The sequence below is a fragment of the Parerythrobacter lacustris genome (genome assembly GCF_024626475.1).
GTDB lineage: Bacteria > Pseudomonadota > Alphaproteobacteria > Sphingomonadales > Sphingomonadaceae > Parerythrobacter_A > Parerythrobacter_A lacustris.
Window position 1 is genome coordinate 451314 of sequence record NZ_JANKHH010000004.1, and the last position, 55130, is coordinate 506443.

Below are 55130 nucleotides of genomic sequence, written 5' to 3' on the forward strand. Positions count from 1 at the left end.
GACCGCCATCGCCACGCCCTGCCCCAATGGGCCGGTGGTGCATTCCACACCGTCGAGCAGGAAGTTCTCCGGATGCCCGGCGCAGGGGCTGCCGAGCTGGCGGAAATTGCGGATATCGTCGATTGTCGGCGCGGCATAACCGCTGAGGTGCAGCAACGAATAGATCAGCATCGAACCGTGGCCCGCGCTGAGCACGAAGCGGTCGCGGTCATGCCATTTGGGGGCAGCGGGATCGAACTTGAGATAGTGCGACCACAGCACCGTCGCCACATCGGCCATGCCCATCGGCATGCCCGGATGCCCCGAATTCGCCGCCTGCACCGCGTCCATGGACAAGGCCCGGATGGCATTCGCCATAGGTACCATGCGCTTGGGGTCGATCGTCATTCGGGAAGGCTCCTTGGGTGGCATCCGCCGGGCACGTGCGACGGACATGATTCGGGCGCGCGAACCCCTTTGCGGACGGGCGGTGCGAGGTCAAGGAGCGCTCCTCTGCCGATCCACTGCTCGACAGGCTCGAGCGGGGTGACGCAACTTATCAACAGGCTGCTGCAAGCCTTTGCCCGCGTTCGCGATTGCGATAAGAAAGCGCCATGAGTGGGGACCGGATCGAACAGGCCGTTCAGCGGATCGAGATCGCGCTGGCGCGGATCGCCGAGGTGGCGGACCGCGATCCCCGGAGCCATGCGACAGCTTCTGCCCTCGTGGTAAAGCACGAAGCCTTGCGCGAAACTGTCGCGACCCAGCTTGGCGAACTTGAGCAACTGATCCGGGAACTCGAGGAATGAGCGAGGTCACCGTCACCATCGCCGGTCGCAACTACACCGTGGCCTGCGCCGATGGAGAAGAGAGCCACGTTGCCGGCCTCGGCATGGTACTCGACGAAAAGCTCCAGCAACTGGGTGGATCGCTGTCGACCCTCGAGTCGCAGAACCTGCTGTTTGCGGGCCTTTTCGTTGCCGATGATCTGCACGAAGCGAAGAAGCAGGTCACTGCCGCAGAGGAAGCGACGCGTGCCGCTGAAGGGGCGGTCGCCACGCATCAACGCGAAGCGAACCTTGCGCTCGGTATGCGCGACCAGCTCAACGGGCGCATCCGCGATCTCGAGACCGAGCTCGACGGAATGCAGTCCGCCCAGCAATTGCACAGTGCCGAGGTCGACGACCTTCGCCGCGAGGTCCGGGAACGGCGGCAGGAAGCATCGGACGCGGCAGCCGAGAGAGATGCCTTGGCGGCGCAGGCAGCGCAGGCGCGGGAAGAGGCAATTGCGATCGAGGCGCAGCTGCACCAACTTTCGGCAGAGCGCGACAGCCTCGCCGCAAAGGTGGAACGGCTCGGTTCGATGGCCGCCGTGGTTGCCGCAAGCGGAGGCCAGTCTGCGCCCGACGATCTTGCGCCTGCGCTCGAGCGATTTGCCGAATTGCTCGAAGAATGCGCCGAAAAGCTTGAGAGCCGGGCTGCCACTGCCTAGATAGGGGTTGGCGGGACTGCCCGGCACGAGCCGATCGAATATCCCTGAGGCTATAAGCAATCCATGGGAGCTGTCCCTGCTCTGGAACACGGGTTCGTCCCGGGGACCGGGGCATACGGCGCCCACCTGACGTTGAGGCGTCAGAGGATTTCACTGGCAAACGACCCATGGTGGTTCCGCCACTTCGCAATGGAGCGATGGATGCAGGACAAGATGACGCTGCGACGCGAAATGCGGGCCAGGCGTCGTGACTTCGTGGCGTCACTGCCGGAACAGGTACGTGGCCTGATCCTCAGCCGCCCGCCACAGGCTGTGGTCGACCGGTTGGCGGGTTGCCGGACAATCGGTTTTTATCATCCGGTCGGGGACGAGGCCCCTGCGGTTGGCTGGGCGCGCTGGTTCGCCGAACAGGGCCACCGGATCGCCCTTCCCCGCTTCGACGATGCTCATGCGCCGATGGAGTTCGCACTGTGGACCCAGCCGTGGGACGACAGCGAGATTGAACCCGGCCCCTTCCGCGCCATGCAGCCTAGAGCCGATACTGAGGTCGTTCAACCCGATGCGGTCATCGTCCCGCTGCTCGCCTTCACCGAGTCCGGGCATCGGCTCGGCCAGGGCGGCGGACATTACGATCGGTGGCTGGAAGCCCATGGCCCGGTCACCGCGATTGGCCTCGCATGGGATGTGCAAGTGGTCGACAGCATTCCGCTCGAAACGCACGATATGCGGCTCGACGGCGTTGTCACCCCGACACGAATCTACTGGAGCGAGTGATGAAGCGCAGCGAACCCACCTGGCGCATCCCGGTCGGCATCCTGCTGCTGATCGTCGGTCTGATCGCCTACGGGCTGGTGGTGGCGCGATATGTCCCCGAATTGGTCGGTACATGGCCCGTACTGGTGCAGACGCTGATCTATCTCGTGCTGGGTCTGATCTGGCTGCTGCCGCTCAAGCGCTTCCTGATCTGGATGGAAACGGGGCGGTGGAGCGCCGCGCGCCCACCGGAATAGCCTGCAGCTCGAAGAAAAGTCCCAAGTGGCGCGAGTGACGGGACTTGAACCCGCGACCCTCGGCGTGACAGGCCGATACTCTAACCAACTGAGCTACACCCGCGCATTTAAGCGGCCAGCGCCTCTTGGGAGCCGCGCCACTAAGCGGTTGCGGGATTCGTGTCAACGCCCAAACGCGGCAAAAAAGCGGTCCGCCGGAGCGGCCTCGCCAAATCGTTTTCCTACACGCTGATGCGCCGCTATCCTGACTGGCGCTCTTGTCCATCGTCTGCCACCCCGCGCCGCATTGACGCGTTGCCCGGTCCAGGTTTCGCGCCCGAACTGTCGCCCTGTGAAATTCGTAAAATCGCTTTCTTTCAATGTGATATGAAATCCAACAGGGCGACACCTGTCGCCTTTGTTCTACTCGCCGGAGCGTCGCGCGCACCAAGAGGCATGTCCTACTTGCCGCCGAATTAACCATATCTTCGCCCCTTACTGCGATACCGGCCCCGGTTCGATCGCCGCAACAAAGGGGGCATGGCGATGCGTTTTCGGGTTGGTTTCGCCTGTGCTCTTGCGCTGGCCGGCACGGTTGCTTCGGCGCAAGAACGGCTCGCCCTGTCGCGCGCGGTCTATGTCGAGAACTTCGGTAGCGGGGGGTCCATGCGCACGGTGGAGGCGGCGAGCCGGCTCAAACGCGGCGACCGGGTGATCCTGATGATCGAGTGGACGGGTGCCGAAGCACGCAAGGGCACTGTGGTGCGCAGCGCCATTCCGCGCGCGCTTGCCTTCCAGCGCGGCAGTTCGGATGCGCTCGAGGTTTCGGTCGACGGCGGGCGCAAGTGGGGCCGGATCGGCGACCTGCGGATCGGCGATCGGCTCGCGTCCCCCGAAGAGGTCACCCATGTGCGGCTGCGCGTGCACGGCAAGACCGCCGGCCGGATGACCTATAGCGCCATCGTGCGCTGACAGCCCCTCAGCAATTTTCGTACTTCCAGTTCCGCTTCTTGCCTTCGGCCAGCCACTCGATCGCAGTGGCCATCCGCTTTTCGCGCGTTGCGGCGCGCTTGGCCCCGGTAATCCATTCGAGATATTCGCGCCGGTGCGAGGGAGCCATGCCGTCGAACGCGGCTTTCGCCTGCGGATTGTCGGCCAGCACCGCCGCAAAATCATCGGGCATCGGGATTTCCGGCTTGGGAGCGGGCTTGTCACGTCCCGTCGTAGCGCTGCCGTGGGTTTCGACCCGCTCGACCGCGTTCTTGATGGCCGCGACCAGTTCGCTCTCCGGCGGCATATCGTCGATCGAGGCGATGCGCCCGTAACCGCCCAGCGCGTCGCCCTGCTGCCCTTCCCCATGGATCACCAGCGCGCAATGCGCCTTGAAGGCGGCGATCCCCGCGACGTTTTTCCCGCGAACCATGAAATGCGGCATGCCCCATTTGATGCCTTCCTCGGCATCGGGCAGCGCGCGGTGGATGCGGGCGCGCAGTTCGATCAGGATCGGCCGGGCGAAGGCGCCCGCTTTCGCGATGTAATCGTCGACCCTCTTGTCCTTGCCCATGCCGCACCCTCCCGATGCGGCGGTGCCTATCACATTAGTTCGACAGGAGCAGCACCGGCGTTTCGATCATTCGCTTGAGCGCCTGGATGAAACTCGCGGCATCCCAGCCGTCGACCACGCGGTGGTCGCAGCTGATCGAGATGTTCATCAGCTTCCGCTTCTCGATCCGCTCGCCGCCCATCCCGTCGGGTACGAACATCGGGCGTTCAATGATCCGGTTGGGACCGATGATCGCGACTTCGGGGCGGTTGATCACCGGGGTCGTCGCCACGCCGCCTAACGGGCCGAGCGAGGTAACGGTGAGCGTTCCGCCCGACATCTCCTCACTCTTCGCCCTGCCGGTCCGCGCCGCCTCGGCCAGCCGCGAAATCTCGTTCGCCAGCTGCCACAGGTTCTTCGCCCGGGCATCGCGGATGACGGGGACCATCAACCCGGCATCGGTCTGCGCCGCCATTCCGAGATGCACCGCACCGTAACGGGTGACGACACCGGCTTCGTCGTCATAGCGTGCGTTGATCATCGGGAAATCGGGCAGCGTCTTGCAGATCGCGGTGATCAGCAGCGGCAGGATGGTGAGCTTCGGCTTATCCCCCCGGCTGCTGTTGAGTTGGGCGCGCATTTCTTCCAGCGCCGTCACATCGCATTCCTCGACGTAGGAAAAGTGCGGGATGTTGCGCTTCGAGGCAGCCATGTTCTCGGCGATGCGGCGGCGCATGCCGATGACCTTGACCTCTTCGTCGCCGCGCGGCTTCGCTGACGCGCCATAGCCGCCGGTGTAGGAAAGGAAGGCATCGAGGTCGCTGTGGCGGATGCGGCCATCTTCGGCGGGCTTCACTTGCGCGAGATCGATCCCAAGGTCCTTCGCGCGCTGGCGCACGGCGGGCGTGGCGAGGACTTTGGCCTGCGTTGAAGGGGCGGGTGCCGGGGTCGGCTCGGGCAGCGGCTCTGGCGCAGGGTCCGCCGCCAAGGCATCGTCCGCATCCGAGGCATCCGGGTTTTCGACTTCGATCCGCTCCTCGACCACCTCGGCCTTTGGCGTGGGCGCTTCTGCGGCGGGCGCTTCCCCGGAATCCTCGCCCTCGCCCTCGACCGCGATCACCACCAGCATCGATCCGATAGCGACCATGTCGCCCTCGGCACCGGCCATTTCCAGGATCTTGCCGGTGACCGGACTTTCCAGCGGGACGGTCGCCTTGTCGGTCATCATGTCGACGAATTCCTCGTCTTCATGGATCACGTCGCCAACGCTCTTGTGCCATTTGACGATTTCCGCCTCGGCAATCCCCTCGCCGATGTCGGGCATGTTGAATGTGAAGGTGCTCATGGCGTCAGTCCTTGAGGATCTTGTCGATGGCCTCGCCGATGCGGACGGGACCGGGGAAATAGGCCCACTCGAGGCTGTGAGGATAGGGCGTGTCGAAACCGGTGACGCGCTCGACCGGCGCTTCGAGATGGTAGAAGCAGCGCTCGGTCACCAGCGCAGAGAGTTCCGCCCCGAAGCCCGAGGTGCGGGTCGCCTCGTGCACGATCAGGCAGCGCCCGGTTTTCTCGACCGATGCCTCGATCGCCTCGATATCGAGCGGCATAAGCGTGCGCAGGTCGAGGATATGCGCCTCGACCCCCTTCGCCTTGCACACCGCCTCGGTGACATGGACCATGGTGCCATAGGCGAGGATGGTCAGCTGCTCGCCTTCGGTCACGGTGCGCGCCTTGCCGAGCGGGATTTTATAATGCCCTTCGGGCACCACGCTCGCATCGAACCGCTTCCATGGCTCGGCGGGCTTGTCGTAGAAGCCGCTGAACGGCCCGTTGTAGATCCGCTTGGGTTCGAAGAAGATCACCGGGTCGTTGTCTTCGATGCAGCTGATCAGCAGACCCTTGGCGTCGTAGGGGGTAGAGGGAATCACCGTTTTGAGCCCGGCGACGTGGGTGAAGATCGCCTCGGGCGACTGGCTGTGGGTTTGGCCGCCGAAAATCCCGCCGCCGAAGGGCGAGCGCACGGTCATCGGCGCGATATATTCGCAGGCCGAGCGATAGCGCAGCCGCGCCGCCTCCGAGATCAGCTGGTCAAGACCGGGGTAAATATAATCGGCGAACTGGATTTCCGGCACCGGCCTGAGGCCATAGGCCCCCATCCCCACCGCAACGCCGATGATGCCGCATTCGGAGATCGGCGTATCGAACACGCGGGTCTTGCCGTGCTTTTCCTGCAGGCCGGCGGTGCAGCGGAACACCCCGCCGAAATAGCCGACATCCTCGCCCATCACGATCACGTCGGGATCGCGTTCGAGCATAACGTCGAGCGCCTCGTTGATCGCCTCGATCATGTTGAGCCGGCGTTCGGTCCCGACAACCGCATCGGACGCTTCACTCACTTGCGTGCTCATGTCCACGGCTCCACTCCGGGCCATTTGATCTCGCGTTCGCGCCGCGCCTGTGCCGCCTGCTCCTCGAGATGCCAGGGCAGTTCTTCATAGACGTCCTGGAACATGGTGCGGAACGGATGGTGCATCCCGTGCCCGAGGATGCCGTTCTTCTCGGCTTCCTTGGTCGCCGCTTTGACCAGTTCGGCGCATTCAACGTCCATCGCCGACTGGCGGTCCTCGTCCCACTCACCGAGCGCGATAAGGTGCTTCTTCAAGCGATTGATCGGATCGCCCAGTGGCCATTCCTCGCGCTCCTGCGCCGAGCGGTAGCCGGAGGGATCGTCCGAGGTGGAATGTCCTTCGGCGCGGTAGGTGAAATACTCGATCAGCGTCGGTCCGGCATTGGCGCGGGCGCGGTTGGCGGCCCAGCGCTGCGAGGCATAGACCGCCAGCGCATCGTTGCCGTCGACCCGCAGGCCGGCAAGGCCATAGCCCAGGGCACGCGCCGCGAAGGTGGTGCGTTCGGACCCGGCGAAACCCGAGAAGCTCGAGATCGCCCACTGGTTGTTGATCACGTTGAGGATCACCGGCGCGTTGTAGACGGTGGCGAACAGGCATGCCGAATGGAAGTCGCCTTCCGCCGTGCTGCCTTCGCCAACCCAGGTCGCGGCGATCCGGCTGTCGCCCTTGATCGCGCTCGCCATCGCCCAGCCGACCGCCTGCGGGTTCTGCGTCGCAAGGTTGCCGGAGATCGAGAAGAAGCTGTGCTCGCGGCTCGAATACATGATCGGCAGCTGGCGGCCCTTCAGCTTGTCGCCCTTGTTCGAGTAGATCTGGTTGATCATCTCGATCAGCGGATAGCCGCGGGTGATCAGCACCCCCTGCTGGCGGTAGCTCGGGAACACCATGTCGTCGCTGGCCAGCGCCATCGCGGCGGCCACGCTGGTCGCCTCTTCGCCGGTGCACTTCATGTAGAAGCTGGTCTTGCCCTGCCGCTGGCCGCGAAACATCCGCTCGTCGAACGCGCGAACCAGTGCCATGTTGCGCAGCATGGTGCGCAGCGTATCGGCATCGAGCTTGGGATCCCACGGTCCGTGCGCCCGGTCGTCCTCGCCCAATACCCGGATGAGGTCATAAGCGAGCGCCGAGATCTCCTTAGGCTCGACCGCTTCGTCGGGCTTTGGTTGAGCGCCTGCAGGCGGGATGGCGATATGCGAGAAATCGGCGGTATCGCCGGGCCGGTACTTGGGTTCGGGGACATGGAGCGCGAGCGCCGGCTTGTTGCTGCCCCCTGCTCCTCCGGGCCTGTCGGCCATAATCGATCTCCCTGACGAAATCTTTCGCGAATGCGTTATATTATTTCACGGCTGGAAAACGGTCAAGGCAGCCATGGCTCAAACCGCGACTGGTGCCTTGATGGCGCCGAGCGGGGTATAGTTTTGAACTGCGAAATCCTCAATTCGATAGTCGAAGATCGAATCCGGCTTGCGCAGGATTTCGAGCCGCGGGCGGCCTTGTGGCTCGCGCTGGAGCTGCTCGGACACGAGGTGTTCGTGGTTGAGGTAGAGGTGCGTATCGCCTCCCATCCATACGAACTCTCCCGGTTCCAGATTCACCTGCTGTGCGATCATCCGTTGGAGCAAAGCCCCGCTCCACAGGTTGAACGGGAGGCCCAGCGCGACATCGCAGCTTCGCTGGTAGAGCGCGCAGTTGAGTCTCCCGTCGCCAACGTGGAACTGGTAGGTCTTGTGGCATGGAGGCAAGGCCATCCGGTCGAGCTCGGCGACGTTCCAGCCCTCGATGATATGGCGGCGACTGCCCGGATTGCTGCGCAGGCTTTCGACCACCTCGGCCACCTGGTTTATCCCCGGTCCGCGCTCGAAGAGCCCGTCCTTGCGATAGCGCCAGGTCGGCCAGTCGACCCACTGCTTGCCATAGACCGGGCCGAGGTCGCCCCACCGCGCTGCAAAAGCCTCGTCATCGGCGATGCGCTGGACGAAATCCTCCAGCGCGATTTCGTCTCCGGTCTCACGCACATAGTTCGCATGCGGCCACTCGTTCCAGATCTTGACCCCTTGCAGCACCAGCGGACGGATGTTGGTATCCCCGGTCAGGAACCACAGCATTTCGCGCGTCGCGGTCTTCCAGAACACCCGCTTGGTGGTGATCAGCGGCATCGCCCCAGCGGCAAGGTCGAAGCGGAGCGTGGCACCGAACACCGAGCGCGTGCCGATTCCAGTCCGGTCGATCCGCTCGCTACCATGTTCCCAGATGCGGCGCATCAGCTCGAGATATTGCCACTCCTGATGCGGGCGGTCGGAAGAATCGGTGGGAATCGCGGCAGTGGCCATGCAAAGTCCCTAGCCCCGCATTTGCCCGCTTGCCACCCCGCGCATCCACACCTATAGGGCGCGCCTTGCCTCGACCCGCGGGGCCTTATCGCCGCGCGGGACCGACACGGTCGGGGAGTAGCTCAGCCTGGTAGAGCACTGTCTTCGGGAGGCAGGGGCCGGAGGTTCGAATCCTCTCTCCCCGACCAGTTTCGGCCAGAGAAAATCGTCCGGGGGACGATTTTCCGCCGAAACTCCCGAGCGACAGCGAAGGGCTGCCCAATGACGAAGCCTTCAGTCCTGTTCGTCTGCCTCGGCAATATCTGCCGTTCGCCGCTGGCCGAAGCCGCGCTGCGCAAAGCCGCAGCGGATGCGGGACTGGTCATCGATATCGATAGCGCGGGCACCGCCGACTACCATGTCGGCAAGGCCCCCGATCCCCGCAGCGTGGCTGAAGCCGCCGCGTTCGGTGTCGATATTTCGCACCTTCGCGCACGGCAGGTGACGGCAAACGATTTCCGCCGCTTCGATTTTATCTACGCGCTGGATCACAGCAATCTACGCGATTTGCAGCGCATCGCGCCGGCCGATGCAACCGCAACCCTCGCGCTCGTGCTCGATGCCGTGCCCGGCCGCGAAGGCGCACCGGTGGCCGACCCATATTACGGCGGCGAGGAAGATTTCCGCGCCACCCGGGAAGATGTCTACGCGGCTGCGCGGGCGATCGTCACCGCGCTTTCCGCCTAGCCGCCGCGCAGCATCTGCACGCCCCAGTCGCGTTCGAACAGATACAGCAGAATCCGCGCCGCCTCGCCGCGCGGGCCGGTCAATCCGCCATCCCGCTCGACCAACAATCGCGCATCGTCATGCGCCAGAGGTAGCAATCTGCCGATCTGCTCGAGGCTCGCCACGCGAAATGGCGTATCGCCCGACTGCCTTGTGCCGAGCAGTTCGCCGCCGCCGCGCAGGCGAAGGTCCTCTTCGGCGAGGCGAAACCCGTCCTGCGTCTCGCGCATCAGTGCCAGCCGCTCGCGCCCGGTTTCGGACAGGGCCTCTCCGCGAAGCAGCAGGCAGGTCGATTTTTCACTCCCGCGCCCGACCCGCCCGCGGAGCTGGTGGAGCTGGGCAAGGCCGAAGCGCTCAGCCTGTTCGATCACCATCAGCGTCGCAGCGGGTACGTCGACCCCGACCTCGATCACCGTGGTCGCAACCAGCAGCTTCGCCGCGCCGCTGGCAAAGCGTTCCATCGCGGCGTCCTTCAGCTCGGGCCGCAACTGGCCGTGGACCAGGACAACTTCGTCTTCGAACCGCTCCTTCAGCGAGGCATAGCGTGCTTCGGCAGCGGCGATGTCCTCGGTTTCGAGTTCGCGCACCATCGGGCAGACCCAATAGGCCTGCTGGCCGCCCGCGATATGCCGCCCCACCCCGTCGACCACTTCGGCCAGCCGATCCTGCGACACCACCCGTGTGTCGATCGGCTGGCGGCCCGGCGGCATCTCGTCGAGGCGGCTGACGTCCATCTCGCCATATTGCGCCAGTGTGAGCGTACGCGGGATCGGGGTGGCGGTCATCGCCAGCGTATGCGGTGTCCGCCTGCCCTTGGCCGCGAGTTGCAGCCGCTGCGCCACGCCGAAGCGGTGCTGCTCGTCGATCACCACCAGCGCCAGGTCGCGGTAGGTGACGCTGTCCTGAAAGATCGCATGGGTCCCCACCAGAATGTCAATCGACCCGTCGAGCAGTCCCATCAGTATGCTCTCGCGCACCCTGCCCTTGTCACGGCCGGTCAGGATGGCGACCTCGACCCCGGACGGACGCGCCATCGAGCGGAGCGTCTCGAAATGCTGCCGCGCGAGGATTTCGGTCGGTGCCAGCAGCGCAGCCTGCTTGCCTGCCTCGCAGGCGATCAGCATCGCCTCGAGCGCGACAACCGTCTTCCCCGCGCCGACATCGCCCTGCAGCAGGCGGAGCATCGGTGCCTCCTGCGCCAGATCGCCCTCGATCTCGCGCACAGAGCGTTCCTGTGCGCCCGTCAGGTGGTAGGGTAGCTCCAGCTTCGCCCGCAGCGATCCATCGCCCTGCAAGGGCTGGCCCTTCCGGCGGCGATTGTCGGCCCGCACCAGCATCAACGCAAGGCTATTGGCGAGCAACTCGTCATAGGCCAGCCGGTCGCGCGCGGCAGGATGCTCGCCCTTGTGCGCCAGCTTGAGTGCATCGGACCAGTCGGGCCATTTTTCCCGCGCGAACTGGCCCGGCTCGATCCATTCGGGGAGCACCGGAAGGCGGGAGAGCGATTGCTCAACCAGCCCGGCCACCCTTGGCTGGGTCAATCCTTCGGACAGCGCATAAACCGGCTCGCACAGCCGTGCGAGCGTATCGCCGCTCTCCTCGACGACATGGTCCGGGTGGACGATCTGCAGCATGTCGCCGTACCGGTCGAGGCGGCCTGCCACCCAGCGCTTCTCACCGACAGGCAGCTGCTTCTTCGCGGTGTAGGACGCGCGGCCGAAATAGGTCAGCGCGCAGACATTGCCGATATTGTCCTGGGCCAGCACCCGATAGGGGCCGCGTCCGGAGCGCGGCGCGCGATGCTCGGTCGGGGTCAGCGCAACGACGATCTGCTCGCCCTCCCCCGCTTCGTCCAGATTGCCGACCGGGCGGCGCGAAACGAAGCGTTCGGGCAAGTGATAGGCGACATCCCTCACCCGTCGCAGACCCAGCTTGTCGAGCGGTTTGCGCAGCTTCGGCCCGACACCCTCGAGCGTCTCGGTCTCGGCAAACAGGGGGTTGAGGATATCGGGGCGCATAGGTTAGGCAGTTTAAGCACCATCGTCATCCCGGCGAAAGGCGGGATCGGTTTCGAAGTCACCGCGCGTGTGGATAGCGATGCCAGCTTGCGCTGGAATGACGGGAGGGTTAGGCGCGCCGCATGCCCGAAGCACTCACCCTCGAAGGCCGCATGGCCCGTGCAAAGTTCCGCTCGTGGCACCGCGGCACGCGCGAGGCGGATTATATGATCGGCGGGTTCTACGATCGCTATGGTGACAGCTGGACGGAGATCGAATTGCTTTGGTTCGAGGCCCTGCTCGACGAAGACGATGTCGACGTCATGGCATGGGCGCTCGGAACCCAGCCGGTGCCGGATCGCTTTGCGGGCGAGCAGATGGATTTGATGAAGAAGCTCGACTACGTGGACATTCCTCGCTGACGAGGCGGCCGAGCAACGCACAATGCCCGATCTGAACCGCATCCTCTCGGCCAAGCAGCCGCTGACCCTGTCTTCCGTCGCGCGCGGCGCGCAGCCGCTGATCATGGCCGATCTGGCGCGAGCTTCGAAGGGGCGCGCAGTATTCATTGCGGCGGACGAGGCGGCGATGCGCGCAGTGACCGATGCCGCTCAGTTCTTCGCGCCCGAGCTGGAGGTGCTGGAGTTCCCGGCCTGGGACTGCCTGCCCTACGATCGCGCCAGCCCGGCTTTGTCGGTCAGCGCACGGCGGCTGTCGGCGCTCTATCGTCTGCAGGCGGGCAAGACCGGCTCGCAACTACTGGTGACAACCGTCAACGCGGTGCTCCAGCGCGTGCTGACCCCGTTTCGCATCCGCGAGAGCGTGCGCGAGTTCAAGCCGGGGGTCGAAATCGGGCGCGAGAGCCTGTCGGCACTGCTCCAGCGGCAGGGCTACAGCCGGACCGACACGGTGATCGACAAGGGCGAATACGCGGTGCGCGGTTCGATCGTCGACATCTTCCCTTCGGGAATGGAGGAAGGGCTGCGGCTCGACTTCTTCGGCGACGAGCTGGAAAGCCTGCGCAGCTTCGACCCTTCGACACAGATGAGCACCGGGGTGCTGAAATCGCACCTGCTCCTGCCCGCGAGCGAAGCCCTGCTCGACGAGGAGAGCATCAAGCGGTTCCGCAGCCGCTACCGCGAGTTGTTCGGCGCCACCGCAACGCAGGACCCGCTTTACGAAGCGGTGAGCGACGGGCGGCGGCTGGCCGGGATGGAACACTGGCTCCCGTTGTTCGAGGAGCGCATGGTCACGCTGTTCGATCATCTGGGCAACGAAGACCTGCTGGTGATCGACAGCGCAGCGCTGCAGGCGGGCGATGAACGGCTGAAGGACATCGCCGATTATGCCGAGCAGCGCACCAGCGCGACCGGGCAGGCAAAGGGCAGTTACCGCCCGCTGCCGCAGGATTCGCTCTATCTTTCGGCGGACGAATTCACGTCTTCGCTCGAAACGGTGCCTGCCCATCGGGCGTCGATCTTCGCCGCTCCCGAAAACGGCAAGAGCGTGGACTTCGGCTTCACTTCCGCACGCGATTTCGCTCCCGAGCGCGCGCGGGGGGACAATGTCTACGAGGCGGTAGCGGCGCATCTCGCCGCAGTTTCCAAGGCCGGGCGGAAGCCGATCTTCGCCGCCTATTCCACCGGCAGCCGGTCTCGCATCGCCTCGATCCTGTCCGAAGCCGGCGCGCGGACGGCGCTCGCCGAAAGCTGGCAGGAAGCGCTCGGCCTCGCCGCAAAGGGCTCGGCGGTCGCGCTGGTTCTGCCGGTCGAGACCGGCTTCGCCAACACCGAACTCGAATTGCTGAGCGAGCAGGACGTGCTGGGCGACCGGCTCGTCCGCCGCCGCAAGCGCAGGAAGGATTCGGACGCCTTCCTGGCAGAGCTTCAGGCGCTGGGTCGCGGCGATCTCGTGGTCCATGTCGAACACGGGATCGGCAAGTACCTCGGGCTCGAACCGGTCCCGGTCGGGCAGTCGAAGCACGATTGCGTGATGCTCGAATACCGCGGCGGCGATAAGCTCTATATCCCGGTCGAGAACATCGACGTGCTCAGCCGCTACGGCTCGTCCGAAGAAGCGGTCATGCTCGACCGGCTCGGCGGCGAGGCCTGGCAGAAGCGCCGTGCCCGGCTGAAAGAGCGCATCCGCGAAATCGCCGGCGAATTGCTCAAGGTCGCCGCCGAACGCGCGCTGCGCAAGGCCCCGGTGCTTCCCGCAGAAGACGGACCCTACAACCAGTTCGTCGAGAAATTCCCGTGGGAGGAAACCGACGACCAGGATCGCGCCATCGCCGACGTTCTGGCCGATCTCGAAGGCGGGAAGCCGATGGACCGGCTGGTGTGCGGCGATGTCGGTTTCGGCAAGACCGAGGTCGCTCTGCGCGCCGCTTTCGTCGCGGCGATGAACGGCAAGCAGGTCGCTGTGGTCGCCCCCACGACGCTGCTGGCGCGCCAACACTACACCAATTTCGTCGAGCGGTTCGCCGGCTTCCCGCTCAAGATCGGCCGCCTGAGCCGGCTCGTTCCGGCGAAGGAAATTACCGAGACCCGCGAGGGGCTGGAGAGCGGAGATATCGACATCGTCGTCGGCACCCACGCGATCCTTTCGAAGCAGACGAAGTTTCGCGACCTCGGCCTGGTGATCGTCGACGAGGAGCAGCGCTTCGGGGTCAACCACAAGGAAAAGCTCAAGCAACTGCGAGCCGATGTGCATATGCTGACGCTCACCGCCACCCCGATCCCGCGCACGCTGCAGATGGCGATGTCGGGCCTGCGCGAACTCTCGACCATCCAGACCCCGCCGGTCGACCGCCTCGCGGTGCGGACCTATGTGATGGAATGGGACGACATGGTGATGCGCGAGGCGCTGCTGCGCGAGCATCATCGCGGCGGGCAGAGCTTCATCGTCGTCCCGCGTATCTCGGACATGGAGGGCATCTCGGACTGGTTGCACCAGCATGTGCCCGAGGTGAAGTTCGTCGCAGCGCACGGCCAGATGGGCGCAGGCGAGATCGAGGAGCGGATGAGCGCCTTCTACGAGGGCAAGTACGATGTGCTGCTCTCGACCACGATCGTGGAGAGCGGGCTCGACCTGCCGAGCGCGAACACGATCATCATCCACCGCGCGGATATCTTCGGGCTCGCCCAGCTCTACCAGCTGCGCGGGCGCGTCGGGCGCGCGAAGCTGCGCGCCTATGCCTATCTGACCTATGGGGCGGATACCCAGCTGTCGGAAGTTGCCGAGAAGCGGCTCAAGGTGCTGGGCGATCTCGACAGCCTCGGTGCGGGCTTTCAGCTGGCGAGCCACGATCTCGACATCCGCGGGGCGGGCAATTTGCTCGGCGACGAGCAGTCGGGGCATATCCGCGAGGTCGGCTTCGAACTCTACCAGTCGATGCTGGAAGACGCGATCCTCGCCGCCAAGGCCGGTGCGGCGGGGCTGTCGGCCAAGCCCGATACCGTCAGCCCGCAAATCACCGTCGATGCCCCGATCATGATCCCCGAGGAGTATGTGCCCGATCTCGCGGTGCGCATGGCGCTGTATCGCCGCCTCAACGATGCGGGCGACAAGGCCGAGATCGAAGCCCTGGCGGCGGAGATGATCGACCGCTTCGGCCCGTTACCCGATGCGACAGCCAATCTCGTCAAGCTGATCGAGATCAAGCATCAGGCGATCACCGCCAACATCGCCAAGATCGATGTCGGCGCGCGCGGCACGCTGGTGAGCTTCCACAAGGATGACTTCCCCGACCCGGCAGGCCTGCTCGCCTATGTCGACCGATTGCAGGGCACCGCCAAGCTGCGGCCCGACATGAAGCTGGTGATCAATCGCGCATGGGGCGATCCGAAGTCGCGGCTCAACGGGCTGTTCCAGCTGACCAAGGGCCTGAGCGCGATTGCACGCAAGGCAAAAGCCTAGTTCTTCCCCGGCAAAAAGAAGGACTGAAGCGCCGCGAATTCGCTCGCACTGAGCGGCTTTGCGCCAAGGAAGCCTTGCCAGCGGTCGCAACCCTCGCGGCATACTGCCTTGCGCTGGGCTTCGGTCTCGACCCCCTCTGCGATGACCCGCAGATCGAGCGCATGGGCCATCGCCATGATTGCGCGGAACACTGCGAGGTCCTGCCGATCGGTCGCAATGCCTTCGACCATCGAGCGATCGAGCTTCAGCGCGGCGAGCGGCAGCACCTTGAGATAGCGGAAATTGCAGAACCCGGCGCCGAAATCGTCAAGCGCAATGGAAATGCCGTCGTTGACCATCTGCCGCAATACGGTCGCGGTCACATCGAGCCGGTCGACCAGCGCCTGTTCGGTGATTTCCAGTGTCAGGCGCGAGGCGGGGAAACCCGAGCGCGAGAGACTTTCCCGGATAACGCCGGGATAGGATTCATCCGCGAGGTCGTCCGGTGTTGCATTCAACGACAGTCGAACGGCTTCGGGGAATTTCGTCGCCGCAGACATGGCCGCCTGGCACAGGTACCGCGTAAGCGGCCCCGCCAGCCCGGCCTCCTTTGCCAGCTCGAACACGCGGTCCCCTGACAGCTCGCCCGCGTCCGGATGGTACCAGCGCAGCAGCGCCTCGGCTCCTGCAAGGCTGCCATCGGCACACAGGAACTGCGGCTGGAACAGGACCTCGACAGTGCCCAGTTCGATTGCCTGCTCGAGTTCGGTCGCAAAGCGCGGTACCGGCTTCTGGCGGCGATCAATACGGCCACGGCGGTCGATCATCGGATGGTCAATCTCGGCAACATAGTTCATGCAGTGTCGCCTAGTCGCACCCGGCACGCAATGGTGCTGCGATTTCAAGCGCGTTGCCAAATGGCACAGCCGACCATAGGGTCCGCCCGCGCCCCGATCACGGGGACCCGAGGGGACGATGGGCAGCAATCACGGCTTCCGCAAACTGGCGCTGGAGATATCCGACACCGCCAAGGCGATCGAGACCGCGCGCGAGCTGCAAGGCGAGCACGACTGGGTGCCGATCGCAGAGGCCGACGCGGTTGTCGCGCTCGGCGGCGACGGATTCATGCTGTCTGTGCTCCACGCCATGCTCGACCGGGGGCAGATCCTGCCCTGTTACGGGGTCAATCGCGGCACCGTGGGTTTCCTGATGAACAAGTACCGGCACGGGGCGAGGATCCTCGACAAGGTCAACCGCTCGCGTTCGATCGGCATATCGCCCCTGCGGATGGAAGCGGTGACGCAGGACGGCCAGCGGCACGTCGAATGCGCGATCAACGAAGTCTCGCTGCTGCGCGAGAAGCGCCAGACGGCAAAGCTGGAAGTGTCGGTCGACGACAAGGTCCGGATCAAGGAACTGGTGGCCGATGGTGTACTGGTAGCGACCCCCGCCGGATCGACCGCCTACAATCTGTCCGCCAATGGCCCGATCCTGCCGCTCGATTCGCAGCTGCTCGCGCTGACCCCGATCAGCGCCTTCCGCCCTCGCCGCTGGAGCGGAGCGATCCTGCCCGACCGCGCCAGCATCAGGATCACTGTAAACGAGCCCGACAAACGCCCGGTTGCGGCCGTCGCCGACCAGAAGGAAGTGCGCGACATTGCTGAAGTCAGCATCGAGATCGCACGCGATTCCGAACTGACGCTGCTGTTCGATCCGGGCCATTCGCTCGATGAGCGCATCGTCGCCGAACAATTCGCCACCTGACCCCGGCGGCGCAACGCAAAACGGGGTTGCAAAGCCGAATTGCCGCCCATATAGGCGCGCTCTCGCCTTCCTCCATACCGCTTGGAAGGCTGCTCCCCGATAGCTCAGCGGTAGAGTAGGTGACTGTTAATCACTTGGTCGTTGGTTCGAATCCAACTCGGGGAGCCATTTTCTTCTTGCTCTGAAATCGGCACATGATCGTCTCGATGCAGCGCGTTTTGTCGCGCAGGTGTTGACACGGGAGCCCGCTTTTGCGCACCTCGCCGTACGATCTGTTTCTAAGCGCTTTCATATGTTTACATGGTGTTTCGAAGAGCCTCGCTGTCACACCGCCGAGTTGGTCGAAGCTGACGCTAGTGCATCTTCCGCGCCTGGGGACCAGCACGCGAAAGTTGGCAAGGTCGACGCCCCTCCCGCCCCGAACGCGAATACGCGCGTGGCCAACGGAAATTTCCGAGCGTGTGCTTTCGCAGATCGACGAAGAGAAAGAACGGCACCAGCCTATCCCACCGCTCGCGTGTAGGAAAATGCTTTGCGCCGCGACTGACAGCAAAAAAGTGCGTTGCGAAATTCAGCGAACTTCCACGAACCGCTCGCCCGAATTCAATGCCGACTCGATCCGTTCCCACCGTGGCATGAGCCATGCAACAAGCGCCGCATTGGTCGCATTGCCACATCGGAGCCATAGGAAGGCGAACCGGTCGGGCAGCCGCAGAGTCACGAAATCCTCATCTTTGCTGACGAGCACCGACCCGGTCTCACCGGCCCGAGATGCGATGTCTTCGTCGCTCGCGGCGATCAGCCCGCATTCAAAAACGTGAATTGCATCATGACCCCGCTCGCGCAGCCAACTGCACAAGGCGGGAGGCAATTGTGCATCCACCAGGAATTTCATCAGGCGGCGAGCACGACCATATGATCGGCCTGAGCCGCAGCGTAGGCCAGCACCGCGCGGATGTCCTCTTCGGTCAGATAGGCGAAGTCGGCGACGATGTTCGCCGGAGTGGCACCGCCAGCCATCATCTCGAGCACGTCACTGACACGCACGCGGGTCCCGGTTACCACAGCACGACCACCGCAAACTTGCGGGTCTACCGATATCCGGGGAAAGCCTGCCAAGGTCATGGCATATAGATGCGCGACATGCCCTGCCCCGTCAACCTTGGGCGGCCACCAGCCCCGCGCACCCTCACCCCATCGCGCCGTGGCAGTGCTTGTACTTGTTGCCCGAACCGCAGGGGCACGGAGCGTTGCGGCTCACTTCCATGTCCTTGTAGGGATCGTCCGGGAAATGCCCGCCCGGCCCGGCGGCTGCTTGGGGACTGCCTGCCAGCGCACCGAACAGCGCCGCGCGGCTTTCTGAGCCGTCGCCGTCGTTCGAATTGTCGAGCCCGGTCAGCGGGTCGATGTGGCCGGTGAGGAAATCGGGCAGATCGGGCAGGCTTGGCGGGGGCGGCGGTTCGGCGATGCGCAGCTCGCTCTTCACCAGGATCGAGGTCACATTCTCGCGCAACGTCTCGAGCATGCTCTCGAACAGCGAGAAGGCTTCCTGCTTGTATTCGTTGATCGGCTGCTTCTGCGCATAGGCGCGCAGGAACACGGCCTGACGAAGTGCGTCGAGCGTCGCGAGGTGTTCCTTCCAGTAGTGGTCGAGCCGTTCGAGCAGGATGCTCTTTTCGACCCGGCGCCAGATCGCCGGATCGGCGCCTGCCATTTTCCGGTCCATGATCTCGTCGGCCGAAGCGCGCAGGCGTTCCTCGATCATTTCGGGTTCGACCTGGTCTTCCTCCAGCCACGCCTCGAACGGCGGTTCCAGGCCGAGCGTGTCGCGCACCTTTTCGCGCAGCCCGGCGATATTCCACTGTTCGGGGTAGGATCCGGGCGGGCAATGCTCTGCGACGATCGCCTCGATCGCATCGTGGCGCATGTTGACCACCACGTCGTCGACCGCCTCGCTGTCCATGATCTCGGCGCGCTGCTCGTAGATGACCTTGCGCTGGTCGTTCATCACGTCGTCGTATTGCACAACCTGCTTGCGCTGGTCGTAATTGCGCGCTTCGACCTTCTTCTGAGCGGTCTCGATCGCTTTCGACAGCCACTTGCTGCCGATCGCCTCGCCATCGGCGAGGTTCGAATTCATCATCTTGGCAAACAGCGTGTCCGGCCCGAAGATGCGCAGCAGGTCGTCTTCGAGGCACAGGTAGAAGCGGCTGAGGCCGGGGTCGCCCTGGCGGCCCGAACGGCCGCGCAGCTGGTTGTCGATCCGGCGGCTTTCGTGCCGTTCGGTGCCGAGCACGAACAGCCCGCCCGCTTCCTTCACTTTCTGCCGCTCGGCCATCACCTCGGCCTTGATCCGGTCGATTTCCAGATCGCGCTTGGGGCCTTCGGGCACATCGGCAAGCTCGTCCTCGATGCGGAACTCGATATTGCCGCCGAGCTGGATGTCGGTCCCGCGGCCCGCCATGTTGGTGGCGATGGTCACCGCACCGAGACGGCCCGCCTGCGCCACGATCCGCGCTTCCTGTTCGTGGAAGCGTGCGTTGAGCACCTCGTGCTTCACGCCTTCCTTGTCGAGGAACTGGCTCAGCAGCTCGGATTTCTCGATCGATACCGTGCCGACCAGCACCGGCTGGCCGATCTTGCTTTTCTCGGCAATCGACTTGGCGATCGCGCCGAACTTGTCGAGCGTGTTCTTGTAGAACTCGTCTTCCTCGTCGATCCGCTGCACCGGCACGTTGGTGGGGATGGTGACGACGTTCATCTTGTAGATGTCCCAGAACTCGCCCGCTTCAGTCGCGGCGGTGCCGGTCATGCCGGAGAGTTTGGGATACATGCGGAAGTAGTTCTGGAAGGTGATCGAGGCCATGGTCTGGTTCTCGGGCTCGATCTTGACCCCTTCCTTCGCCTCGACCGCCTGGTGCAGGCCGTTCGACCAGCGGCGGCCGTCCATCATGCGGCCGGTAAACTCGTCGATGATGACGACCTTTTCGTCTTTCACGATGTAGTCGGTGTCGCGCTTGAACATGATGTTCGCCTTGAGCGCCTGGTCCAGGTGATGAACCACCATCGTGTTCTCGACATCGTAAAGGTTGTCGGTCTGCAGCAGCCCGGCATCGGCGAGCATCTGCTCGATCGATTCGTTGCCGTCTTCGGTCCACGAGATGTTCTTCGACTTCTCGTCCTTCTCGTACCATTCTTCCGGCACCTGCTTCACGATCTGGTCGAGCGCGACATAGAGATCGGACTTGTCCTCGGTCGGGCCGGAAATGATCAGCGGGGTGCGCGCTTCGTCGATCAGGATCGAGTCCACCTCATCGACGATCGCGTAATTGAACGGGCGCTGCACCATCTGCTCGCGCGAGTGCTTCATGTTGTCGCGCAGGTAGTCGAAACCGAGCTCGTTATTGGTCGAGTAGGTGATATCGGCGTTGTAGGCCTCACGCCGCTCGAACTCGCTCAGGTTGGGCACGATCACCCCGATGGAGAGCCCGAGGAAGCCGTGCAGCTGCCCCATCCACTCGGCGTCGCGCCTGGCGAGATAGTCATTGACGGTGACGACGTGGACGCCCTTGCCCTCGATCGCATTGAGATAGGTCGCCAGCGTCGCGACCAGCGTCTTGCCCTCGCCCGTGCGCATTTCCGCGATCTCGCCGCGGTGGAGCACGATGCCCCCGATCATCTGCACATCGAAGTGCCGCATGCCGAGCACGCGGACTGATGCCTCGCGCACGGTGGCGAAGGCTTCGGGCAGGATATCGTCGAGCGTCTTCCCCTCGGCGAGCATCGCCCGGAACTTGTCGGTCTGCGCCTTCAGTTCGTCGTCGGTCAGTGCCTGGATCTGCGGTTCGAGCGCATTGATCTGGTTGACGATCTTGCCGAGCGTCTTGACGTAACGGTCGTTGGCCGAGCCGAAAATGGACTTGCTGATTGCCTTGAGCATGGAAGGGCTTTCGAGATGCGGATTTTATGGGGCATTCGCCGCGCACACAGACGTGCGCCGGACGAATCGGAATTCGGATAATGTCAGCTGTTGCGCGCTATTCGAGCGCGCGGTCCGGCCCGAGATAGAGCGGCGGAATATTGACCAGCACCGGCTTGCGCGGCTTGCACCCGGTGCTCGACTTCTTCCTGCTGAAAGGCTGATTGGTGCGCTTTTCCGCGCAATCGCAGCGCTGCTCGCGCCCCTGTTCACTGACGCAGGAACCGTTCGAAACCTGCTGGCTCATTGCCTCCGCCGCCGATACGCTCAGCGGCGCGCCCACGGCAGCAAGGCCGGTGATCAGCGCAAGGCAGGCGAGAAGACGACGCAGCATGGTGGCGGAGATATAGGGGTTATGGGGCGGCAAGTCCACTCTCGCGGTTTGGCTCTCTACCACGCGATCTCGTTGACTACGGTTCGTGGGCGCAAGCTGACCGCCGATCCCCCGCCGGTGCCTTGATCGCCCAGTTTGCGCAATTGGGCGCAGGTTTCCTTGTCGAGGCTGGCGAAGCCAGAGCTGCGCAGGATCTTGCAGCTGCTGACCTTGCCGTAGGGTTCGACCGTAATCTCGAACTTCACCACGCCGCGAGCCTTTTCTTCGACTGCGGCCTTGGAGCGTTTCCAGCCGAATTGGCTCGCCCGCAGCATCCCGCCAGAATCGACCAGCCAGCGCACCCTGCCGGAATAGCTGCCTTCGACCGGCTCGCCGCGCCGCTGCGCAGGATCGAAGCGTGCGCGGCGCGTAATCCAGCGGCAGGTCAGTTCGTCCAGCCGTGAAAAGCCGCTGCTCCGGGTGATCCGGCATCCGGAAACGCGGCCTTCCTTGCTGATCGTCAGGCGGAAATCGGTGTTGCCTTCCTCGTCCAACAGCATCGCAATCTTCGGGTAGTCGGCGGAGATGATCCAGCCGCCCGGATTGTTGCGCGGCATGGCCATCCGGCTGTCGGGCACCGAAGGGGGCGGCGGATCGTAGGCGATCGGTCGGGGAGGAGCAGGAACCGGCGCGACCCGGATCGACGGCGCGTCGGGAGGGGCCGGCTGGCTCTCCGGTGCCTCTGGAGGATCGACGAGGATCATGGTCAGGGCAAGTACCGACACAATCATTCATCGACCCCCAGCTCTTCCTCCATCGAAAAAACCACCTTGGTCCTCCGCGCGACAAATTCGCCGTTCGGCGCCATCGCCTTCTGCACGCCGCGCAATTCGGCATTTTTGCAGAAATCCGCGCCAACCATTGCTCCGGCGGGGATTCTGCCTTCCTCGATGACAGTGCAGCTCACGACCTTGCCATCCTTGTCGGCAACCACTTCGAAACCGGACTTGCCGTTACCGACCAGCGGCAGCGACATCGGGCCCGGGCTGTAGGTAGCTGCGGGCGGCGCAACGGTGGTCGTCGTGTTTGGCAGCTTCCAGCTGACCCTGCGGACGAAGCGGCCGGTGGTCGGATTGTTCTCCAGGTCGCGCGCCGGTGTGAACGGCGCGAGTGCTCCGACGTATTGGCAGCTGGCAATGTCGAGAGGTTCATGCCCGGAACTCACCGTCACCGAGCAATCGGCCATCCCGCCCTCGGGATCGCTTGTGACCGTGATAGTCGTTACCCCTTCCAGCCGCGCTTCGCGTGCCTCGGACGGGAAATCGTTCAGCGTAGGGTCGCGGTAAAATCCATCCTGCGCACTCGGTCCGCGCGGCAGGACTGCCGTTACCGGACCTGAGCTCGTGGCGATCATGACCGGTGGCGGCACCGCCCTGTCCGATACCGGGCGCCACTCGACTGCATGGTCCCATGTCGAAGCGATCGGTTCTGCTCTGGCGTTGGTCGCCGGGATGAAAATCGCCCTCTCTGCAAGAGACGCGCAAGCTTCGTCGTCGAAGGATTTCAGACCGCTGCTGCCCGTGACCACACAGTCGGCAACCCGGCCCCATTTGTTGACCGCGAGGCGAACCCGCGTCGGCCCGGTCAACTCCTTCCGGGTCGCCTCGTCGACCGCGCGGTCGAGCCAGACCCAGGCGGAGGGTTTGTTCTCCGGCTCGACCACCTGGTTAGGCCGAAAGGTTTCCGATTGCGGCGACGGCCTGAGAGCCTCGATGCGCTGCGGCGGGGATGGCGCGAGCGTGACACCGGGGACCGGCTGCGCGGCGGCAAGCAGCGAAACGACAAGCGAAATCATGGGCGACCCTCCAATCGCCCCAGCTAGCCGATTGCCGCGCGGCAAAGCAAGCTTGCAGCGGCGTTGCCGCAATCCTACGAGGCCGCATGGATCTCGCCCCTTCCCCGCTTGCCCTGCCCTTCCCCGCGATGCCTGCTATCGAGGGTGTGACGCTGCGCATCGCGCGTGCAGGCTACAAGCGCTGGGATCGCGCCGACCTGACCTATGCCGAACTGGCGGAGGGGACCGCGGTCGCCGGGGTGTTCACCCGCAGCGCCTGCCCGTCGAGCGAAGTCGAGCTGGGGCGCGAACAGGTCAAGGCTGGAAAGGCCCGCGCGCTGGTGGTCAATGCGGGCAATTCCAACGCCTTCACCGGCTATCGCGGGCGCGAGGCGGTGGAGCAGATCATGGCGCAGGTCGCGGATCATCTCGGCTGCACGCGCGAGGAAGTGTTCGTCTCCTCGACCGGGGTGATCGGTGTGCCGCTGCCGAAGGACAGGGCGCGCGCAGGTGTCGCCGCCGTGCTCGATGCCTCCCCGGCAAGCTGGGCGGATGCGGCCAACACCATCGGCACCACCGACACATTCCCCAAGGGCGCGACTGCATCTGCCATCGTCGGCGGCACCCGGGTCGCAATTGCCGCGATCGTAAAGGGCAGCGGGATGATCGCGCCCGACATGGCGACGATGCTCGGCTATATCTTCACCGATGCGGCGGTCGAGCCGGCATTCCTTCAGCAGGTGCTGTCCGATGCCAACCGGCGGACTTTCTCCTGCATTACGGTGGATAGCGACACCTCGACCAGCGACACGGTGCTCGCCTTCGCCACCGGCAAGGCAGGCAATCCGCCCCTCGCCAGCTTCGACAGCGATGGTGCCGATGCCTTCGCCGCCGCCCTTCACGATGTCTGCCGCCAGCTCGCCCATCTGGTGGTGCGCGACGGTGAAGGAGCGTCGAAGTTCATCGCCATCTCGGTCTCGGGCGCGGTGTCGGACGAGAGCGCTCACCGCGTCGCCATGTCGATCGCCAATTCGCCGCTGGTCAAGACCGCGATCGCGGGCGGGGATGCCAACTGGGGCCGCGTCGTCATGGCGGTCGGCAAGGCGGGCGAGCCGGCAGACCGCGACCGGTTGTCGATCGCATTCGGCGGCACCTGGACTGCACGCAATGGCGTCCCGGTGGAAGGCTATGACGAAGCCCCGGTCGCCGCGCACCTCAAGGCCAGCGAAATCGAAATCGCGGTCGATCTCGGTATAGGCGAGGGCCGTGCAACCGTATGGACCTGCGACCTGACCCACGGCTACATTTCGATCAACGCGGATTACCGCTCGTGAGCCCGCTCGACACCGCCATGCGCGAACTGCTGGTGCGCGTATCGCGCGAGGTCATCCTGCCGCGCTATCGCAACCTCGAAGCGAGCGAGATCGCCGACAAGGGCAAGAACGAGCTGGTCACGATCGCCGATCGCGAAGCCGAAGCGATGCTGACCGAGGGTGTTGAGAGGCTCGAACCCGGCCTTGCCGTCGTCGGCGAAGAGGCGTGCGAGGGCGACCCTTCGCTTTACGATGGCTTGTCGCAACGCTGCTGGATCATCGACCCGATTGACGGAACCGGAAATTTCGCCGGCGGCAATCCGCCGTTCGGCATCCTTATCGCACTGGCAGACGGCGGGGTGACGCAGGCGGGCTGGATCTACGATCCGCTGCAGGATCGCTTCTGCCATACAAGACTGGGCGGAGGTGCCTTCATCGACAGCGAGCGGGTGACGGTGCGTACCACCGGCGAGACGCCACCGGTTGCGGGTATCTCGACCCTGTTCATGCAGGACGGTCGACGGGAGAAGGTTCAGGAGCACATCGCCCCGCATTACACCCTGGTCGATATTCCCCGCTGCGCTGCAGAACAGTATCCGCGCCTCGCGTTGGGGGTGAACGATGTCTCGCTGTTCGAGCGCACCCTGCCGTGGGACCATGCCGCAGGCGTCCTGTGGCTCAACGAGGCGGGCGGGCTGGCGGCGCGGCCGGACGGCTCACCCTATCGGGTCGACGAATGGCAGCGCCCCGGCCTCATCGGTGCCGCCTCCCCCGCGCTGTGGCACGAGCTGGCGGCGCGGATGGAGAAGTTGGCCTAGAGCTCGCTTTCGAGCCAGCCTTTGAGCTGGTTTTTGGGTGCCGCGCCAAGCTTTTGCGCGACCGGCTTGCCGTCCTTGAACAGCACCATGAAGGGGATATTGCGCACCCCGATCTCGCCCGGCACGCCGGGGTTCTCCATGATGTCCATCTTGGCGATGGTCACTTGGCCCGCCAGTTCCTCGCTGATTTCCTCCAGCGCCGGGGCAATCATCTTGCACGGGCCGCACCAGTCGGCCCAGAAATCCACCAGCACTGGCTTGTCTGAATCGAGCACGTCGGAACGGAAGCTGGCATCGGTGACATTGATCGTCGCCATGGGAAATCTCCTGTCAATTGTTGCGATCAATCTAATGTGGCGCGGCGCTTACTCAACGTCTGGCCGGGCAAAGCTTTCCTCGCCTGTGGACAATCGCGCCTTGGCAGATTCGATCAGCGCCGCCGGAAGCGCGAACAACTCCGGCGTCTGAGTGTAGAGAACCGCCGCTCGCACCGGCCTGCCGGGATAAATCGCTTCCAGCGCGGCGACATAGGCCGCCATCTGCCGGACCGTGGATTGCGGGATGTCTTCGAGCGATAACGGCGGGCGACGGGCGGTCTTGAAATCGACCACTCTGACCTCGTCTGCGGTTACCAGCAGGCGGTCGGCGGTTCCGGCAATCACTTGCCCGTCTACCGTGGCGGCAAGCGGTACTTCCGCCAGCGCATCGGGGCCGAACAGCGCCGCAAATTCCGGGAGTTCGATCACCGCCAAGGCGGAGTCGAGCAGTTCGTTACGATCCTGGTCCGACAATTCCGGAGCCTGCTTTTCGAGCCAGGATGTGGCGCGCGCCTGCCGGTTCTGTTCGTCGACCATCGGGAGCCGTTCGAGCAGGGCATGGATCAGCACCCCGCGCCGCGCAGCACTCGCCAGCGCCTCGGGCGGCAGCGGCGGATCGGGGGAGCGGTCCTCGCCTGTTCCCGAGGGCGCGAGCGGGCGCGGCGGGCGCGGTTCGGGGCCGATAGGTATGCGCGCCCACGCCGGCAATGGTTCGACGGACCTTTCGCGGGTAATCTTATCTGGCTTTTTTACCAACGGTGATGGGCGCTCGCCCCACTCCCAGCGTGCACCCCAGCGCTCGTCCGCCAGCGCCTCGCCGCCGAACACCGGCAGGAGCCGCGCGAACCAGCTGTCTTCATGCGGACCTTTGCCTGCCTCCCTCGGGCCGAGCGAGCCGCCGATGAACAGCGCCTCTTCCGCGCGGGTCATTGCAACATAGAGCAGCCGCCAGTGCTCCTCCAGCTCTGCCGCCGCCGCCGCATCGCGCGCTTCGGCCAGCGGGCCGACCACGCGTTCCTTGCTCAGACCCGGCAGTGGAATCCGGCGCTCGCCCCCGCCGATCGGCTGTTCGACCAGCCCGAACTCGGGCCGGTCACCCGGTTTGCCCGCCGCATCGGCGAGGATCACGATCGGGGCTTGCAAGCCCTTCGCGCCATGGACCGTCATCACCCGCACGAGGTCGGAGGCCTGCCCCGCCTCGCGCTTCAGTTCCCCATCTCCGGCATCGAACCACTGGATGAAGCCTTGCAGGCTGGCGGTGTGCGCCGCGGCATAGGCTTGGGCTGCGTTGAGCAGTTCGTCGATCGGATCGTTGGCCTCGTTCCCCAGCCGTTCGACCAGCTTGCGGCGGCCGCCCCATGGCCCGACGAGGATCCAGTGCAGCAGGGCCTGCACCGGTTCGTAATCCGCCAGCCGCAACAGATCGCGTAGTCGGTCAGCCGTTTCAGCAGCACGCGGGGCTTCGCTATTGCGCAGATGGTCCCACAGGCGGATTTTGTCGCCGCGATAGCCGTATTCGAGCAGGTCCTGCTGGCTCCACCCGATCAGCGGCGAGACGAGCAGATTGGCGAGCGCGAGATCGTCGAGCGGCTGTGCGGCGAAGCGCAGCGCCGCCATCAGGTCCTTGACCGCGAGCGGATTGCCCAGCCGCAGCCGGTCCACCCCGGCAACCGGCACCCCCACCGCATAGAGCCGCGCGACAATCAGGCTCGCCAGTTCCTTGCGCTTGCGCACCAGGATCATGATATCGCCCGGCGTCGCATTGCGAGCCGGCACCGGTTTGGCGAGCGGGTAGCCCTCGTCCATCCACTGCTTCACCTGCTGCGCGATCTTGTCCGCCATCGCTCGGTCGTGCCGGGCGAGCCAATTTTCCTGCTCAGCCTCCTCGCCCTCTTCTGATTCGCCGTCCGAGGTGACATAGTTCCACAGGGTGACCTGGCCGGGGCGCTCCTCGCCGATATGGTCGGTCGGTTGCTGCTTCAGACCGAGACTGCGCCAACCGAGCGAGCCGATCGCCCTGTCGACGAACTCCAGGACCGGGCTTGCAGTACGGAACGACCGGTCCAGCCCGTATTCGCGCAACCGCCGCGCAGGGAGGTTCGCGCGCAATCGCTCGGCGTTGTCCGCCGCCGCGTCCATCGCCAGCCGGACCCGCTCCTTCGCCGCTTCGAAATTTTCCGGGCTGGTGCCCTGGAAGCGAAAGATCGCCTGCTTGTAGTCGCCGACAGTGAAGATCGTGCGCAGCTTGTCGCCGCGTGCGCCCTCGCCGCTGAAAAAATCGTCGATCAGCGCGAAGATGATCTGCCATTGCTCGGCATTGGTGTCCTGCGCCTCGTCGATCAGGATATGATCGAACTGCCGGTCGAGCTTGAAGCGAATCCACGCCGCCATGTCCTTGCGTGTGAGCAAGTCGGCGGCTTTGCGGATCTGGTCGTCGAAATCGACGAACCCCTCGCGCGCCTTGGCTTCATCCCAACGCAGGGCAAACTTGCGCCCGACCTCCAGGAGCGGCGCGAGCCAGTCGGCGAGCTCGACCAGCGCCCTGAAATCGAGTGCCCGTTGGATCGATGCAAGCACCAGTTGCAGCTGGCCCGCATAGCTCGCGTCGCGTTTCGCGACATTGGCCAGCGGTTCTCCGCCCTTGGTCATGATCGTGCCGAAGAAGGAGTCGAGCGATACCAGCCGTTCCCCCGGATCGGCAGCGAGCCAATCGTCGATCACCGCGGCGCCCTTCTGCCCGGTGGCGGCGGACCAGTCGGCGAAGATGTCCCGGCAGCGGCGCAGCGCCACGACATTGAATTCCTCGTCGGTGCAGAAGCGCGCCGCATCTTCCGCCGATGCATCGGATTCCAGCCCCAGAACTTTGCACATGCGCGACCGCATCGGGGGCTGCCACGAGCCGTCGCCCCACCACAGATGGTTCGCGGCGGCGCACTTCATCAGCCAGCCGAGCACCGCATCGGGGCCCTTGTCGATGCTCAGCTGTGCGAGCGCGTCGCGGGTCGCGTGGTCACCTTCGCACTCTGCGTCTTCGAGCATATCGGCCAGCACCTGCCGCGAAAGCAGGTCGCGGTCGCGATCCTCCATCGCGCGCGATCCGGGCTGGATATCGGCCTCTTGCGGAAAGGCAGAGAGCAGCCACTGGGCGAAGGCGTGGATCGTATCGATCCGCAAGCCGCCGCCGGGGCTGTCGAGGACGCTGGCGAACAGCGTGCGTGCGCGGGCGCGCGTTTCGGGCGTGTTGCGCGCGCCGAGATGATCGAGCTCCTTGCCCAGCCGCGTATCGTCGAGCCGGACCCAGCGGGCGAGCACTTCATTGACGCGCACCGCCATCTCCGCCGCCCCGGACTTGGTGAAAGTGAGGCAAAGGATCTGCGCCGGAGCGTTTTCCGGCTGGAGGAGCAGCCGCAGAACCCGGGCGGAGAGCACCTGCGTCTTGCCCGTCCCGGCCGATGCAGAGAGCCAGACACATTCTTCCGGCTCGACCGCAGCCCGCTGTTCGCCCTGGAGGGGGAAGACCTTGCCGCTCACGCCGGGTCCCCCGCATCGACCCGCGCCTGCCACTCGTCGAGCCGCATGAGCTGGTCGTAGTCATCGTAGCCGGAGTAGTTCGGATTGAGTCTGGCGGTGAAAGGGTGATCGCCCCTGATGAATTGCCCGATCGCTTCGGCGAGGAAGTCCTCGGTAAGCGGGAGGAACTCCTCCGGCGGAGTGTCGGCACGATTGAAATCCGTCCTAACCGGACTCGACACCTTGCCGAACGACCCGCCGTCCTTTGCCAACGACCAGTATTCGAACCGGAAAGCCTCGCCCGCCACACCTTCGAACCCCCCATCCTCCGCGATCATCCCGATCAGGCCGAGCTGGAGCGAGAAGCCCTGCGTGACCTGCGTGGCCGTGGGTGCCTTGCCGGTCTTGTAGTCGACGATCGCCAGTCTGCCGTCGGGCAGCCGGTCGATCCGGTCGGCGCGGCCCTTGATGCGGATTCCGTCCACCAGCATCGACCCCTTCCTTTCGACCGCGACCGGCACGCGTTCCGGCTCCTCGACGATGCGCTGCTCCACCCATTCGAGGCCCTTGAGCAGGCGCGGCAGCCACAGCCCCAGCATCAGCGGGTGGGCGTTGTGCTCAGCAAGCACCCGATGTGCCTGCTCGACCAGCGAACCACCCTGCTTGTGCCAGCGCTCGAGTACCTCGTGGACGACGGTGCCCTGCCACGCGGGCGAAGGCTCGGCGTCGAGCGGATCGAGCGTTCGCAGCCCGAGGATCGCCTGAGCATAGAACTGGTAAGGATCGCCGCGCAGCCGATCGAGCGCGGTCACCGCGATATCGACCTGGCGCTGCTCTGCTGAAGGCATCGGCATTGGTCGCGGGTAAGCCCCTGCCCGCTCGGCAAAATCGATCGCCTGTGCCCATTCGACGGCTCGGGTCTCGAGATAGCGGGGGAGCAGGTCCTCGCCCAGCAGGGCCTTGACCCGGAGCAGGAAGCGCGACGGAATGGCCGGCCCGGAGATGTTGCGCGCCGCGCGGCTCAGCACCACTTCTGGCGCGCCGAGCACGCCGGCAAGATCATGCGCGGAAAGCCCGATGCGGAAGTCTGCTCCCGGTACGCCGAGCGCCCGCAGCACGCGCGGGGCAAGGATCGGGTCGACCGCCGGGGTGCCGGGCCAACTGCCTTCATTGAGCCCAGCGCAAATCACGAGCTCCGCCCGGGTCATGCGCGATTCGAGCAGACCATAGATCGCCACGCGCGGATGGCCGCCATAGGGCGGGCGGACGGCCTGCTGCTCCATCCGCTCGGCCAGCACGGGGTGCAGGTCGCCTGGTGCGAGCTGCGTGCCGGTCTCGCGCGCCTGTGCCCGCAGTTGCTCGAGGAAAGCCGCCAGCGCCCGGCCGTCCTCGCGCGACCATAGGCCTGCGCCGCAAAGCGCTTCGCCAGTCGCGGCCAGCAGGTCGATTGCGTCGGCCAGACGGAGACGTTCCGGCAGGGCGAGAAGCGGCGCAAGGGTTGCCTCGACCTCGCCCCACCAATCCACTACGGCAGCTTTGGCAGCTATTTCGCGCAGCGGTGCGCTGCCCGGTGCGGGTCGCGGCCCGCGCAGCTCGCGCTCGAACGCCCGTACATTCGCCAGCCATTGCCCCCGGCCTGCATCGGCGCGGACCAGTGGGTGCGCCAGCAGCGCCATAAGCGGTATTGGTGCGAGCCCTTCGCCCATGACCTCTGCCAGCAGTAGCAAGAGGCGCCCCGAGGGCGTCTGCGACAAGGGTTGCCCGGCGGAGTCGTCGGCCGCTATGTTCCAGCGACGGAGATGGTGAACCACCCGCCGCGCCAGCCCGCGATCGGGGGTGACCACCGCGACCCGCCTCTCCGGCACTTCCAGCGCCTGTCTGACCAGCAACGCAATTGCCTGCGCTTCCTCTTCCGGATTGGCACTTTCCATGATCCGCACGCCGGTCAGGCGACGCTTGTCGGCGTCCAGATCGACCCAGCTCTGGCTGGCTTCCGGCGGCAGGAACAGATTCGATATCGCATGACTGCGCTCGGGCGGAGCGGCCCCGAGACCTTTGCGATGCCACGGCTGGACTTCCTCGCGCGCGATGCCCATGCGATTGAGCAGCAGCTTGAGGTGATACTGCGGATGGGTGACCGCGTCTCCGGCTTCGAACGGCGTGCCCGGCTCGCCCCCCGCACCGCCCAGTTCGTTCCATACCGCCGGGTCCATCGAAAGGTCGAAATCGGGCAGGATCACCGCCCCGTTCGGCAGATTGGCGACAACCCGCAGCAGGCGCGCCAGCGCGGGCGAGGCGCTGGTTACCCCGGCGGCGACAACCGGGTACGTGGGCGGTTCCTCGCGCCATCGTCGAGCCGCGATGTCGAACAGGCGGTTGCGCCGGGTCGCGGAATCGATCTTAGCCATTGCGCCAAGTTCATCGAGCCACAGTTGCTGCACGCGCGCGAACAGCCGGAGAGAATCCTGCCAATGCCCCGAAAGGTCGCCGAAAACATCGAGCACTCGCTGCTCGACCAACGCCTCGGGCCGGATGTCCTCGATCAGCAACCGGTCCATGGTCCGCGCCATGTCGTAGGCCAGCCGCATGACCGCCGCGCCGGGCAGCTTCTTGTCCTGCTCTGCCTCGATGATCTGCGCCAGCCTCAGCCAGCGATAGGTCGGATCGATCGCCGGTGCGATCTCCCCTGCTCCGAGGGGATCAAGCAGCGGCCCCAGCGTTTCGTCGAGATCGAGATCGCCGACCACCGCCATCCGTGGCAGCAGCAATCCCTGCCTGCCTTGCGCACCATAGTGGCGGATGAATGCCTCGCTTACCGTGCGCATCGCTCGGCTGGACGGAAGCAGCAACGTAAGCCGCGCGAGCCCGAGTTCCGCATCTGAGTACCGCGGCACCAGCCCGGCCACCAGCGCATCGGCAAACCCGCGGTGCGCGGCGATGGAATAGACGCTAGGGTGCGCGCGCTCAGGCACGCTTCAACGCATCTTCGGTGGGCCCGATGGCCTCGGGCGTGCCGACTTCGAACCACAGGCCGGCAAAGACCGTCCCGAACAGTCGACCTTCCCCGATCGCGCGATCCCACAGGATGTTGGTCGAAAATGCTCCCTCCGGCGCATCGCGCAGCAGGCGGTGCGATACGAGCTGAATTCCGCTGAAGATGTAGGGAGCGATCCGGCCCGAGCGGCGGCGGGCGAGCCGCCCGAGCGGATCCATATGGAAATCGCCCTTGCCGTCGAAATTCGCCGCGCGCGCATGTGGTACGAGCAGCAGCAGCGCATCCATCTCTTCGGCGCTCCAGCGCCGCGAAAGATCATGGAATGCGTCGCGCGGCCCGTCGAGCCAGATATTGTCCGAGTTGAGGCAGAAGAAGGGATCTGGCAGTTCGCCCTGCGCCTTGATCATCCCGCCGCCGGTTTCGAGCAGAGCATCTCGCTCGTCGGAAATCACTACCCGGGGCATCGCCCGGTCAAGCACATGCGCTTCCAGCGCATCGGCAAGGTAGTGGACATTTACCACTGCCCGCGAGACACCCGCTTCCGCCAGCCGGTCAAGCGCATGATCGATCAGCGGTTTGCCCGCGACCCGCACCAGCGGCTTGGGCTGCGATGCCGTGAGCGGCCGCATCCGCTTGCCCAGCCCCGCCGCCATCACCATCGCGGTATCCGAAGCGAGTCCGCTCACTGGAGTTCGCCACCGAGATTGTCGCGGATATGCCGTGGGATGTTCCGCGCGAACCAATCGGCGACCGGCGCCAGCGCAGGATGCCTCAGATCGCGCTCCATCGCTTCCCACACACGCGGGATCATCGCGAGATAGCGCTGTTTGCCGTCGCGCCGGGCGAGGCGAGTGAATATCCCGACGATCTTGGCGTTCCGTTGCGCGCCCAGCCGGGCGTAGTCGGCAAGGAATTCATCGCTCGCCCCGGTCGCTGCGAGGTAACGTTCGAGCAACGCGCGCTCGAGTTCGACCGATACATCGCGCCGGGCATCCTGGAGCAGACTGACGAGATCGTAGGCCGGATGGCCGACCAGCGCGTCCTGAAAATCGATCAGACCCTGCGCGCCGCTACCGTCGCTCGCGGGGGCAAGCAGCATGATATTTTCGGCATGGTAATCGCGCAGCACAGTAACGCCCGGTTCCTGCCGCGCGAGCATCGGTTGCAGGACTTCGTCCCATGCCGCGAAGTAGTCTGCCTCGTCGACCTCCAGCCCCATATGCGGGCAATACCATTCGGTCAGCAATCCGGCCTCGCGCTGGTATACTGCCATATCGTAGCGATCGAACGGCCCCGGTGCCTGGCCGTGCAGGCGCACGAGCGCATCGACCGCTGCCGAATAGGCTCCGCGCTCCCCGCCCGGGTTTTCATCGAGCCAGTCGCGCATCCGGTCGTCGCCGAAATCCTCGGTCAGCACCCAGCCATCGTCCGGCGCGGCGGCGTAGATTTCCGGCGCACGCTGTCCGGCTTCGGACAGCCAGCGCGCCACGTGGAGGAACGGTGCAGGATCCTCCTCTGGCGGCGGTGCGTGCATCAGCATCGCGGGTTTGCCGCCCCGATGGACGCGGAAATAGCGCCGGAACGAGGCATCCCCCGGTATGGGGAGCACCTCCGCCCCGCCCCAGCCGGCGGAGTTCAGGAAGGAATCGAGGCCGTCGGGCAAATCGCTCATCGCCAGCGCGTTAGCCAATCCGACCCCGGCTCGACAATCGCAATCCGTCCCGCACCCGAAACTTCAAGCCGGATGGCGAGGCACCCTGGCTCATGCGCGAAGCCGCCGGCATTCTGTGGCCACTCTGCCAGCAATGCCGCGCCATCGCGGTAGTCGTCGAGACCGATCTCACCCGCTTCGGCTGGCGTCTCGAGCCGATAGAAGTCGGCATGGACCACGGGCAAGCGCACGGCAGGCGGGTCGTAGGTTTCGACGATGGTGAAAGTTGGCGATGGTACTTCGCCAGCATAACCCAGCGCCGTCAGGATTGCCCGGGCCAGCGTCGTCTTGCCCGCGCCCAGGCCGCCCGACAGCGAGACGACATCGCCCGGACGCAACTGCGCGGCGATCCTTTCGCCCAATGCGTCCATCGCCGCGAGGTCGGGCAAGTTGATCCTCACGGCAGCAGGATCGTGGCCGTCGTTCCTGCGCCACGCCGCGAGACGATCTCGAGCGTGCCGTCATGCGCCTCGACCAGCTGGCGGGCCAAGGGAATGCCGAGTCCCTGACGCTTTTCATCGCTACCGCCACCCGGGGCAAGCTTGCCCGTCGCCTGCGCCAGCTCGGCTTGGTCCATCCCACGCCCGTAATCCGACACCACGATCCGCCCGACACCATCCTTCTTCGACAGGTCGACCAGGATCTTGCCCCCGCGCGGTGTTGCGGCGATCGCATTGTCGAGCAGATGCCCCAGAGCCCGCCCGAGCTGACGCGCATCGGCGAACACCCGCCCGCTGGCCTTGCTGCCGCGCAGGTCGAGGCTGAGCCCTGCATCGGTCACCGCCTGCTCGCGCGCGCGAACGATGTCGGTCGCGAAGGTGAACAGGTCGATATCCTGCTTGGTCAGTGGCAAAAGCCCGGCCTCGCTCTGCGACAGATCGAGCACGTTTTCGACCTGTTCGGTCAGCCGGGCGACCGAATCGAGGATCGCCTGGACGTACTCGCGGCCCTGCTCGCCCAGATCGCCGGCGACCCCGGCCTGAAGCAGCTCTGCAAACCCGCCAATCGACGTCAGCGGGGTGCGAAACTCGTAGGACATGTTGGCGAGGAAACGGGTCTTGACCGCATCCGCTTCTTCCAGTGCGACCGCGCGCTCGCGCAGCGCAGCTTCGGCCTGCTCGTTTGCGGTAACGTCGAGCACCGTCAGCAGCCCGTTGCCGTCCGGCAAGGGTATTCCGGCAAACTCCAGCGTCCGCCCGTCGGCCAGCGTGACCCGCCCGCCCTTCTCGCGGCGATCTAGCGTCGCAGCTCGAATGATCTCTCCGATGCCTTCAGCCTGCTTCGGCACCGCAAGGTTTGGCCCGATCGCGACCAGCAACTCCTCCGCTGAAGGATGTGCATCGAGCATTTCCGGGTCGAGCCCCCAGGTGCCCGCGAAACTGCGGTTCCACAGCTGGAGATGGCCGTCGGGTGCGAACACGGCGAGCGCCTCGAACAGGCTGTCGAAGGTCGCCGTGCGAGTGCGCAGCAGCGTGTCCCGCGTGGCAGAAAGGGCAAGTTGCTCGGTCCGGTCTTCGGCGATCAGCACCAGTCCGCCATCGGGCATCGGCTGGCCGACGATCCGCAAATGCGTGCCATCTGACAGCGGCCACGCCTCTTCTTTCGATTCGCCGCTTGCAAACCAACCGGCATGTTCGCTGCGCCAAGCCGGGAAATCGCGCACCTCGGGGGTTCGCCCGGTATCCCGGGCACCACTCAGGAACTGCTCGAAGGCCAGACCCTGCGCCACGACGCCCGAATTGAGTTTGAAGATGCGGCGGAAAGGCTGATTGGCAAATGCGATCTTTCGCTTGCCATCGAACTGCGCGACACCGATCGAAAGCTGATCGAGCATCGAGCGCTGCGCGTCGCGGAAGGCGCGGAATTCGCGGGCAAGCTCTTCCATTTCCTCGATATCGACTGCGTACCCCGCAACCCCTTCCTTGCCGAGCGGCAGGTCGCTGACCCTGAGCGAGCGCCGCTCGCCCCCGATGGTGGTGGTGACGATCCGTTCGATCGGCAGCCCCTGATCGCCCGCCTGCTTTGCCACCTGCGCTGCGGTCAGCCCATCGACCCGCTCGACCAGCTCGAGCTGTTCCGCCACCGCCGCTTCGGAATTTGCCGCACCGACCGCCGCGACATAGGCCTGGTTGACGAGCCGCAGTTGGGCATCCGGCCCCCGGAACCACATCGGCAACGGAGCGGCTTCGATCAGCCCGACCAGTGCTGCAAAGTCCCCTCGCGCCCGCGCCGCGTCCTCGCGCAGCTTGGTCAGTTCGCTCTCGCTCTCGCTGAAGTCGAAAATCCACACCAGCGCCGCGCCGCCCGGCGAGACCTGCGGATCGGCCAGGACGCCCTTCATCGCGAGGCTGCGTTCGGAACCGGGGACGGTCAATGCCATCTGGAACGGTGCAGCCGTCTTCTGAGCGCGCTTCACCAGTTCGGTCAGTTCGGAGAGCTGGCTGGCGGAGAGGCCAACCCCCGCCCCCCCATCGAGTTCGGACAGGTAGCGGGGCAGGCTTGGCAGCCCAAGCCACCCTGCCAGCCGGTCGGAACCTTCGATCCTGCCATCGGTGCGCACTATCAGCGGGATCGCCGGTGCTTCATCGATCATCCGCGCCATCCGCCGAGCCGCCTTGCGGCTGCCCTCGGCCTTGCGGGCACGGCCTGCGCCGAGGATCATCATCCATGCCGCTGCCGCCGTCCATGCAGCGAGCAGAAGCCCGAGCAAGGCCAGCATGGTGGGTGATAGTTCCATCGCTAGTCAGCTATGCGTGCAGGCTTCGGGTTGCAACGGCAACATGGCAATGCTGCACGGTTGAACGACGAAACGCCGCCTTCCCGGCAAGGAAAGCGGCGTTTCGCGCATCGAACAAGCAAATCAATAGCGGTAATGGTCCGGCTTGAACGGGCCGGCCTGCGGCACGCCGATATAGTCGGCCTGCTTCTGGCTCAGCTGGGTCAGCTGGACGCCGAGCTTCTCGAGGTGCAGCGCAGCGACCTTCTCGTCCAGATGCTTGGGCAGCACATAGACGTCGTTGGCGTACTGGTCGGTGTTCTTGAACAGTTCGATCTGCGCCAGCGTCTGGTTGGTGAAGCTGCTCGACATCACGAAGCTCGGGTGACCGGTGGCGCAGCCGAGATTCACCAGGCGCCCCTTGGCGAGCACGATGATCGACTTGCCGTCGGGGAAGGTAACCAGGTCCGTGCCTTCCTTGACCTGCTTCCAGTTGTAATTGTCGAGCGCCGAAATCTGGATCTCGGAGTCGAAGTGGCCGATGTTGCACACGATCGCCATGTTCTTCATCGCCTTCATGTGTTCGGCGGTGATCACGTCTTCGTTGCCGGTTGCGGTGACGAAGATGTCGGCGCGCTGCACCGCGTTTTCCATCGTCACCACTTCATAGCCGTCCATCGCTGCCTGCAAGGCGCAGATCGGGTCGATCTCGGTGACCATCACCCGCGCGCCGCCGTCACGCAGCGAAGCTGCCGAGCCCTTGCCGACATCGCCGTAACCCGCAACGCAGGCGACCTTGCCGGCCAGCATCACATCGGTCGCGCGGCGGATGGCATCGACCAGCGATTCCTTGCAGCCGTAGAGATTGTCGAACTTCGACTTGGTCACGCTGTCGTTGACATTGATCGCCGGGAACGGGAGCTTGCCCTGCTTCGAGATCTGGTACAGCCGCATCACGCCGGTTGTGGTCTCTTCCGAGACGCCCTTGATGTTCTTGACCGAAGCCGTGAGGTAGCCCGGCTTTTTCGCGACGAACGCCTTCAGCGCGCGCTGCATTTCGATTTCTTCGGCATTGGTCGGCTCGGGCATGGTTTCGCCCGCTTCGATCCGCGCGCCCCACAACGCGAACATGGTGGCATCGCCACCATCGTCGAGGATCATATTGGCGGTCAGGTCAGGGTCGGCTTCGCTCGACCAGTCGAAGATATTGCCGACATAGTCCCAGTAATCGGCCAGGCTTTCGCCCTTGATCGCGAACACCGGAATGCCCGATGCGGCGATCGCCGCAGCGGCGTGGTCCTGCGTGGAGAAAATGTTGCAGGTTGCCCAGCGCACATCGGCGCCAAGCGCGACCAGCGTTTCGATCAGCACCGCAGTCTGGATCGTCATGTGCAAGCTACCGGTGATCCGCGCGCCCTTCAGCGGCTGCTCGGCACCATATTCGTCGCGCAGCGCCATCAGGCCGGGCATTTCGGTTTCGGCGATGGCGATCTCGTCACGGCCGTACTCGGCGAGCGAAATGTCCTTGACGATATAGTCCTTGTCGAGAGCGGCAGTGGCCACGCTGTGTCTCCTGTTACGGGCTGCATGCGGGCGCTTCAGTGCCCGTGCGATACTGGCGGCCATCTAGCGATTGCCCCTCGGAGAGGCAAATATAAAGTTTTCTTTATATCCTTTCCCGTTGCCCCGCGCAGCCTCGTGCCTATATCGGGCGCAGACAAATGCAAACGCGAAAGGAAATTGCGCCATGACGATTGCGGTTGGAGACAAGCTGCCCGACGTGAAACTGGTCAAGGTAACCGAAGGCGGACCGGAACAGGTCCAGTCGAGCGACTACTTTGCGGGCAAAAAGGTTGCCCTGTTCGCCGTACCTGGCGCATTCACCCCGACCTGTTCGGCGCGCCACCTGCCCGGCTATGTCGAGAAGGCAGACGAGCTGAAATCGAAGGGCGTGGACGAGATCGTTGCGACTTCGGTCAACGATGCTTTCGTCATGGGTGCATGGAACAAGGCCTCCGGCAGCGACGACATCACCATGCTGGCCGACGGTAATGCCGACTTCGCCGAAGCGCTTGGCCTCAGCGCCGATTTCTCGGGCTTCGGCATGGGCAAGCGCAGCCAGCGCTTCTCGATGATCGTCGAGGATGGCGTGGTCAGGGAACTGAACGTCGAGGCACCGGGCGATTTCTCGGTTTCGAGCGCGGAGCATCTGCTCGGCCAGCTCTGATCGTACGGCAGAACTGCTAAAAGAAGGCGCCGCTCCCTATCGGAACGGCGCCTTTCTTGTGCGCGCTATGGGCTGCCGCGATCAGCCATAGCCCATCAGGCCGAGCACTTCCTTGCGGCTGCGGTGATCGTCGAGGAAGCAACCGAGCAAGCGCGAGGTGATCATCCCGACGCCCGGGGTCCGCACCCCGCGCCCGGTCATGCAGCCATGCTGCGCCTCGATCACCACGGCCACGCCGTGCGGTTGCAGATTGTCCCAGATGCACTGCGCGACCTCTGCCGTGAGTCGTTCCTGGATCTGCAGGCGGCGAGCAAAGCCGTGCAGCACGCGTGCCAGCTTCGATATCCCCACCACGCGCTTATCCGGGAGATAGGCGATCGATGCCTTCCCCGTGATCGGAGCCATATGATGTTCGCAATGGCTCTGGAACGGGATGTCTTTTAGCATCACGACTTCATCGTAGCCGCCGACTTCCTCGAACACGCGGCCCAAATGAACCGCCGGATCTTCTTTGTAGCCCTGGCAATATTCCAGCCACGCGCGGCCCACTCGCTGCGGCGTATCGAGCAAGCCCTCACGGGTTGGATCGTCACCCGCCCACTCGATCAGCGTGCGGATAGCATCCTGTACCTGCGCAGGAACAGCGGGTTTGATGATCCCCGATCCATCAACCGCATCGTCATCGCCGCAGCTTGCCACGTTCGTCATCGTCCGTTCCCCCGTCGCGCTGCGCGCAGATTACCGATTTGCTGGGAAAGATAGGGTGGAACGGGGCGAAGGCAACATGGCGCGGCAGTTTGATTGCTGCCCGGAGCCTACTCCTTCGCGTCTTCCTTCGCTTCAGGCGTCACCTCGGCATCGGCCTTTTCCTCGCGCTTGCGGCGGTCGAAGACCTTGCGCATGTGTTCTTCATCCTCCGCCGTCAGATAGTTCGAGAAGTCGGGAAAATGCTCCTCCTCTTCCTCTTCGATGTGATGGCGATAGCGGTCGTCGAACGAACGGAACTTCACCAGCCAGCCACCGCTCGACATGTCGGTTGCGGCAAGGTCATTGAGCATTTCGTCGATTTCGTGGTGTTCCGCCACCGAATGGCGGGTTTCGTCGGTCGTCTCGGGCTTGCGCAGCATCGTCGAATAGAGTGCCTGCTCCTCGGCGGCGGCATGGCCCTTGAGCTCTTTCGTGAGTTCGGTAAACAGCTGCTCGCGTTCGGCGCTGTCGCCCTGCGTCTTGCCGATCCTGTCCAGCAAATCTCGGTGCTTGTCGTGATCTTCCTTGAGACGGGCGAAAATGGCCTTGGTGGCGGACATTGCTGTGCTCCTGCAATTGGTCGGGTGGAATCCATCGGTTGTCAGTGCAACCCGCCGCGCTGGCTGTTGTTCCGCAATCGGGACCTTGGAATGGCCGAGTGCCGCGCCATATCTTACGCATGACCACACCAGCCGCGAGAATGCCGACCACGCAGGATTTCGAACAGATTGCGCTCGAGACCCTGAGCGCCCTGCCCGCCCATCTGCGCGAGCAGATGGAAGATGTGGTGCTCGACATCCGCGAGTTCGCCAGCCCCGAGCAGTTGGCCTCGGTTGGCATTTCAAGCCAGTGGCATTTGACCGGGCTTTACGAGGGCCGACCGATCGATGAGCGATCGAGCTGGGAATCGGGCACGCTTCCGGCAATGATCACACTGTTCCGCCAGCCGCTGCTGCGCGAATGGCGCGAAACCGGGGTCGAATTCGAGGCGCTGGTGCGGCACGTGGTGATCCACGAGGCCGGGCACCATTTTGGCTTCTCCGACGAAGAGATGCACGCGCTCGAGGATTCGGCGGGAGATTGAAAATACATCGCCGCTTGCGGCTGCAAGAGAAAAGCCCACCCCGAAGCCGGGATGGGCCCCTTTTCGAGCGCGCCCGAAACGATTGTCCTTCGCTACGCTCCGGACGTCTCGGCTTCGCCTCGACTACGAAGATTCGACGCGCCCATGACCCCCTCAAACATCAAAGGCCGCCCCTTTGCGGAGACGGCCTTTGATGTTTGGCGCGCCCGGAACGATTCGAACGTCCGACCCCCAGATTCGTAGTCTGGTGCTCTATCCAGCTGAGCTACGGGCGCGCTTGGAGGGCGGCACTTAAGCGCGGCCTCGGCGCTTGGCAAGCCCCTAGCGCGGGCTTTTTGCAAACAGCTGATCGGCCAGCATGATATCGAGCGGCGGCTTGTCGAGCGCCTTGACCTCGGCCTCGTCGAACCATCCGATTGCGCCTCCCTCCTGCGAAGTCAGCTCGCCTGTCCAGGCCGTGCAAGCGTAAAGCAAAATGACAATCGGTGGTGCGGCACCGTCAACCGTTGTCTGGGCAAATCCGACAGGCTCAAGATGCGACGGGTCGATCCCGACCGCCAGCTCCTCCGAAATCTCTCGAACCAGCGCAATTACAGGATGTTCGCCCGCTTCGACCTTGCCGCCAGGAAATTCCCACAACCCGCCATGCGCTTTCTCAAATGGCCTGCGATGCATCAGAACTCGGCCGTTCGATGCGCGCAGCGCCAGCGCCACCACAGGGATCCATGTCGGGATACTTTCCATCGCGCAGCTCCCTCTCAACCCTTTCTTAATCCCTTGGCGCGAAAAAGGCGATCGATCAGCCACGGAGTAGGGGTTTTCCGATGCACATTCGTTCAATTCTCAAGCTCATCGCGAGAGACGAGCGTGGCGGCACAGCCATCGAATACGGGTTGATCGCATCCTTGATCGTGATTGCATGTATTGGTGCTTTCGAGGCGGTAGCCAACGAAAACACCGGCCTTTGGGCAGTGATTTCGAACAAGGTGTCAGACAACATGGGGGAATGAAATCTTAAGCATGCACGCTTAGCGTTTCGTCAATTTCTTCCATGTAGTTCGAAGTCACTCTTTTCCAAACTGACCAGGGGAAGAGCGGGTAAGAAGACCACACCAGGAGACCGAAAATGAAGTTTCTCAACAAACTGCTCCGCAACGAAGACGGCGCAACCGCCATCGAATACGGCCTGATCGCCGCCCTGATCGCAGTTGCTGCGATCACCGCGATGCAGGGCCTCGGCAACGAGCTGAACACCACTTTCTCGACCGTGTCGACGAAGATGGGTGAATCGAACACCGTCTGATAGGCGTTCGTTCCAAGTAAAAAGGAAGAGCGGCGGGAGCGATCCCGCCGCTCTTTTTTTTGTTCCCGCCCGATCAGCGGCTGCGGACGACCAGCTTGACCTTCTGCCCAGCCTGCAGCGTGTCGTTCGGGCCGAGCGCGTTTAGAACGCGGAATCGTTCCACCTTGCCAGAATCATAGGCCATGCGGTTGGCCAGCGACTGCACCGTGTCTCCACGCGCGACGGTCACCACATCGATATAGCGCGGCTTGATCGCCGCCGCTTCGCTGGTCGAAATGCGGCGCACCGAATTGAACATCGCATTGAACGTGCCCGACTGGCCAGCCGGGACGATGGTGGCAAAGTGAAACGCCTGGCTGTTACCGAATTCATAGGCAAACACCGTCACATCGACCTGGCTGCTGCCGTTGTTGACCCGTGCGGTGCCATAGGCGGCCGGAATGCCGTTGACCGTGGTACGCTGGATCGACGAGGGAGCGAGAGCCTGCTGCTGGCCGCCCAAAGCGGTGAAGACCGAACGCAGATAGGTTTCCAGATTTCCCGAATAGGGCCCGGTGCTGAATTGCGCCTTGCCGCTTTGCCCATTGATCGACACCGCGCGCGGGCTGTTCACCATGTAAAAGCCTTGCGGCACCGAGAACGACAGCCGCAGGTCCGGGTGGATGAACTGCTGCCCCTCGATCACGCCCTGTGCCGGGTCGTCGCCGTATAGAATCCCGTCGATGCGGGTGAGGAAGACATCGCGATTGAGCGTCCCGGTCCCCGCGCCCGCCTTGGTCAGCGCCGTCTGCACGCGGCTCTGCGGGTCGGGATGGGTCGACGCCCATTCGGGAATGCTGGCGTTGCCTGCACCTTGCAATTGCGCGTCGAGCGCGTTCTGCGAGGCAAGGCTTTGCAGCACGGTCGACATGGCGCGCGGGTCGTAACCGGCACCCGTCAGATATTGAATGCCCAGTTCGTCGGCCTCGAGCTCCTGCGTGCGCGAGAACCGCAAGGTCAGGAGCTGCGATCCCTGCAGGAAGCCGCGTGACAGGGTGTTGCCTACTTGACTGTCCCCCAGCAGCACGCCGGTGAGGATGGCGAGCCCCGCCCCGATCAGAGTGTTCTGCTGTGCGGCGCTCTGGCGGCGCTGCGAATGGCGCGCGGCGACATGCCCGACCTCGTGACCGAGCACACCGGCAAGCTCGGCCTCGTTATTCATCAGCGCGACCAGCTGGCGCGTGGTGTAGATATAGCCGCCGGGGATCGCGAAAGCGTTGTTGACCGGACTGTTGAGCACGGAAACGGTAAAGTCCTCCCGCGCGTTGCCGAGGCCCGATTGGACCGCAATGTTTTTCCCGACCGACTCGATATAGGCGGCTTGCGATCCCTGATAGGTGCCGCCGAACTCGGCGAGAAGTTGCGGATGGTATTCGGCACCCTGTTGCGCTTCCGATTGGGTAATTGGTGTCGACGCGCCGGGAATGCTCCCCGCTGCGCAGCCGGTCAGCGCGAGAGTGGCGAGCGCAACGCCGCCCAGAATCCGTGATTTGCCCTTGGCCATTGCGATCTCCTCAATCCCTGTAAGTGCCGCATAATCGCGATGCAGCATGAGTTGCAATCAACTCAATCGAAACAGGCAGGAGTCGGTTCCGAGAAAACTCAGACCGTGCCGATCGTCAGGAACCGCTCCTCGCGCGTTCGCCGCAGTTCGGCTGGATCCTTCCCCTCCAGCGCCGCGAGCTCTTCCTCCAATGCTTCGGCGAGCGATTGCATGGCGGCAGCCGGGTCGCGATGCGCGCCGCCGACGGGTTCTTTCACGATCCGGTCAATCACGCCAAGCTTCTTGAGGTGCTGCGCCGTGACCTTCATCGCCTCTGCCGCATCGGACGCCTTTTCCGCAGTACGCCACAGGATCGAGGCGCAGCCTTCGGGCGAGATTACCGAATATATCGCATGCTCGAACATCAGCACGCGCTCGGCACTCGCGAGCGCCACCGCGCCGCCCGAGCCGCCTTCGCCGACGATCGTCGCGACCATCGGGACAGGCAAGGCGAGACAGGCCTCGGTTGCGCGGGCGATCGCTTCTGCCTGCCCGCGCTCCTCCGCCTCGATACCGGGGAACGCACCCGAAGTGTCGACCAGCGTCACCACCGGAATGCCGAAGCGTCCGGCAAGCTCCATCAGCCGGATCGCCTTGCGGTAGCCCTCGGGCTTGCCCATGCCGAAATTGTGCCTGATCCGGCTCTCGGTGTCGTTGCCCTTTTCATGCCCGATCAGCATGACCTTGCGCCCGTTCAGTCGCGCGAAGCCGCCGAGGATGGCCTGATCGTCACCATAGTTGCGGTCCCCGCCGAGCGGCATGAAATCTTCGAACGCGTGTTCGACGAAATCACGGAAATGCGGGCGTGACGGATGGCGGGCGACCTGCGTCTTCTGCCACGGGGTAAGCGAGGCATAGGTGCTCGAGAGAAGATCGGCGCTCTTCTGTTCAAGCCGTTTGAGCTCGGCCGAGATGTCGACCTCGTCATTGGCCGTGGCCTCGCGCAGTTCTGCGATCCGCGCATCGAGCTGGGCGACCGGCTTCTCGAATTCGAGATAGGAAATCATGCCGGCTGCGCTAGTCCGATGTGTCGCGCTCTGCAAGCGGATGCCGTTCGTTGACCAGTGAAACCAGACGCGCGCTGTCGACATGGGTATAGATTTGCGTGGTCGCGATATCCGCATGGCCAAGCATGGTCTGGAGGACACGCAGGTCCGCGCCGCCTTCCAGCAGATGGGTCGCGAATGCGTGCCGCAAGACATGCGGGCTGAGCTTTGCGGGGTCGAGATCGGCGCGAACGGCCAACTCCTTGAGCATCTGGTAGAGCCGGATGCGGGTGAGGTGCGCCGAACGCGACGGGAAAAGCCAGCGCGATTTGCCATCACGCAGCGGCAACCATCGCCCCACCGCCTGCTTCGCGCGATGGCTGACCGGCACCATCCGGGCCTGCCCGCCCTTGCCCGTGACGGTCAGAAACGGCGCGTCATGCGGCACTGCGGCGAACGGCAATGAGACAAGCTCCGTCGCTCGCAGGCCTGAACCGTAAAGCAGTTCCAGCAGAGCGAGCATCCGCACGGCCGCGGGCCGATCACCAGCCGCCTCGTCTTCGGCCCGGGCGAACAGGCGCCCGATCTCGGCATGTGAGAGTATTTTGGGGAGCGGTCTGCGTGCTTTCGCTTGCGGGAGTGCGGCGCTCGGATCGTCGTCACGCAGACCTTCGTCGAGCAGGAAGCCGAAGAACTGGCGCAGGGCAGAGGATTTGCGCGCCAGGGTCGAAGGCGCAAGATCGGTCCAGGCAAAGGCAAGTTGGGCCAGATCGGACTTGCTCGCAGCGGCGAGATCCCCGGTGATCGCCTCGGCGCCTTCGAGATCGCGCCGGTATGCGGCGAGCGTATTCTGCGCAGCGCCGCGCTCCGCCGCCATCATCGCGAGGAAGTCGTCGATCGCCGCGGTCATCGCCCGCTCAGCCGCGCGCGACCGCCTCCGCGGCGATCATCCGTGCTTCCGCTCCCAATCCCGCGCGGTTCAGCGCCGAGACAATGTGGTAGAGGTGCCGCGGGGTCATCTTGTCCCAGCCATCCCCTTGCATCCCGACCCCGGCAAGATAGGCCACCAGCACCGGGTTGCGCACTTCACCGGCCTTGTCGATCAGACGCGCCCACTTGCTGTTGGCGGAGAGTGAAACACCGAGTTCGCCCGCGAGATCGTCGCTGACGCCAGGATCGAGCCGGCCGAGCCCGGCCAGCCCGGCGACAAGGAACTGTGTCTTGCGGCTCCCCGAGCTCTCGTCATTATCCCAGAAACTGCGGATCTGGCTTTCGCTCACCGGATTGGCGCGCTGCGACTGAGCCAGCGCAAGCTGACCCCACGCCAGGCTTCCTTCCGGCACGACCGACGCCCAGCGCATGGCGTTGCGATCGAGCCCGGCGGAAAGCATCGATGCGATCAGGTCCTCCGCACCCTCCGCCAGGTCCTCGCTCGGCGGAATGCGGGCGGCGGCATAGGCGGTCAGGACGTATCGCCCGAAAGCGTCGCCATCACTCTCCGCCCATATCTCACGGATCGCTGCGGCCCGGGCCGCCGGGTCCTGCGCGACATAGGCCGTGCGCAACCGCGATGCGGTCGCACGGACGGGAGTGTCCCCGCCTTCCTCCGTGTGAATTTGGCTGAACAGATCGACGTAGGCATGTGCCGAAAGGATGCCTTCGCGCGCAGCCCGTTCCGCTCCCTCGACCCGCAAGGATGGCTTGAGCATCGGCGCAACCGCCGCCGCGCGCTGGTAATAGGCGGCAGACGGGCTGGCGAGATTGTCCGGCAGTTCCGCCCCCACAGATATCGCCAGCGCATAGCGCCACGGCGTCATCTCTTCGACGCCGTCCCATTCAACATTGACGGCCCTACGGCCGCCACCGGCTGCACCCGCATAGCGCTGCGCCAGCAGGATATCGATCCGCTCGACATTCCCGGACGGTGACAGGCGGTTCAGAACCGCGTTCGACCGCACCGCCTGCCCGGAAAAGGCATAGCAGATGCCTTGCAGCATCTTCCACTGCGCGTCGTCACGCTTGCCCCCCTGAAGCAGCACCGCCGGGCAGGCCCCGGAGATATCGGAAGTACCGATATAGGCTTCCATGGCAGCGTCGGTCAGTGCCGGGTTCCAGTTGCCGGTGTCGACATCCTGCACGATCCCCCGCGCAACGGTGAACTCACCGATATTGTTCAGCGCAGCGGCGCGCAGGGCCGCGAACTCGGCTGGGGCCATCCCCGCCGGTGCCTCCAGCCTGCTCGCCAAAGCACGGCGCAGCAGGATATGGCCCCAGCGCGAGACGAGCGGGCGTGTGGTCCCGCCAAGCGCCGCGCGCACGATCGATGCCGGCTGGCTCGCCAGCGCGCCGGTGGGCATGCCGCCCTCTTCGGGTGCGAGGATGCCGACCTGCGACATCGACCGGCGGGCGGCTGGCGGAATGTCGAACCGCGGTTTGAGGCCGAGCAGATTGTCGAGTTCGTCAGGATCGAGGTTTTCGAGGTCTTCCAGTGAGGGAAGTCCGTCGGGCAGCGCCGGAATGGGGCCGGAGGGAATGGTCGGCAGCGGCTGGACCACAGTGCCCCCGAAACTCGGCGCGACACCGGGGTTGGCCTGGGAGGAAGGGGCAGGTGTGCCCGCTGGACGGGGCGCCGGGGTTGGACTGGGCGCAGGCCGTGGGTCGTCGAAGCCGGGGGGGAGCAGCGATTCGGGCTGTTCTGCCGCGACCACCAGGCCCGAGGTCAGCGCGAGCGCAGCGGCTCCGGCAAGCAGCAGGCGCTTCACAGCGCGCCCTCCGGCATGGCGACCGTTTGCGAGATATTGCGCAAGGGTTCCTCGCCGCCGTCGATCCACGCAGCGAGAATTACCAGGGCCAGGGCTATCGCAAGATAGATGCCGATCCGTCGGGCGGAGATGGTCAAGTCGATCAATTCCCAAAGGTGCACAGTTGCGCCTCGCCTAGCCCATCTATAGGCGAGGCGGCAATGCAAGAAGATGCGACAACCCACCGCGCAGCGCGGCCAACCGACGCCCAGATCGCCGGAATTGCCCGGCGGATCGATCGTCCGGTGGTGCTCGTCGGACTGATGGGGGCAGGCAAGTCGACCGTTGGCAGGAAGCTGGCCATGCTGCTCGGGAAGAGTTTCGTCGATGCCGACGAAGAGATCGAGGAAGCGGCGCAGCTGAGCATCGCGGAGATATTCTCCGAATTCGGCGAGGCCTATTTCCGCGATGGCGAACGGCGGGTGATCGCCCGGCTGATCGAAGAGCACGACGGGATCATTGCCACCGGCGGCGGTGCCTTCGTCAACGACGAGACGCGCGCGCTGATCCTCGATCGGGCGATAGCGGTGTGGATCGATTGTTCGATCGACACGCTGGTCGAACGGACCAGCCGCCGCAACACCCGCCCGTTGCTGCGCGACGGCGATCCTAGGGAAATTCTCACCCACCTGCGCAGGGATCGTGAACCCGCCTATGCGCAGGCGCATATTCGCGTGCCGAGTGACGACGGACCGCATATCGAAACCGCCGTGGCAATCATCGAGGCGATCGACCGATGGCTGTAATTCCTGTCGAACTCGCCGGTCGCAGCTACGAGGTGCGCATCGGCCATGGTCTGTTCGACCGCATCGCCGATGAGGCGCGCGACTTCGTGCGCAAGGGCCGTGTCACCGTCGTCGCGGATGCCAATGCGCGGGCGGCGCATGGCGGGCGGATCGAAGTATCATTCACGGCTGCCGGAAAGGCCATCGACTGGTTCGATGTCGCCCCCGGCGAAGGCTCGAAAAGCTGGGAGAGCCTGCAGAAACTGGTCGACTGGCTGCTGGAACGCGGCATCGAGCGCGGCGACCACGTGTTTGCGCTGGGTGGCGGCGTGGTCGGCGATCTGACCGGTTTCGCCTGCTCGATCGTCAAGCGCGGCTGCGGCTTCGTGCAGTTGCCGACTACGCTGCTGTCGCAGGTTGACAGCTCGATCGGCGGCAAGACCGCGATCAATACCGCAGCGGGCAAGAACCTCGTCGGCGCATTCCACCAGCCCGCGCTGGTGCTGGCCGATTTGGCGACGCTCGACACCCTGCCCGACCGCGAGATGCGCGCAGGTTATGCCGAAGTGATCAAATACGGGATACTGGGCGACCGTTCATTTTTCGACTGGCTGGCGGCGAACGGCGCTGCTGTGGTTTCGCGCGAGCCTGGCCCCCTCGAACATGCGGTCGCCACCAGCGTTGCGGCAAAGGCCCGCATCGTCGCGGAGGACGAGCGCGAGACCAGCGGCACGCGCGCGCTGCTCAACCTCGGCCACACCTTCGGCCATGCGCTCGAGGCGGAGACCGGCTTTTCCGACAGATTGCTGCATGGCGAAGGGGTGGCGCTGGGCATGGTGCTCGCTGCGCGCTATTCCGCGCGGCGCAGGCTGATTTCCGATGGCGACGCCGCGCGGGTAAGCGCTGCAATCGATGCAGCCGGTCTGCCGAGCGAAATATCGGCGCTCGGACTCGATTGCAATGGACGGCGGCTGGCAGATCATATGCTGCACGACAAGAAGATGGATGCCGGTACCCTGCCCTTCATCCTGCTGCGCGGGATCGGCGAGGCGTTCCTTGCGCGTGATGTCGAGCTGGCGGACGTGGCCGCTTTCCTCGACGAGCAACTACAGTCGCATTGACGCGGGCATTTGCTGCGCACAATGCTGCGCAACATGACGCGCTTTATCGACCTCTCGATCCCGATCACCAACGACGTCGTATCGGACCCTGAGGTGATGCGGCCGAAGATCACCTACATGACGCATCAGGACACCTGGCAGCAGATCGCGATGTTCTTTCCGGGCCTTGAGAAGGACGATCTGCCCGATGGCGAAGGCTGGGCGGTCGAGATGCTCGAGCTCAGCACCCACAACGGCACGCATATGGATGCGCCGTGGCATTTCCATTCGACCACCGACAGCGGAGCAAGCCCCGCGCCGAGCATCGACGAGGCCCCGCTCGACCGATTTTTCCGCCCTGGCGTGAAGCTGGATTTCAACTACCTGCCGCACGGCCATGTGGTGACAGCCGCCGAGGTCGAGGCGGAACTGGACCGGATCGGCTATGCGCTCCAGCCGCTCGACATCGTGCTGGTCCAATCGGGCGCGGTCTACGGGACCGACAATTTCACCGACCAAGGTGTAGGCCTCGGCGAAAAGGCAACGCTCTGGCTGACAGAGCGCGGCATCGAAGTGGTCGGCACCGATGCGTGGAGCTGGGATGCGCCCTTCAGCCACACCGCGCGGCGCTGGGCCGAAACGCGCGATCCCGCAATCATCTGGGAAGGCCACAAGGCCGGGCGCATCCGCCCCTATTACCAGATCGAGAAACTGACCAATCTCGCCGCCCTCCCCAGCCACGGCTTCACCGTCAGCTGCTTCCCGGTGAAGATCGAGCGCGCGAGCGCTGGCTGGATCAGGGCTGTGGCGATGGTGGAGGACTAGCTATAATTCTTGGGATCGTGAGACGCTCAGGATATCTTTCCTCAATTGCCCTCAGTTTCCAGTTAGGGAAGCGCAGTAACTTAACACCAATGCCTCGACGATGTTGAAATTCATCGAAAATATGCACCGCAGGACCGTTATACACGACTTCATGCCGACCGTCATGAAACAGCTTTATACCCAGGAATAGGCCATTCGGATTTTTGAACGTTAGTGCGTCTTGAAAAGTCGCCTTGATTTGAATGTTATGGGAACCGCAACGCGTCGTTGCATCATACTCTGGCCGAGAACTTCGATAAAGCGACGTGGGAGTCGCATCGAGAATGATGTCAAAATTCAGTACCGCGACGATTTCCCCAATGTCACCAACCAACCGCCCATCAAGAGTGAACTTCCGGTGAGGAAATGCAAGATTCAGATGCTCGACTCCGGCACAAAGACTCTTCAAGCCAATGGCAATTTCATCAATTCCCGACCTCATTCCAGCTCCAGAATCACCGCATCCACCGCCAGGCTCTCGCCTTCCGCAGCGTTGATCTTCGCCACCACCGCCTGCTTCTCGGCGCGGAGGATGTTTTCCATCTTCATCGCCTCGACCGTGGCGAGCGGCTGGCCCGGCTGGACTTCCTCGCCCTCGGCCACGTGCAGCTTCACCAGCAGGCCCGGCATCGGGCAGATCAGCATCTTCGAAAGATCGGGCGGAATCTTCTCGATCATGTGATCCGCCAGATGCGCGATGCGGGTCGGGAGGATGCGCAGCTGGTGGGTCGCGCCGCGGGTCGTGATGGCATAGCCGGTACGGGTCGGCTGGAGCTGGAGCGTGAGCGCCTGCGCTTGTCCTGAGCCTGCCGAAGGGCCGACCTCGACATCGACCATCGGCTCGCCCGGCGTGTATTCCATGTCGAGTTCGACCGGCTCGCCGTCGACGGTGATGGCGTCTTCCTCCAGCGCCACCGCGTAGTCGGTCGAACCGATCCGTACGGTCCAGTCGCCGGGAGCATACATTTCGCCCGCGAGCTGCTGGTCGATCCGCCGCGCCCGGTCGGCATCGGCGGTGGCGATCACCCCGCCGACCGCCGCCAGGGCGCGCAGCAACTCGCCCGACGCCGGCGCGCCGTGGAACCCCTCGGGATATTCCTCGGCGATGAAGCCCGTCGTCAGTTCGCCCGAGCGGAAGCGCCGATGCTGCATGATCGCGCTGAGGAAATCGACATTATGGCCGAGCCCCTCAATCCGGAACGCGTCGAGCGCCTGCACCTGCAAATCCGCCGCCACGTCGCGCGTTGCGCCCCAGGTTATCAGCTTGGCGATCATCGGGTCATAGAACATCGAGACTTCGCCGCCTTCGGCTACGCCGTCGTCGACCCGGATGTGGCCCGGCCCGCCCCGCAGTTCGGCAACGCTCAGGCCCGTCCTTCGAGACGAACCCTCTGCCTGCGGCTTCGGATTCTCCTCAGGATGAGCGGAGATTGCACCCCTCCGCTCATCCTGAGGAGGCGAAGGCAAAGCCTGAGCCGTCTCGAAGGACCCGGGTACCGGCGGCAGATAGCGCACCAGTCGCCCGGTGCTGGGCAGGAAGCCGCGATAGGGATCCTCGGCATAGACGCGGTTCTCGATCGCCCAGCCGTCGATCCCGATATCGTCCTGCGTCATCGCCAGCTTCTCGCCCGCCGCGACGCGGATCATCTGCTCGACCAGGTCGATCCCGGTGATCGCTTCCGTCACCGGGTGCTCCACCTGCAGGCGGGTGTTCATTTCGAGGAAGTAGAAGCTCTCCCCGCTCGGGTCCGCGCCGGAGACGATCAGCTCGACCGTGCCGGCGGAATAATATCCCACTGCGCGCGCCAGAGCGACGCATTGCTCCCCCATCGCCTGGCGCATCTTGGGGGTGACGAAGGGCGACGGCGCTTCCTCCACCACCTTCTGGTGACGGCGCTGGATGCTGCACTCGCGCTCGTTGAGGTACAGGATGTTGCCGTGCTGGTCGCCGAGGATCTGGATCTCGATATGGCGCGGATTGAGGATGAATTTCTCCAGGAACACCCGCTTGTCGCCGAACGAATTGAGCCCTTCGCGCTGGGTCGCCTCGAAACCTTCCTCGACATCCTTGTCGCTATAGGCGAGCCGCATCCCCTTGCCCCCGCCGCCGGCGCTGGCTTTCATCATCACCGGATAGCCGATCCGGTTCGCCCACATCAGCGCATCGGCGGTTGTCTCAACCTCGCCGTCCGATCCGGGGACAGTGTTGACCCCGGCCTCCATCGCCAGCTTCTTGGATTCAATCTTGTCCCCCATCGCCGCAATCGCACCGACCGGCGGGCCGATGAAGGCAATGCCCTCCGCCGCCAACGCTTCGGCAAAGGAAGTGCGCTCAGAGAGAAAGCCGTAGCCCGGATGCACGGCCTCGGCACCGGTTTGCTTGCAGGCAGCGATGATCTTGTCCGCGACCAGATAGCTCTCGGCCGCAGGCGAAGGGCCGATATGCACCGCCTCGTCGGCCATCGTCACGAAGGGAGCGCGCGCATCGGCATCGGAATAGACCGCGACGGTGGCGATCCCCATCCGGCGGGCGGTCTTGATGACGCGGCAGGCAATCTCGCCGCGATTGGCAATCAGGATTTTCTTGAACATCTATTTTCGATCCATGTAGTCCTTGTCTACCAGATGGTATCCGCCCTCGGGGGTGCCATCGATGTAGAACTTGGCAAAGGCACCTGTTGGAGGTGCCAGATCTCTCGCATCACACATGTTGAATTCGTGAGTATAGAACATCTTGTATTCCACGAGCTTCTCACCGCGAATGACTTCTGAAGCGACGATCCGCCCGACACAGGGGTTTTCGAAACTCCCGCAGGATTCGTGATCTTCGGCACTGTACCATGTCCCAATGACGACTACGTCTGCACGCCGGCGATCCTGACGGTGGGATGTCTCGATCCGGTCGGCGACCTCGCGAGAGACAGTCGGGCAGGCTTCCGCCGCACTGATAGGTAGCAGGCAGGCGGCGATCGACGCGAAGCCGAAACGATGCGGTGCCGTGATCCTGGGTCTCCAGATCTTGCTCGCATCCTGAACCATCTTGGAACCTGGCATACTAACGTGCTCTTTCCACTACTTGACGCTGCGCATAGCCGATTAGCGCGTGTGCGTAAGCCCCTGCTCCGCGCCGTTCGCCTTCGCCGTTCAGCAAGCCTTCCATCGCACTGGCCAGTCGCTGGACATTGGTCGGCGAAAGCGCGCCCAGCGGAGAGACATAGATGCCGATGGTGAAAAGGATCGCACCGGTCCCGGGCAGGCGGCGCAGGGTCTGGCGTTCGGAGCGGACGAACAGTGTCTCGCCCGCGTTTTCCGCCGAGACCTGCGCGAAGGCCAGCTCGGGCGGTTCGGCAACCCAGCGGCGTTCGCCGGTGGCAGCGATGAACCAGTTGCACCGGCCATAGATCGCGCCGGGCTTGAGCTTGGCCATGAAGTGGTCGACGCCGGTGGCGAGCTGTTCCTCGTAGCCCTGGATCGGCGCGTGGAGCGCGCGCAGCGGTAGGCCCAGCTTGTCGGCCGGCGTCCAGTCGGAGGGCCAGGCCACTGCGGCGCCGACGAGGCGGTATTGCTCGTCGCCGGGGCGCAGGATGAGCAGGCACATATCCTCGTGATGCGCGCGCGCGGCTTCGGGGAGTCCGCCGCTAAGGCCAAGCATTGCGGCCAGTTCGGCCTCAGGAGCGTCGCCTTCAGGGGAAAGCTGGATACCTTGCGGATAGGCAGCAAACCCTGCCTCGCGTGCGGCGAGATCGGGCTCGGGCTGGAGCCACTCATCCTCGGCCAGTTTCGACAGCCCGATCGCCAGCCGCCCACCTCCGCGCGCCTTGGGGAGCAATTCGTCGACGGAGAAACCGAGGGTCACAACCTTACGTCATCCCAGCGAAAGCTGGGATCGCTCGCAGTGTGGGGCTGGGCCGATAGCGATCCCAGCTTTCGCTGGGATGACGACTTTTTGCCAGTTCTACGCTCCCCGGCCCCGTCCCCCCGGACTTGATCCGGGGTCCCGCTGGTTCGGGCGCCGCGCTGAAGGAAAAGCGGGACCCCGGCTCGCGGACCGAGGTGACGGGAGCATGGATGGTTCACTCCGCAGGTTCCGCCTGCCTCTCGGCCAAGCCCTGAGCCCGCCGCAGCGGCTCCTCACCCTTGAGCGCCGTCAGCCCCAGTTTGGCGAACAGCGCCGCGTCGCTCTCGTCGCCCGCATTCGCCGCCGTCAGCAGCTTGTCGCCGGTGAAGATCGAGTTCGCGCCCGCCAGGAAGCACAGCGCCTGCGTTGCCTCGCTCATGCTCTCGCGCCCGGCGCTGAGGCGGACCATGCTCTTGGGCATCGTGATCCGCGCCACCGCCACGGTGCGCACGAATTCGATATCGTCGATTTTCGCCAGCGGTGTATCAGCCAGCATATTGCCCAGCACCGTGCCCTTGATCGGCACCAGCGCGTTGACCGGCACACTTTCGGGATGCTGCGGCAAGGTGGCGAGCGTGTGGACGAAGCCGACGCGGTCCTGGCGCGTCTCGCCCATGCCGATGATCCCGCCGCTGCACACGTTGATCCCGGCGCCGCGCACATGGTCCAGCGTATCGAGCCGCTCCTGCATCGAGCGGGACGAGATAATCCGCTCGTAATATTCCGGGCTGCTGTCGATGTTGTGGTTGTAGTAGTCGAGCCCGGCCTCGGCGAGCATATCGGCCTGCTGCGGCGTCAGCATGCCCAGCGTCATGCAGGTCTCCAGACCCATGTCGCGCACGCCCTTCACGATTTCGACGATCGCAGGCATGTCTCGGTCTTTGGGATTGCGCCACGCCGCGCCCATGCAGAACCGCTGGCTGCCCGCATCCTTGGCCTGCGCCGCGCGCTGGAGCACGGCCTGCACATCCATGAGCTTGGTCGCTTCGACGCCGGAGTCCGCCTTCACCGACTGCGAGCAATAACCGCAATCCTCGGGGCAGCCGCCGGTCTTGATGCTGAGCAGCGTGCAGAGCTGCACCTGCTCGGGCGGGTGGTATTCACGGTGGACCGTAGCGGCCTGGAACAGCAGTTCGGTGAACG

General features: G+C 64.5%; 53 protein-coding genes, 4 tRNA genes and 1 other RNA gene (2 of these 58 cut by a window edge). 21 read left to right on the forward strand and 37 right to left on the reverse strand.

Annotated features, from left to right (window positions below):
* On the reverse strand, positions 1–387 hold the 5' portion of the coding sequence (gene tkt / locus NSO95_RS08720; RefSeq protein WP_257595806.1) for a transketolase. The gene continues 1614 nt to the left of window position 1, outside the view; only the first 387 of its 2001 coding nucleotides appear in the window; its start codon is at positions 385–387; its stop codon lies beyond the left edge, outside the window.
* 206 nt (positions 388–593) lie between these two features.
* On the opposite strand from tkt, the gene NSO95_RS08725 reads away from it, so the two are divergent.
* The 5 genes from NSO95_RS08725 to NSO95_RS08745 all read left to right on the forward strand — a co-directional run bounded on the left by NSO95_RS08725 (position 594) and on the right by NSO95_RS08745 (position 2481).
* A complete protein-coding gene (locus tag NSO95_RS08725; RefSeq protein WP_257595808.1) occupies positions 594–788 on the forward strand; it encodes a hypothetical protein in 195 nt (64 codons plus the stop codon).
* Positions 785–1471 carry a cell division protein ZapA gene (locus tag NSO95_RS08730; protein ID WP_257595809.1) on the forward strand — a complete coding sequence of 229 codons (687 nt, stop codon included), beginning with the start codon at positions 785–787 and terminating at the stop codon, positions 1469–1471. Before NSO95_RS08725 ends, NSO95_RS08730 begins: the two co-directional genes overlap by 4 nt.
* Positions 1472–1481: 10 nt before the next feature.
* Positions 1482–1652: non-coding RNA, 6S RNA (gene ssrS / locus NSO95_RS08735), on the forward strand.
* A gap of 20 nt (positions 1653–1672) precedes the next feature.
* A complete protein-coding gene (locus NSO95_RS08740) occupies positions 1673–2245 on the forward strand; it encodes a 5-formyltetrahydrofolate cyclo-ligase (protein WP_257595810.1) in 573 nt (190 codons plus the stop codon).
* Positions 2245–2481, forward strand: a complete 237-nt coding sequence (locus tag NSO95_RS08745) for a DUF2842 domain-containing protein (protein WP_257595811.1) — start codon at positions 2245–2247, stop codon at positions 2479–2481. Before NSO95_RS08740 ends, NSO95_RS08745 begins: the two co-directional genes overlap by 1 nt.
* 26 nt (positions 2482–2507) lie before the next feature.
* Here the strand turns inward: NSO95_RS08745 and NSO95_RS08750 are convergent.
* Positions 2508–2584 (reverse strand) — tRNA-Asp (locus NSO95_RS08750).
* A gap of 422 nt (positions 2585–3006) precedes the next feature.
* Here NSO95_RS08750 and NSO95_RS08755 point away from each other — a divergent pair.
* Complete coding sequence (locus tag NSO95_RS08755) at positions 3007–3432, forward strand: hypothetical protein (protein WP_257595812.1); 426 nt, start codon at positions 3007–3009, stop codon at positions 3430–3432.
* Positions 3433–3439: 7 nt separating this feature from the next.
* Here the strand turns inward: NSO95_RS08755 and NSO95_RS08760 are convergent, their stop codons facing one another.
* From NSO95_RS08760 to thyA, 5 genes are all read right to left on the reverse strand, one after another.
* On the reverse strand, positions 3440–4024 hold the full coding sequence (locus NSO95_RS08760) for a YdeI/OmpD-associated family protein (RefSeq protein WP_257595813.1): 585 nt from the start codon (positions 4022–4024) through the stop codon (positions 3440–3442).
* A 34-nt stretch (positions 4025–4058) separates the two neighbouring features.
* A complete protein-coding gene (locus NSO95_RS08765; RefSeq protein WP_257595815.1) occupies positions 4059–5348 on the reverse strand; it encodes a dihydrolipoamide acetyltransferase family protein in 1290 nt (429 codons plus the stop codon).
* Between the two features lie 4 nt (positions 5349–5352).
* On the reverse strand, positions 5353–6411 hold the full coding sequence (locus tag NSO95_RS08770) for an alpha-ketoacid dehydrogenase subunit beta (RefSeq protein ID WP_257595816.1): 1059 nt from the start codon (positions 6409–6411) through the stop codon (positions 5353–5355).
* Positions 6408–7706 (reverse strand): 3-methyl-2-oxobutanoate dehydrogenase (2-methylpropanoyl-transferring) subunit alpha, encoded by a 1299-nt coding sequence (locus NSO95_RS08775; protein WP_257595817.1) that lies wholly within the window; start codon positions 7704–7706, stop codon positions 6408–6410. Before NSO95_RS08775 ends, NSO95_RS08770 begins: the two co-directional genes overlap by 4 nt.
* Before the next feature lie 78 nt (positions 7707–7784).
* The gene (gene thyA, locus NSO95_RS08780; protein WP_257595818.1) at positions 7785–8741 is read right to left on the reverse strand and encodes a thymidylate synthase; all 957 of its coding nucleotides are present in this window, start codon (positions 8739–8741) and stop codon (positions 7785–7787) included.
* Between the two features lie 111 nt (positions 8742–8852).
* Between thyA and NSO95_RS08785 the strand changes: the two genes are divergently transcribed.
* Both NSO95_RS08785 and NSO95_RS08790 read left to right on the forward strand, forming a co-directional pair.
* Positions 8853–8929 (forward strand) — tRNA-Pro (locus NSO95_RS08785).
* 73 nt (positions 8930–9002) lie between these two features.
* Complete coding sequence (locus tag NSO95_RS08790) at positions 9003–9467, forward strand: low molecular weight protein-tyrosine-phosphatase (protein ID WP_257595819.1); 465 nt, start codon at positions 9003–9005, stop codon at positions 9465–9467.
* Here the strand turns inward: NSO95_RS08790 and recG are convergent.
* Positions 9464–11524 (reverse strand): ATP-dependent DNA helicase RecG, encoded by a 2061-nt coding sequence (gene recG, locus NSO95_RS08795; protein ID WP_257595820.1) that lies wholly within the window; start codon positions 11522–11524, stop codon positions 9464–9466. The two genes, NSO95_RS08790 and recG, sit on opposite strands and share 4 nt — an antisense overlap.
* Before the next feature lie 122 nt (positions 11525–11646).
* Between recG and NSO95_RS08800 the strand changes: the two genes are divergently transcribed.
* Both NSO95_RS08800 and mfd read left to right on the forward strand, forming a co-directional pair.
* Positions 11647–11925: an FAD assembly factor SdhE gene (locus NSO95_RS08800; RefSeq protein ID WP_257595821.1), complete on the forward strand. Its 279-nt coding sequence runs from the start codon at positions 11647–11649 to the stop codon at positions 11923–11925.
* Positions 11926–11947: 22 nt separating this feature from the next.
* Positions 11948–15421, forward strand: coding sequence for a transcription-repair coupling factor (mfd, locus tag NSO95_RS08805; protein ID WP_257595823.1), 3474 nt, complete (start codon positions 11948–11950; stop codon positions 15419–15421).
* Here the strand turns inward: mfd and NSO95_RS08810 are convergent.
* A complete protein-coding gene (locus tag NSO95_RS08810; RefSeq protein ID WP_257595824.1) occupies positions 15418–16257 on the reverse strand; it encodes an EAL domain-containing protein in 840 nt (279 codons plus the stop codon). The genes mfd and NSO95_RS08810 overlap by 4 nt on opposite strands.
* Positions 16258–16375: 118 nt before the next feature.
* On the opposite strand from NSO95_RS08810, the gene NSO95_RS08815 reads away from it, so the two are divergent.
* Positions 16376–17164, forward strand: coding sequence for an NAD kinase (locus NSO95_RS08815; protein WP_257595825.1), 789 nt, complete (start codon positions 16376–16378; stop codon positions 17162–17164).
* A gap of 93 nt (positions 17165–17257) precedes the next feature.
* Positions 17258–17332: transfer RNA gene (locus tag NSO95_RS08820), tRNA-Asn, on the forward strand.
* A 403-nt stretch (positions 17333–17735) separates the two neighbouring features.
* On the opposite strand, the gene NSO95_RS08825 is transcribed toward NSO95_RS08820, so the two are convergent.
* From NSO95_RS08825 to NSO95_RS08850, 6 genes are all read right to left on the reverse strand, one after another.
* The gene (locus tag NSO95_RS08825) at positions 17736–18059 is read right to left on the reverse strand and encodes a DUF5615 family PIN-like protein (RefSeq protein ID WP_257595826.1); all 324 of its coding nucleotides are present in this window, start codon (positions 18057–18059) and stop codon (positions 17736–17738) included.
* Positions 18059–18289: a DUF433 domain-containing protein gene (locus tag NSO95_RS08830; RefSeq protein WP_257595827.1), complete on the reverse strand. Its 231-nt coding sequence runs from the start codon at positions 18287–18289 to the stop codon at positions 18059–18061. Before NSO95_RS08830 ends, NSO95_RS08825 begins: the two co-directional genes overlap by 1 nt.
* A 64-nt stretch (positions 18290–18353) precedes the next feature.
* Positions 18354–21104 (reverse strand): preprotein translocase subunit SecA, encoded by a 2751-nt coding sequence (secA, locus tag NSO95_RS08835; protein WP_257595828.1) that lies wholly within the window; start codon positions 21102–21104, stop codon positions 18354–18356.
* A 97-nt stretch (positions 21105–21201) separates the two neighbouring features.
* Positions 21202–21477 carry a hypothetical protein gene (locus tag NSO95_RS08840; RefSeq protein WP_257595829.1) on the reverse strand — a complete coding sequence of 92 codons (276 nt, stop codon included), beginning with the start codon at positions 21475–21477 and terminating at the stop codon, positions 21202–21204.
* A gap of 56 nt (positions 21478–21533) precedes the next feature.
* A complete protein-coding gene (locus NSO95_RS08845) occupies positions 21534–22247 on the reverse strand; it encodes an energy transducer TonB (protein ID WP_257595831.1) in 714 nt (237 codons plus the stop codon).
* Entirely contained in the window at positions 22244–23311 is a 1068-nt protein-coding gene (locus NSO95_RS08850) for an energy transducer TonB (protein ID WP_257595832.1), read from the reverse strand. The genes NSO95_RS08845 and NSO95_RS08850 overlap by 4 nt, the downstream gene beginning before the upstream one ends.
* Positions 23312–23397: 86 nt before the next feature.
* Here NSO95_RS08850 and argJ point away from each other — a divergent pair, with 86 nt between their 5' ends.
* Together argJ and NSO95_RS08860 are read left to right on the forward strand one after the other, a co-directional pair.
* The gene (argJ, locus tag NSO95_RS08855; RefSeq protein WP_257595833.1) at positions 23398–24624 is read left to right on the forward strand and encodes a bifunctional glutamate N-acetyltransferase/amino-acid acetyltransferase ArgJ; all 1227 of its coding nucleotides are present in this window, start codon (positions 23398–23400) and stop codon (positions 24622–24624) included.
* A gap of 17 nt (positions 24625–24641) precedes the next feature.
* Entirely contained in the window at positions 24642–25421 is a 780-nt protein-coding gene (locus NSO95_RS08860) for an inositol monophosphatase family protein (protein WP_257595916.1), read from the forward strand.
* Here NSO95_RS08860 and trxA read toward each other — a convergent pair.
* The 8 genes from trxA to ahcY all read right to left on the reverse strand — a co-directional run bounded on the left by trxA (position 25418) and on the right by ahcY (position 38296).
* On the reverse strand, positions 25418–25738 hold the full coding sequence (trxA, locus tag NSO95_RS08865; protein WP_257595834.1) for a thioredoxin: 321 nt from the start codon (positions 25736–25738) through the stop codon (positions 25418–25420). The genes NSO95_RS08860 and trxA overlap by 4 nt on opposite strands.
* A 48-nt stretch (positions 25739–25786) precedes the next feature.
* A complete protein-coding gene (gene addA, locus NSO95_RS08870) occupies positions 25787–29269 on the reverse strand; it encodes a double-strand break repair helicase AddA (RefSeq protein WP_257595835.1) in 3483 nt (1160 codons plus the stop codon).
* Positions 29266–32220 carry a PD-(D/E)XK nuclease family protein gene (locus NSO95_RS08875; protein WP_257595837.1) on the reverse strand — a complete coding sequence of 985 codons (2955 nt, stop codon included), beginning with the start codon at positions 32218–32220 and terminating at the stop codon, positions 29266–29268. Before NSO95_RS08875 ends, addA begins: the two co-directional genes overlap by 4 nt.
* A complete protein-coding gene (locus tag NSO95_RS08880) occupies positions 32213–32929 on the reverse strand; it encodes a nucleotidyltransferase family protein (RefSeq protein WP_257595838.1) in 717 nt (238 codons plus the stop codon). Before NSO95_RS08880 ends, NSO95_RS08875 begins: the two co-directional genes overlap by 8 nt.
* The gene (locus tag NSO95_RS08885; RefSeq protein WP_257595839.1) at positions 32926–33915 is read right to left on the reverse strand and encodes an aminoglycoside phosphotransferase family protein; all 990 of its coding nucleotides are present in this window, start codon (positions 33913–33915) and stop codon (positions 32926–32928) included. Before NSO95_RS08885 ends, NSO95_RS08880 begins: the two co-directional genes overlap by 4 nt.
* The gene (tsaE, locus tag NSO95_RS08890) at positions 33912–34355 is read right to left on the reverse strand and encodes a tRNA (adenosine(37)-N6)-threonylcarbamoyltransferase complex ATPase subunit type 1 TsaE (RefSeq protein ID WP_257595842.1); all 444 of its coding nucleotides are present in this window, start codon (positions 34353–34355) and stop codon (positions 33912–33914) included. The genes NSO95_RS08885 and tsaE overlap by 4 nt, the downstream gene beginning before the upstream one ends.
* Complete coding sequence (locus NSO95_RS08895) at positions 34352–36691, reverse strand: PAS domain-containing sensor histidine kinase (RefSeq protein WP_257595843.1); 2340 nt, start codon at positions 36689–36691, stop codon at positions 34352–34354. Before NSO95_RS08895 ends, tsaE begins: the two co-directional genes overlap by 4 nt.
* A 123-nt stretch (positions 36692–36814) precedes the next feature.
* Complete coding sequence (ahcY, locus tag NSO95_RS08900; protein ID WP_301332560.1) at positions 36815–38296, reverse strand: adenosylhomocysteinase; 1482 nt, start codon at positions 38294–38296, stop codon at positions 36815–36817.
* 121 nt (positions 38297–38417) lie between these two features.
* Here ahcY and NSO95_RS08905 point away from each other — a divergent pair, with 121 nt between their 5' ends.
* Entirely contained in the window at positions 38418–38897 is a 480-nt protein-coding gene (locus NSO95_RS08905; RefSeq protein ID WP_257595845.1) for a peroxiredoxin, read from the forward strand.
* Between the two features lie 81 nt (positions 38898–38978).
* Here NSO95_RS08905 and folE read toward each other — a convergent pair whose 3' ends face one another.
* The gene (gene folE / locus NSO95_RS08910) at positions 38979–39605 is read right to left on the reverse strand and encodes a GTP cyclohydrolase I FolE (protein WP_257595846.1); all 627 of its coding nucleotides are present in this window, start codon (positions 39603–39605) and stop codon (positions 38979–38981) included.
* 107 nt (positions 39606–39712) lie between these two features.
* Positions 39713–40204: a hemerythrin domain-containing protein gene (locus tag NSO95_RS08915; RefSeq protein WP_257595847.1), complete on the reverse strand. Its 492-nt coding sequence runs from the start codon at positions 40202–40204 to the stop codon at positions 39713–39715.
* Between the two features lie 119 nt (positions 40205–40323).
* Here NSO95_RS08915 and NSO95_RS08920 point away from each other — a divergent pair, with 119 nt between their 5' ends.
* Entirely contained in the window at positions 40324–40728 is a 405-nt protein-coding gene (locus NSO95_RS08920; RefSeq protein WP_257595848.1) for a metallopeptidase family protein, read from the forward strand.
* A 198-nt stretch (positions 40729–40926) separates the two neighbouring features.
* Here NSO95_RS08920 and NSO95_RS08925 read toward each other — a convergent pair.
* A tRNA-Arg gene (locus NSO95_RS08925) sits at positions 40927–41003 on the reverse strand.
* 46 nt (positions 41004–41049) lie between these two features.
* Complete coding sequence (locus NSO95_RS08930; RefSeq protein WP_366519002.1) at positions 41050–41442, reverse strand: (deoxy)nucleoside triphosphate pyrophosphohydrolase; 393 nt, start codon at positions 41440–41442, stop codon at positions 41050–41052.
* Between the two features lie 110 nt (positions 41443–41552).
* Here NSO95_RS08930 and NSO95_RS08935 point away from each other — a divergent pair, with 110 nt between their 5' ends.
* Together NSO95_RS08935 and NSO95_RS08940 are read left to right on the forward strand one after the other, a co-directional pair.
* The gene (locus NSO95_RS08935) at positions 41553–41738 is read left to right on the forward strand and encodes a Flp family type IVb pilin (protein ID WP_257595849.1); all 186 of its coding nucleotides are present in this window, start codon (positions 41553–41555) and stop codon (positions 41736–41738) included.
* A gap of 116 nt (positions 41739–41854) precedes the next feature.
* Positions 41855–42031 carry a Flp family type IVb pilin gene (locus NSO95_RS08940; protein ID WP_257595850.1) on the forward strand — a complete coding sequence of 59 codons (177 nt, stop codon included), beginning with the start codon at positions 41855–41857 and terminating at the stop codon, positions 42029–42031.
* A gap of 73 nt (positions 42032–42104) precedes the next feature.
* Here the strand turns inward: NSO95_RS08940 and NSO95_RS08945 are convergent, their stop codons facing one another.
* The 5 genes from NSO95_RS08945 to NSO95_RS08965 form a co-directional block, all read right to left on the reverse strand.
* Positions 42105–43574: a M48 family metalloprotease gene (locus NSO95_RS08945; protein WP_257595851.1), complete on the reverse strand. Its 1470-nt coding sequence runs from the start codon at positions 43572–43574 to the stop codon at positions 42105–42107.
* A gap of 98 nt (positions 43575–43672) precedes the next feature.
* Complete coding sequence (locus NSO95_RS08950; protein WP_257595852.1) at positions 43673–44620, reverse strand: acetyl-CoA carboxylase carboxyltransferase subunit alpha; 948 nt, start codon at positions 44618–44620, stop codon at positions 43673–43675.
* Between the two features lie 10 nt (positions 44621–44630).
* On the reverse strand, positions 44631–45509 hold the full coding sequence (locus tag NSO95_RS08955; RefSeq protein ID WP_257595853.1) for a tyrosine recombinase: 879 nt from the start codon (positions 45507–45509) through the stop codon (positions 44631–44633).
* A gap of 7 nt (positions 45510–45516) precedes the next feature.
* Positions 45517–47361, reverse strand: coding sequence for a hypothetical protein (locus tag NSO95_RS08960; RefSeq protein WP_257595854.1), 1845 nt, complete (start codon positions 47359–47361; stop codon positions 45517–45519).
* Positions 47358–47498, reverse strand: coding sequence for a hypothetical protein (locus tag NSO95_RS08965; RefSeq protein ID WP_257595855.1), 141 nt, complete (start codon positions 47496–47498; stop codon positions 47358–47360). The genes NSO95_RS08960 and NSO95_RS08965 overlap by 4 nt, the downstream gene beginning before the upstream one ends.
* Before the next feature lie 63 nt (positions 47499–47561).
* Between NSO95_RS08965 and NSO95_RS08970 the strand changes: the two genes are divergently transcribed.
* The 3 genes from NSO95_RS08970 to NSO95_RS08980 are packed head-to-tail and all read left to right on the forward strand — an operon-like array spanning position 47562 to position 50050.
* On the forward strand, positions 47562–48146 hold the full coding sequence (locus NSO95_RS08970) for a shikimate kinase (protein WP_257595856.1): 585 nt from the start codon (positions 47562–47564) through the stop codon (positions 48144–48146).
* Positions 48137–49246, forward strand: a complete 1110-nt coding sequence (gene aroB / locus NSO95_RS08975) for a 3-dehydroquinate synthase (protein ID WP_257595858.1) — start codon at positions 48137–48139, stop codon at positions 49244–49246. The genes NSO95_RS08970 and aroB overlap by 10 nt, the downstream gene beginning before the upstream one ends.
* 33 nt (positions 49247–49279) lie before the next feature.
* Complete coding sequence (locus NSO95_RS08980; RefSeq protein WP_257595859.1) at positions 49280–50050, forward strand: cyclase family protein; 771 nt, start codon at positions 49280–49282, stop codon at positions 50048–50050.
* Here NSO95_RS08980 and NSO95_RS08985 read toward each other — a convergent pair.
* The 5 genes from NSO95_RS08985 to bioB all read right to left on the reverse strand — a co-directional run.
* Positions 50022–50531, reverse strand: a complete 510-nt coding sequence (locus tag NSO95_RS08985) for a DUF6998 domain-containing protein (RefSeq protein WP_257595860.1) — start codon at positions 50529–50531, stop codon at positions 50022–50024. The genes NSO95_RS08980 and NSO95_RS08985 overlap by 29 nt on opposite strands.
* Positions 50528–52681: an acetyl-CoA carboxylase biotin carboxylase subunit gene (locus NSO95_RS08990; protein WP_257595861.1), complete on the reverse strand. Its 2154-nt coding sequence runs from the start codon at positions 52679–52681 to the stop codon at positions 50528–50530. Before NSO95_RS08990 ends, NSO95_RS08985 begins: the two co-directional genes overlap by 4 nt.
* A complete protein-coding gene (locus NSO95_RS08995; protein WP_257595862.1) occupies positions 52682–53143 on the reverse strand; it encodes a hypothetical protein in 462 nt (153 codons plus the stop codon). It lies immediately after the preceding gene.
* Between the two features lies 1 nt (position 53144).
* On the reverse strand, positions 53145–53945 hold the full coding sequence (locus NSO95_RS09000) for a heme-dependent oxidative N-demethylase family protein (protein ID WP_257595863.1): 801 nt from the start codon (positions 53943–53945) through the stop codon (positions 53145–53147).
* Positions 53946–54162: 217 nt separating this feature from the next.
* Positions 54163–55130: the 3' portion of a biotin synthase BioB gene (bioB, locus tag NSO95_RS09005; protein ID WP_257595864.1), read on the reverse strand. The gene runs 58 nt beyond the window's last position; only the last 968 of its 1026 coding nucleotides appear in the window; its start codon lies off the right edge, out of view — the gene reads right to left on this strand; the stop codon is at positions 54163–54165.

What these genes read in the sequence shown, in the direction of transcription:
- NSO95_RS08765 (WP_257595815.1), bottom strand. Translation starts at nt 5,348, where the DNA reads ATGAGCACCTTCACATTCAACATGCCCGACATCGGCGAGGGGATTGCC.
- trxA (WP_257595834.1), bottom strand. Translation starts at nt 25,738, where the DNA reads ATGGCGACGATCAATGTCACCGATGCCAGCTTCCGTTCCGACGTGCTC.
- NSO95_RS08760 (WP_257595813.1), bottom strand. Translation starts at nt 4,024, where the DNA reads ATGGGCAAGGACAAGAGGGTCGACGATTACATCGCGAAAGCGGGCGCC.
- NSO95_RS08830 (WP_257595827.1), bottom strand. Translation starts at nt 18,289, where the DNA reads ATGACCTTGGCAGGCTTTCCCCGGATATCGGTAGACCCGCAAGTTTGC.
- aroB (WP_257595858.1), top strand. Translation starts at nt 48,137, where the DNA reads ATGGCTGTAATTCCTGTCGAACTCGCCGGTCGCAGCTACGAGGTGCGC.
- folE (WP_257595846.1), bottom strand. Translation starts at nt 39,605, where the DNA reads ATGACGAACGTGGCAAGCTGCGGCGATGACGATGCGGTTGATGGATCG.
- NSO95_RS08980 (WP_257595859.1), top strand. Translation starts at nt 49,280, where the DNA reads ATGACGCGCTTTATCGACCTCTCGATCCCGATCACCAACGACGTCGTA.
- NSO95_RS08895 (WP_257595843.1), bottom strand. Translation starts at nt 36,691, where the DNA reads ATGGAACTATCACCCACCATGCTGGCCTTGCTCGGGCTTCTGCTCGCT.
- NSO95_RS08990 (WP_257595861.1), bottom strand. Translation starts at nt 52,681, where the DNA reads ATGTTCAAGAAAATCCTGATTGCCAATCGCGGCGAGATTGCCTGCCGC.
- NSO95_RS08995 (WP_257595862.1), bottom strand. Translation starts at nt 53,143, where the DNA reads ATGCCAGGTTCCAAGATGGTTCAGGATGCGAGCAAGATCTGGAGACCC.
- NSO95_RS08740 (WP_257595810.1), top strand. Translation starts at nt 1,673, where the DNA reads ATGCAGGACAAGATGACGCTGCGACGCGAAATGCGGGCCAGGCGTCGT.
- NSO95_RS08770 (WP_257595816.1), bottom strand. Translation starts at nt 6,411, where the DNA reads ATGAGCACGCAAGTGAGTGAAGCGTCCGATGCGGTTGTCGGGACCGAA.
- recG (WP_257595820.1), bottom strand. Translation starts at nt 11,524, where the DNA reads ATGCGCCCCGATATCCTCAACCCCCTGTTTGCCGAGACCGAGACGCTC.
- NSO95_RS08790 (WP_257595819.1), top strand. Translation starts at nt 9,003, where the DNA reads ATGACGAAGCCTTCAGTCCTGTTCGTCTGCCTCGGCAATATCTGCCGT.
- NSO95_RS08985 (WP_257595860.1), bottom strand. Translation starts at nt 50,531, where the DNA reads ATGAGGTCGGGAATTGATGAAATTGCCATTGGCTTGAAGAGTCTTTGT.
- NSO95_RS08885 (WP_257595839.1), bottom strand. Translation starts at nt 33,915, where the DNA reads ATGAGCGATTTGCCCGACGGCCTCGATTCCTTCCTGAACTCCGCCGGC.
- NSO95_RS08745 (WP_257595811.1), top strand. Translation starts at nt 2,245, where the DNA reads ATGAAGCGCAGCGAACCCACCTGGCGCATCCCGGTCGGCATCCTGCTG.
- mfd (WP_257595823.1), top strand. Translation starts at nt 11,948, where the DNA reads ATGCCCGATCTGAACCGCATCCTCTCGGCCAAGCAGCCGCTGACCCTG.
- thyA (WP_257595818.1), bottom strand. Translation starts at nt 8,741, where the DNA reads ATGGCCACTGCCGCGATTCCCACCGATTCTTCCGACCGCCCGCATCAG.
- NSO95_RS08945 (WP_257595851.1), bottom strand. Translation starts at nt 43,574, where the DNA reads ATGGCCAAGGGCAAATCACGGATTCTGGGCGGCGTTGCGCTCGCCACT.
- ahcY (WP_301332560.1), bottom strand. Translation starts at nt 38,296, where the DNA reads ATGGCCGCCAGTATCGCACGGGCACTGAAGCGCCCGCATGCAGCCCGT.
- NSO95_RS08755 (WP_257595812.1), top strand. Translation starts at nt 3,007, where the DNA reads ATGCGTTTTCGGGTTGGTTTCGCCTGTGCTCTTGCGCTGGCCGGCACG.
- NSO95_RS08940 (WP_257595850.1), top strand. Translation starts at nt 41,855, where the DNA reads ATGAAGTTTCTCAACAAACTGCTCCGCAACGAAGACGGCGCAACCGCC.
- NSO95_RS08915 (WP_257595847.1), bottom strand. Translation starts at nt 40,204, where the DNA reads ATGTCCGCCACCAAGGCCATTTTCGCCCGTCTCAAGGAAGATCACGAC.
- NSO95_RS08800 (WP_257595821.1), top strand. Translation starts at nt 11,647, where the DNA reads ATGCCCGAAGCACTCACCCTCGAAGGCCGCATGGCCCGTGCAAAGTTC.
- NSO95_RS08860 (WP_257595916.1), top strand. Translation starts at nt 24,642, where the DNA reads ATGCGCGAACTGCTGGTGCGCGTATCGCGCGAGGTCATCCTGCCGCGC.
- NSO95_RS08950 (WP_257595852.1), bottom strand. Translation starts at nt 44,620, where the DNA reads ATGATTTCCTATCTCGAATTCGAGAAGCCGGTCGCCCAGCTCGATGCG.
- NSO95_RS08840 (WP_257595829.1), bottom strand. Translation starts at nt 21,477, where the DNA reads ATGCTGCGTCGTCTTCTCGCCTGCCTTGCGCTGATCACCGGCCTTGCT.
- NSO95_RS08845 (WP_257595831.1), bottom strand. Translation starts at nt 22,247, where the DNA reads ATGATTGTGTCGGTACTTGCCCTGACCATGATCCTCGTCGATCCTCCA.
- NSO95_RS08730 (WP_257595809.1), top strand. Translation starts at nt 785, where the DNA reads ATGAGCGAGGTCACCGTCACCATCGCCGGTCGCAACTACACCGTGGCC.
- NSO95_RS08850 (WP_257595832.1), bottom strand. Translation starts at nt 23,311, where the DNA reads ATGATTTCGCTTGTCGTTTCGCTGCTTGCCGCCGCGCAGCCGGTCCCC.
- NSO95_RS08935 (WP_257595849.1), top strand. Translation starts at nt 41,553, where the DNA reads ATGCACATTCGTTCAATTCTCAAGCTCATCGCGAGAGACGAGCGTGGC.
- NSO95_RS08955 (WP_257595853.1), bottom strand. Translation starts at nt 45,509, where the DNA reads ATGACCGCGGCGATCGACGACTTCCTCGCGATGATGGCGGCGGAGCGC.
- NSO95_RS08905 (WP_257595845.1), top strand. Translation starts at nt 38,418, where the DNA reads ATGACGATTGCGGTTGGAGACAAGCTGCCCGACGTGAAACTGGTCAAG.
- secA (WP_257595828.1), bottom strand. Translation starts at nt 21,104, where the DNA reads ATGCTCAAGGCAATCAGCAAGTCCATTTTCGGCTCGGCCAACGACCGT.
- NSO95_RS08825 (WP_257595826.1), bottom strand. Translation starts at nt 18,059, where the DNA reads ATGAAATTCCTGGTGGATGCACAATTGCCTCCCGCCTTGTGCAGTTGG.
- NSO95_RS08725 (WP_257595808.1), top strand. Translation starts at nt 594, where the DNA reads ATGAGTGGGGACCGGATCGAACAGGCCGTTCAGCGGATCGAGATCGCG.
- NSO95_RS08810 (WP_257595824.1), bottom strand. Translation starts at nt 16,257, where the DNA reads ATGAACTATGTTGCCGAGATTGACCATCCGATGATCGACCGCCGTGGC.
- NSO95_RS08920 (WP_257595848.1), top strand. Translation starts at nt 40,324, where the DNA reads ATGACCACACCAGCCGCGAGAATGCCGACCACGCAGGATTTCGAACAG.
- NSO95_RS08970 (WP_257595856.1), top strand. Translation starts at nt 47,562, where the DNA reads ATGCAAGAAGATGCGACAACCCACCGCGCAGCGCGGCCAACCGACGCC.
- NSO95_RS08815 (WP_257595825.1), top strand. Translation starts at nt 16,376, where the DNA reads ATGGGCAGCAATCACGGCTTCCGCAAACTGGCGCTGGAGATATCCGAC.
- NSO95_RS08775 (WP_257595817.1), bottom strand. Translation starts at nt 7,706, where the DNA reads ATGGCCGACAGGCCCGGAGGAGCAGGGGGCAGCAACAAGCCGGCGCTC.
- argJ (WP_257595833.1), top strand. Translation starts at nt 23,398, where the DNA reads ATGGATCTCGCCCCTTCCCCGCTTGCCCTGCCCTTCCCCGCGATGCCT.